Origin of the sequence: Telluribacter sp., assembly GCF_035998675.1 — a bacterium.
Lineage (GTDB): Bacteria > Bacteroidota > Bacteroidia > Cytophagales > Spirosomataceae > Telluribacter.
Window position 1 is genome coordinate 1 of record NZ_DASYHI010000010.1, and the last position, 57,295, is coordinate 57,295.

Sequence of the window (57,295 nt, forward strand, 5' to 3'; positions counted from 1 at the left end):
ATTATTTTTTCGACAAATTGCCAGCAGGAGTCAGTCATTTCAGAGAAATTCTCTTTCATTTAGCTTGTTTGAGGTGAGATTCAACAAGCTAACGACTGACTCCTTTTATTGGTTTTATTCAATCCAAAACATATTCTTAGAGCAGGTAAACCTCCTTAGAAAAATGAGAACAATTGTGTTGTATGACAATCCGGCCACTCCGGAGGAGCTGGCGTTTTTGAATAGTGCGTTTGAGAGTGTTGGCTACGCCGCCGAGGATATTACGCTGGTACCCTACCGGTGGCTGATGAGCTTTAACCAGGCCGAAGTATTCGTGTCGCTGGGAGTACCGCTCGCCCGTTTTATGTATGATCTGGAGAGTGCCCCCTACGCCGGTACCCAGGTGGGAGACAGTACCTTTCTGCTGATTGACCCCCTGGACAAAGTACTTACCGATAATTCCCGAAAAAAACAGCTTTGGCACGCCCTACAGGGGATTTACCTCTCCACTATTCCCGGCTATTCCCAAATCAACCACGACTTCCTTATTGAAACCGGCTTCACCGTTGGCCGTCGGTTTGACAAGCACAGCAACCGCTTTACGCTGTACTACCAGATGCCGGGCTCGGCCTGTACCATTGAAGTACAGGTGGGGTCAAGGCTGTTACCCGCCAGCAGTCCCGAAGAAGCCGTAGAAGAGTACTCGGACCTGGACCTGCTCATTGAGCACGCTCAGGATACGTACATAGTTTGTGGCGATCAAACCCCCATTGCTACCATACGCTACCGGACCGAGCTGCTGCAGCTGCTTTCCTACATGGCTGACACCACCCACCCCCTGCTACAGCAGGCTTACCGAAAAATGGGCATTCCGGTGCAGAAACGTACGCAAAACGAAGCGGGGGTTGCCGTGCCGTAGCAAAGGCCATAATATAACGGGAACAATACACGCTCTGCCCGGTTTGTAGGTGGAGGGCCAGCCATACTCCGGAAGTTAGGATAACTTTCCACTACCTTATCAGGATGCTCTTTTACCTGATAAGGTAGTGCTTTGAATGGGCCGACCCGGGTTGTTCACTCTTTCACCTGTACCTGTTAAAATACCCAATGTCAATTACTTCTTACACCGAGCTGGAGGGGATGAAGCAAATCAGTGAGGCCGTAGCTGCTACACTCGGCCTCATGCGTGATTACGCTCAGCCCGACATGACTACCAAACAACTGGATGAATACGGCGCTAAAATACTTAAACAATACGGTGCCCGGTCGGCCCCAAAACTAACCTATGGTTTCCCCGGCTGGACCTGTATCAGTATCAATAACGAAATTGCCCACGGCATACCTTCCTCCAAAGTCATTCTGCGGGAAGGCGACCTGGTCAATATTGATGTATCCGCCGAAATGGACGGCTACTGGGCCGATAACGGGGGTTCATTTGTACTGGGCCGCGATATCAACCACCACAACGCGCTGGTGGAAACCTCAAAAAAGATTCTTTTTAAAGCTATTCAGAAAATTAAGGGGGGAGTAAAGATTTCCGATGTAGGGCGGTTGATCGAAACGGAGGCCCGGAAATCGGGCTATACCGTTATCCGGAATCTGGTGGGGCATGGGGTGGGCCGGAGCCTGCACGAAGCTCCCCACGAAATCCCGTGCTTCTACGACCAGACCGACAATCGGCGGTTCCGGAAAAATTCGATCGTGGCCATTGAAACCTTTATTTCGACCGGGACCGCCTACGCCCACGACAAGGGCGACGGCTGGACGTTCGTGACCAAAGACGGCAGCTTCGTAGCCCAGCATGAGCATACCATTCTCATCACCGACGCCCAACCCGTGATCCTGACGGAAGCAAACCGAATCTGGGATTAGCACCCACCGTTAAAGTACCTTGTCTGCTACTATTCCATTGGGGTAGGTACGGCCTGACTTTCGGGTACTGCCAGTCCGGTTCTGTTTCCCCAGTAAATAACGGCGATACTGGTCATGAACATCAGCAGGCTGTAAATAGCCGAAGGAATGGACATGGCCGGATTTTGAAGCAAGGTAGTAGCTATGGCTATGCCAAGGGTACCGTTCTGAATACCGGATTCGATGGCAATGGTAATACTCTGACGTTTGTCGTGGCGACTCCAGCGGGCCGTGCCGTAACCCACCGACATACTCAGCAGGTTTAGCGCCAGGGCAGCGGGACCGGCCAACGCAAAAAATTCCGCCAGATTTTCCTTTTCCTTAAGAAGAGCGGCGCCGATAATCAGAAAAAGGAAGACGGCCGACAGGAGTTTAACCGGCTTCTCCACCCGGTTTGCCAGGGCCGGTACTTTCCGGCGGAGAACCATGCCAATTGCGACCGGAATAATAGTGATAACCAGCACAGAAACGATGGTTTTAAAGATGGGCAGCGCCTGTTCCTGTCCGTTGGGAATGTACCTGAGTATGGCAAAATTGACCAGAAAGGGAATAGTAAGTACTGTTATAAGGCTGGATACTACCGTGAGCGAAATAGAAAGAGCGGTATCGCCTTTGGACAGGTGCGTAATCAGGTTTGAAGTTGGCCCACCGGGGCAAGCCGCCAATATGATCAGGCCCACGGCCAGCTCGGTTTCCAGTCCGAACAAGGCCACAATGCCAAAAGCCAGCAACGGCAGGAGAACGATCTGATTCAGGACACCGACTGTGATGGCTTTGGGATACCGAATGATGCGCCGGAAATCATCCACCAGTAGCGAAAGCCCCATGCCTAACATGATCAGCGCCAGCGCCAGGGGGAGGAACAACTCAGTAAGCAGATTTGCCTGCATGGAAAGTAGGATTTGGGTAGACAAGTACCTAATGTACTGAAAAAGCTACGAAAGGTACTATTTTACCTACTGCCTGTTCCTGATTTCCTGTATTCTCCCCGAGGCCGTGGGCGGTGATTGAGCTTGCAACCGCTCATTATCTGTTGTTATCTGTGCCACGGTTTATGTGTTACGACCGTGTCACTGGTCTATGATTTCTACCGCGAGATTGTTATCCGTGCCACGGTTTTAAACTGTGGCACGGGTTGAGCTTACTTAGTAGGAGGAACAAAAGTTCTTACGAAGAAAGAGCCACTGATGGCCGGGCCACTCCGGGTACATTCATCCTCGTATTTAATCAGATTGCCGGAAATAGTACCTTTGGCGTACTTGCCTCTCTCGTATTCCTCAAAAACCACCTGACCGTTCGCAACCATGTCTTCGCCGTTGCACCACTCGTGGCCACTGTCGAATTGCTGGCCGTTACCAAATTCAAAACTAATGCGGCACTTGCCATTGTCTCCTTCGTACCAGAAGGGAAACGCTCCCTTGCGGCCATTTGAAAAATCAATGCTGAATACTTCATTTGGCGTGCCGCCAACAATATTTGAAAAAGCAAGCTCCTCATCATCCAGAAAGCAGGTAGTAAAGACGTACTCTTTCCCCATAAAGTTGAGTTTGATAAAACCCAGACCAATGTAAATTTCCTTCACCAGAATCAGCTTGACCGGGCTATTCTCAAACTGCACCTCTACCGAAACCGTCACCGGATTGGGCTGGGTAGCACTACGGGGAGCTGTATACGTAGCCGAGGCTCCCGAAGGTTTGAGACTACCGCCCCCTACCAGTGACCATTTCAGGCCGCCGTTGGCGCCGCTGGTTTTTTGTACCAGGGGTTCCTCTTTACTGCCGGTGAGGGGGGCCAGCTCCATGATCTGCAGCTGAGCCGACTCGCCATAGTTAAGTACCGTCTTGCCCGACTCAACCGTCAGATGAAACTGCTCAAAAAGACTCCAGTCGCTGAAATGCGGCATGGGTACCGTTACTTCCTTTCTTTGCTTATTGAGGCTTTTGCCGGGAACGTTGTACCAAATCTTATCTGTGCGCTGGTAGGCGATGCCCAACGCTTCGGGAGCGCTGTCGGCCACTTCGGCCTCGGTGTACCTGAACTTCAGACTGGCGGGCTTGCTAAACTGCTGTCCATCGGGCATAAAGCGGTAGGAAGTACCTACACCGTTGGGGGTGTGGTTGCTGATGGGTTGGATGGAAATGGTAGTTTCCTGGGTTAAAGCACCGGCCGGTATGGTCAATTCTACGAGTCCGTCGGCGGAAGCAAGGGTACCTCCCTGGGTACCTATTACTTTACTGACGGGGGTACCCTGTGGGGTGCCAACTTCGGTAGGTTTACCGGCCGGATCAATTGGTTCAGGTCCCGGCCCATCGGTTTCGGGGTTGCAGCCAAACAGGTTTAGTATTAGCCCTACTAGTAAGGCGGAAAAACGAAAAGTTTTCATGGCTAAATTGTAAACTGTGGATAAAGGCTGAAATTTAGAAGGATACAGATTGGCTAGTTGGGCACTATTCAGGCAGATTATACGCTTTGCGTACCTCCTCGTAGTTGCTAAAATCCACCTCCGCATTCAGGCGGGCATTCTGAGCCGGAACTATTACCACCCTGATGTCCTGAACCTGGTACTTCAGGCCTCCCCCTTCCCACACGTGTACCGTAGTAATCATGGTACTATTGTCTAGCCGGTAGGCAAACAATACATCTTTAATTACCCCAAGATTATCATTCTCTGACGCAAGCCTGATTTTATTTGGGATTGGAAACCAGGTATTCCGGGACTTAACGTAGCCTTGTACCAGGCCCTTTTCAACCGCCGACAGATTTTTGTAGGTGATAACAGTGGTATCCACAAATGACCCGCTCTCATTGGAGATAGAAGCTCCCATCGAGAACTGAATAGCCCCGGCCGGGTTGCCGGCTTCGCCTTTATCACCTGCCTCTCCTTTTTCGCCGGCATCTCCTTTATCTCCTTTGGGGCCCTGCTGCCCCTGGGCACCCGACTGGCCAGTCGGCCCCTGCGGACCTATTTGTCCCTCCGGCCCTTCACAGGAGTACAGAGCAGCGGACAGGGAAAGAGCGGTAACAAATAGTACCTGTTTAATTTTTACTCGCAGGCCTGGGCCCGATACACTACATTTTTTCATGGCTGGTAAATAATAATGAATTGTAAATTAAGTACAACAGGCAAGAGCTTTGTGCCTGAATTCTGATACGAAAATGGGAGACCTCAGCAGTGAAACCCAGCACTGAATTACCAATCCGCAATATGGAAGCATCAACCGTACAAAACAGCAGATGAACTGTACTAAACAAAACAAGCCTCCTGTCTTTCCTGACGGGAGGCTTGTTTTGAAATTAGAGGCAAGTACCTTACTTACCCATCCAGAGTTTAAAGTCACTTACTTTCTCGCGGCTCACCAGGGCTTCTTTTTCAATGGCCGGATTCAGTACCAGCGACAGGCGGTTGCCATAGTAGGGTTGAATCTGCTTTACAGCACTGTGCGATACCATAATACCCCGGTTGACCCGGTAAAACAGCTCCGGTTCGAGCGACTTCTCCAGTTCATCCAGTGTGTAGTCAACTAGAAACTTCTGATTGGTCCAGGTTCTGAAAAAGGCGAAGCGGTCTTCGGTATAGAAATAGGCAATATCCTTGACCTCCACCGAAATCATCCGCTGCCCCTGATTCACCAGGAAGCGCTTGCGGTACTCTTTTGAATGCTTGCCCTGCAATTCCTGAAGTAGCTTTTCCAGGTTTATGGTGGGCGGTACTGCCTGGCTGGCAGTTTTCCGCAGGTCTTTGAACTTCTTCAGGCTCCGGGATAAGTCTTCCCGCTGAATCGGCTTGAGCAGGTAATCAATACTATTGACCTTGAAAGCCTGCAGGGCGTACTCGTCGTAGGAAGTAGTAAATATGACGGTGCTGGTTATATGAATCCGGTCAAATATCTCAAAACTCTGTCCGTCGGCCAGTTCTATGTCCATAAATATCAGGTCGGGTGGAGGGTTACCGGCCGCCTGCTGGCTTAGCAGCCAGGCTACGGTTTCTTCAATACCGGCCGTATCGGCCAGAATTTCAATGGTGTCTTCTACTTCAAGGAGCAGCTTTCGGAGCTTCCGAACAGCCAGTTCCTCGTCTTCCACAATGAGTGCCTTCATGGCGATATGCGCTTAGTAATGTTGGTTGAATAAAGGTAATGTTACGGTAAAAAATTCGGGGGTTTCTTCAATGCTGATTGAGGATACGTCCGGCTGTCGCTGCGCCAGCAGCCGGTACTTCGACGAAATGTTACTCAGTCCTACCTGGTTGGACGCCACTCGTACTATCCGCTTCTGCAGGTTGTTCCGTACCATTAGCTTGCCTTCGCTGGTGGTCCTGATTTCAATAAAGAGCGGTTTGCTGGTCAGCGTCATGTTGTGCTTCACGGCGTTTTCGACCAGCAGCTGCAGCGTGAGCGGTGGCAGGTAGTGTTGTTTTAAACTTTCCTCGATTTCAATCTGAACCGACACCCCTTTTCCGTAGCGGGTTATGAGCAGGTGAATGTACGACTGGATAAACTGTAGCTCGGTAGCCAGGGGGGTAAGTTCGGCTTCGTTGGTCTGAAGCAGGTACCGGTATACCTTCGACATTTCATCCACAAAGCGTTCGGCCTTGTCGGGCTCATCGGCTATCAGGGAGGAAAGCGAATTCAGCGAATTAAACAGAAAATGCGGGTTTACCTGACTTTTGAGACCTTCCAGCTGGCTTTGCAGATTACTCTTTTCGAGCTGCTCTTTTTCCAGCATACTCTTTTTCCATTTATCCGTCGAATAAATACTTTCGTAGATTCCAATGGAAATAAGGTTGGCCGCCAGGTTCATAAGCAGCAGCTTGACCAGCGACTCGATAGTATAGGTATAGCCAAACAGATGGAGCGTATCGTACATAAAAACCGTAAAACAAACGGCCATGGGGGTAATGGTACATACCACGCCGAGGGTCATAATGATACGGGTGGAGGTTTGGCTGATTTCGGGAAAGGTACTGGCAATTTCTTCAATCAGGTAGTCGAGGCCGATGAACACGGTACTGACCAGCGTGAAATTCAGGAGGGTAGCTAGCAGAAAAAAAAGTGGCTCAAACCAGTAGGCGTACCCCACCAGAAAGTAGCTGCTAAGTATAACGTACATAGGAACCAGGAGCAGAAACTGCCATTTCGTCCTGGAAAGAAATCGTAACCAGTGCATACGGAGGTACTGCTTGATCTTTGCCATTTTAATTCTGTAAAATTCCCAATTAGAACGTTAACCTGCTACCTAATCATGTTTGAGCTGCCGCAACCTATGCATGAAATGAGGTAAGCGGTCAGTGAAATGTGAATAAGCAAAACAGAAATAAAGCCCAAAAATATCAGAAATTATCCTCAGTTACAGCGCCGCCCAAATACAAGTAAGCCGGACCTCTGCGAGATCCGGCTTGACGTATATCCAAAAACGACTACTATACTCTATTAGGTACAGAATCAGTTATTAGTATATAAGGCCATTGAATGTTCGTGTTTAGTATCTGACTTGCTTTCGCAGTACTTCAAACCCTCATCCACAATAACGGATAAGTCCATTTTGCGGTTGGGCCGCTCCGGATCAAAAACCCAGATTTTATCAATGACTTCCCAGCCTTTATCACGACCGTAAGCTTCGGCGGCTTCGTTGATAGCAAAAATACGGTCCCGGGTTTGCAGGAACAGGTACTTACCCTCCTTGCAACACAGCTGAACGCTGTCTTCGGCCAGGGGCCATAGCCGCCCAAAATCTTTTTTAAACAACCATTTACCCTCAATCTTTAAGGGTTGAGCCCGATGATTTAATAAATCATTTGCACCTACTCCCAAGCACACAACCATAACTATTAAGAAGGGATACGATAACTTTTTCATAAGTGCATTTTTAATACTGTGGAAACCCGTAAATCGTTCAAAGCCATCACACCTCCTAAAAAATGTATGCCACCAATTGGGGAAATAAGGATATTAAAAAATTATTAAATTTCCCTTTGAACAAATTAGTACACATACCAGGTCGCAATAGTACTTTTCTTATATTTTTCCTTTCACCTACTTTTTTGGGTTTGTAGTGGTTAGGGAGAGAAAAATAAAGTGGGAACTTCACCTGATGACTATTTTACCCACTTAATTGGGGTTTAGGTACCCGGCTGTGACCATCTTTTTCCATCAGGCACTTAACTAAATTCATTTTTTTGATTTTCAACCAAGTACAACTACTTCCAAATCCTCTTGTTACTGGTAGTACTTAGATTTTATTTTCTTTTAGGGGCTGCCTGAAATTGTACTTTTAGTAACTAAGTCCACCACCTGTACCAATTGCCATTTCCCCAGCCCGCTAGTCGGGGCAGGCGCAGGTTTTTTAGCAGGTTTTCCAGGCAGGTACACCCGGTTAGAAAAATTCATTCAGCTAAAAAAACAGTCCTATGGAAATGGAAGAAATGGTAAAAAGAGTAATTCATGAGCACGAGCGATCAGGTAAGTATGCTCTGATTGACGGTCTTAAAATCTTTTACCTGGACAAAGGCGAAGGTGAGCCTATTTTCTGTATCCACGGAGTACCTACCTCTTCTTTCCTCTACCGGAACATTGTCAATAATATTGCCGCAAAAGGCCACCGAGGGATTGCCCTCGACCTGCCTGGACTAGGCTTGTCGTCGCGACCCGAAGAGTTTGAGTACCTTTTCAGCAACTTTGCCCGGCTTTGCCAGAAGCTGCTGGACCACCTTGGTATTGTTCAATTTCACCTGGTCATACACGACATTGGTGCGCCCATAGGTCTGGCGCTGGCCGCTGCCAATCAGGAGCGGGTAAAGTCTATTACCGTGCTGAACTCCATGCTGGATATAAAAAACTTTACCAAACCCCTGCCCATGCGGCCGTTTGAAAAGCCGCTGCTGGGCGAAGCCGAACTGGCAACCCTGAACTACACCACCTGGAAACTGATGCTGAAGTACTCGGGGGTAGAAGACACGGACACCCTGCCCGAGGCCGAACTCAGCGCCTACATGGATTTGCTAAAAAGGGAAGATGGCGGAAAAGCCTTTCTGAAAATTATGCGAAACTTTGAACAAACCGAAGGGTTCAGCCGCCTGTGTTACTCGGCCGTTCACAACGCTCCTTACCCCATTCAGCTAATTTGGGGTAAAAATGACCGCTTTCTGGACTATGATACCTACGCACAGGACTTCCTGAAGGCCGCCCCTCAGGCAAAAGCCTACACCGTAGAAAGTAAGCATTTTCTACAGGAAGAGTTTCCGGGATTCATAGCCGAGAAAGTAGTGGAACTGGTAGAGCAGGAGACGGCCCGGTAACGGGTTAACCACCTACCGGGTCAAAGCAAAAAGGCCAGCAACATTACCACTACCAGTAGTAGGGCTACCCACTGGAGCCAGGGTGCCTGCCGGGGAAATTCATAACTGCAGATGGGGCAGGTCTTTTCCTCTTCCTCAATATTCATGGCACAGGATGGACACTCTTTCTTTTTCATTTGGTGACTTACTTTAGGCTATAAGCTTTAACTATTTTAAATGGAACAGGTACTTAACCTTTACTTCCCGAGTAAAAGGCTTCCAGTACCTCCCCTACCCGCCATACTTCCTCAAACGTATTGTACAGCGGAGTCGGGGCCAGCCGGATGCAGTTGGGTTCGCGCCAGTCGCCGATAATACCTTCTGCAACCAGCCTGTCAAAGAGTTCCTTGCCCCGCCGCTCTACCAGCAGGGAAAGCTGGCAACCCCGCTCACTGATATTGGCAGGCGTCATGATAGCAATAGGATTCCCGTACTTTTGGTTAATCCCGCGCAGGATAAATTCCAGGTAGCCCGTCAACTGCTCGCTTTTGGCCCGGAGGGGGGCCATTCCCGCTTCTTCAAACAGGGCCAGTGAAACCCGGTGTACCGCCAGCGCCAGTATGGTAGGCGTACTGAGTTGCCAGCCATCCGCCCCAGCCATGGGTACAAAGCCCTTTGTCATCTCAAACCGACGGTCCTCCTGATACCCCCACCAGCCCGCCAGCCGGGGCAGCTCTTCCTGATGGTGCTGCTCGTGGACAAAGATCCCCGATACCCCACCGGGACCGGAGTTGAGGTACTTATAGGAACACCAAACGGCAAAGTCAACCTGCCAGTCGTGCAGGTGGAGGGGTACGTTACCCACCGCGTGCGCCAGGTCGAAGCCCACTGGTATACCGAACTGGTGGGCGTGGTGGGTTATGGCCTGCATGTCCAGTACCTGACCGGTATAGTAGTGGAGGCCACTCATGACCACCAACGCCAGCTCATTGGCGTGGGTATCAATGGTCCGAAGGATGTCTTCGGTGCGAAGCGTGTACTCACCGGTTCTGGGCTTTACCTCCACAAGTACTTCGTCCGGCTCATACCGCCGGCACCTGATGTGGGTTTCCAGCGCGTATTGATCCGAAGGAAAATCGCCCCCGATGGTCACTATTTTTGAACGCTCGGCGGTAGGCCGGTAAAAGGAAGTCAGCATCAGGTGCAGATTCACCGTCAGGTTGTTCATGGGGCACACCTCGGCGGGCAAAGCCCCCACTATCCTAGCCAGCGGTTCCTTGCAGTAGCGGTGGTAGTACAGCCAGGGCTGCTCCCCTTCAAACCACCCCTCCACGCCGTGGTTCTGCCAGACTTCCAGCTCCCGGTTCAGTGCCTCCCGCACCGCTACCGGTTGTAGTCCCAGCGAATTGCCGCACAGGTAAGTCAGGGGCTGGTCGACCAGGGGCAGGCCGACCAGGGGCTTATCAGTATGTTGGGGAATCAGAAAGCGGCTACGGAAGTGACGGAGTGGATCGGTCTGATCCTGCTGTTGGGCGTACTGGAGGGTATTCTGGTACTGGTGCATGCGTGGGTTTTAGGGCTGATGCGTGATGGCAAATGTATACAAAAAACCAGGAGCTACCCGAGATGTTTTCGGGTAGCTCCATTTTGTAGCAGGTACCTGATGACTACATGCCCATTCGCATCAGGCCGGGCGTAAGCCGCAGGTATACCTGGGCCGACACCGGATTTTTTCCATAAAAAGGCTCCAGCGCATTATCCTGAGTATAAAAAGAAGCTTGACCACCTAACTGTAGCAGCGTATTGGCAAAATTGGCAATCTGTCGGTTTACGCCAATGGTGAAACTCGATACAGGGAATACCGCGTCGTGACCGAAGCCTTCGGGTTCCTCCACAAATAGTTCCTCGGTGGTTTTCTGAATCCATTCGTAGCGGCCATAAATGCCCCACTTATCCAGCTGCAGGTTTGATTCCAGCAGGGCCGAATGCTCGCGGTGGCCGTGGCCCTTGTCGTTGAGCCCCCATACCAGGGTGGAAGACACCCAACGGGTAGGCCCCAGCAAGGGTACTGAGTGCTGCGCCGAAGCTGTGGTGCGGTGTACGTCCTCATCAGGATGCGAAATTTCCGGGCTCCGGATAAATCCCCGCGATACCTGCAGGGCCCAGTTGTCCGACGGGTTATACAGTACCCGGTAGCTGTAGGAGTCGAAGCGGGGACGGTCAAAGTCGAAACGGTTTTCGTCGGGTTCCCGGCCGGTAAACCGGGAAGCTTCTACCTTGAAATCGCCGTATCGGACTCCTCCGGTTATCACCCCAAAGGTTATATGGGTGGCGTCCTGCCAGTGGTGCCCGAGCGAAGCGTTGGGATTATTGAAAGCCGACATCCGGTGCATAAAGGCCGTGGGTCCCAGGGCGGGCTCGCCGGGGTAGCCTACGTAAATGGAGGCATCTATCATGGAACCAAACCGCTGGGTGTATCCAATGGCCAGTTCCGATATCAGGTCGTGGGGGTGTTGACGGTCAATCAGGGGCTGGTCCTGCCAGGTTTCGCCCGACTGGTACAGAAGCGGATAGCCCGCTCCGCCGTCAAATATCCGGTCCAGCGACACCATACTCCGGATGGTCACCAGACCGTTTTCTCCGACCTGCCGCTGGGCCATTCCCATTACCCAGTTCGGTACGCTTATCATACCTTCTGACCCTTTTCTACCTTTATTATTGATGTTCTGGCCGGTGTACTGCAGGAACACACTTCCGTGTACCATGTAGTTCCAGTTGCGCCCGTGGTGCATGTAAGCATACATAGGGGTAGCGTCGGGCTGCCAGCCGGTACCCGAGCCGTTGCGGTTCATGGGCAGACTCAGCGAGAAGGCGTGCGTCATGTGCCTCATACCTCCCATTTGCATACCCGCTTCTCCCCCCATAGTATGCCCTTCGTGCATAGAATGATCCATAGCTGCGGTATCGGCTTTGGGCGTAGCGGGACGATGATGTTCATGCTGGGCGATAGCCGGAAAGGTGGCTATAAGCGAAGCAACAAGGGCTGATAGTAGTATAGTACTGTTTTTCATAGTTGAATAAAGAAGTTTGAATTACTTAACCCTAAACCCTCTTGCTTCCGTTACCTTTAAATAATTATGCCCACGTAGGAACAAAGCATCTCCCTTCCTGCCGAAGAAAGCCATCAGCGGTTAGTCAGAGCAGGAAGAAGGTACGGGTGGAAAAGGTGAGTTGGAAGAAAGGCTTGATCCGAAACAAAAAAATCCGGATGCATCTGACTGCATCCGGATTCTACTACTGATTAGTGCTTCATGTCACTGTGGGGAGCCGCGGTTTTGCGGCAGCACTTAGGCAGTTTGTCGTGCGCTTTCTGGTCGGCTACCATTCCGTCGGCATCGTAGCCGGTGTTAACGATAATGGATTTAATGGAAGCTTCGTCCGTTTTCTTCGGGTTGTACTTCACCGTCATTACCTTGTTATCCAGGTTAAGATCGGCTCCCTTCACGCCCTTGGAAAGGCCCAGATTACGCTCCAGACGCTCTTTGCACATTTCACAGATAGCTGAGGTTTTTACCTTCACTACTTTTTCCTTATCATCAGACTGGGCAAAGCCAAAAGTTGTGGCAAATGCGAAGAGTATTGAAAAAATGGTTGCTTTCATGAGAATAGAATTTAATGGTATTTCTCCGTTAGATTTAATTTTTGATAACTAGTTTAATGCTTAGTGATTGTGGCCTTCGTGCCCGGCTGCGTGCCCGGTACTATCACTGTGCATATCGGCCACGACTACTTCCTTGAGGTCCATTTTGCAAACCGGACATTGGCCCGCCTCGGCGTAGGTTTTATCGCCCTCGCATTTCATGGGGCAGGCGTACTGCCGGGTATCGGCTACTTCCTTGTTTACGGGTTCCTCAACGGCTTGGGTCACTGTGCTTTTGTTTCCACCGTTACAGGCGACCAACGTACTGAAAGATAATAGAAATAAGAGCTTTTTCATTATATACAAAAGGATTTTTATGAGTGAAAAGTTCGTTTATTTACACTTGATCCAGGGTTTTGCGCGCCGGGGTCGCCCCCCTTTTGTACTGGCCGGGCGTTTGTCCGGTTTGCTTCTTGAACTGGTTAGCCAGGTGAGCCGAACTGCTGTAGCCCAGCCTCCAGGCCATTTCGCTCAGGCTTAGCTCGTCGTACTGAAGCCACTCCTTTACCTTTTCAATCCGCTGCGCAATCAGGTACTGCTCAATGGTGGTACCTGTCTCGGTTGAGAACAGGTGACTCAGGTACGAGTAGTCGTAGCCCGTCTTTTCGGCCAGGTACCCGGAAAAATTCATTGATTCCGGTTTGTTCCCTTTCAGATGCTGAACTTCCTCAATCACCAGGGTCTTAATAGACTCCACGAGGGCGGTCCGGCGGTCGTTCAGGAGTTCAAAACCGTTTTTCTCCAGGGTACTCTGGACTTCCAGCAGTTGTTGGGGCGTCAGCTCGGCGGGTACTTCCACCTCCCCCAGCCGTACCTCCTCCACCCGAAGGCCCAGCTGCTCCAGTTCCTGCCGGACAACCCGGATGCAGCGGTCACAGACCATATTTTTTATGAGTAGCTTCATGTTAAGTACTTTATTCTGGGTAAAGCTAAGAGCTGACTATCTGATAATTTTATAACGAATACCCGCGTAAATAGTGTGGCCTACCACCGGCCCCCAGGCCAAACCCGCATCAAAGCGCGGCCCAAACGGGTCATTAGCCCCTACAATCGGGTTCATTTGCCGGAAACCAGTCAGGTTTTCGCCGCCGAGGTAGATGTCCCACTTCGGAAAGGTACGGGTTACCTGGGCATTTACATTATAGAACGCCGGAGCAATATCCGTAGGCATATTCTCATACGAAGTGTGGTCGTAGCCGGGGTCCAGGTTCGGGATACGGCGCTGGCCGTTCCACTGTACCGTCAGGTCAAACTTCCACTTGTCGTAGGGGAGCGCGTAGCCCGCGTTGAAAAGTACCCGGTCACGGCTGATCATCATGCGGGGCAGCAGTACTTGCTCTCCGTAGGGCTCACCCATGGTTTGCTTAACGTCAAACAGGCGATAAGCCAGTTTCAGCTCAAAACGCTTTACCGGCGTCAGGTTCAGTTCGGCCTGAAAACTGTTGGCAAAGGCGCGGTCCTGCAGGTTATAAAAGTAGGTAAAGCCGGGATGTTCAAAGTCCGCCACCAGCTGGTTCTGGAAGTCGGTCCGGTAGTAATCTACGATAAAATTACCGTCCATGCCGCCCAGGTCAAACTCCTGCGTGAGGCTGGCACCGTAGTTCCAGGATACCTCCGGCCGGAGCTGCTCCCGGAAAACCACTGCCCTTGAACTTACCAGGTTACCGTAGTACTCCGCCAGCGGATTAGCTACCCGGAATCCCCGACCGGCCGAAGCCCGCAGCGTGGTGTTGTCGTTGAGGCTGTACTTGAGGTGCAGGCGGGGCGTAAACTGCGTACCATACAGGTTATGGAAGTCCAGGCGGTTACCGGCTACCAACACAAACTTATCAAGGTTATTGTAGGTGTACTCAAAGAAGGCCCCCGGTACCGACTCCGTACGTGCCAGCGTGGTATCGCGGTAGCGTTCGTTATAGTCGTCGAGCAGGTAACTCAGTCCGGTCTTGAACGAATGGTTGGTATTGTTAATAATGGACTGATAAATAAGGTTACCGTACAGCGTTTTCTGCACGCCATCGTAGTTGGTAAACCCAAAGTACGAGCGTGAGTCGTGCAGGGAGGCATTCAGGATTAGCCCCAGCCCCTTGTAAGGCTTATCCGGGAACAGCTTGGCGACCTTCGAAAACACCTCAAAGCGATTCACGTTGGCACCAAAGCCATAGGCCCGGGAAGTACCCCGCATTTCGGGCTGGAAACCTACCTGTCCGCCCAGCCGGTTCTCGTGCAGCGCTTTCACGCCAAACTGTGCCATCACCCGCTCGCCCTGGTACTTCCAGCGGTTCATGGCGTTGAACTGCGTATAGAGCGGCAGGTCCAGGAAGCCATCGCCGTTGTTGTCCACGCGGTTGCGCAGGGTACTGGCGTGCGACAGGAAGCCCGTGCTCCACTTGTCGTTGAGCTGGTGCGCCAGGTTAAGGTTCACCTCGCCGCGACCAAAGTTATTGACGTAGGTATTGAAGAACAGCTTTTCGCGACTGTCAGGCTTATGTAGCTCCACGTTGATCTGACCCGTCATAGACTCGTAGCCATTCACTACCGAGCCCGCTCCCTTTCCAATGTCAATCGACTGCACCCAGGTACCCGGTACATAATTGAGCCCAAAGGTAGTTGCCAGCCCCCGGATGGTCGGGATATTCTCCACGTTGGTCTGGATGTAAGTACCGCTCAATCCCAGCATCTGAATCTGCTTGGAGCCCGTCACCGCATCCGCGTACGATACCGAAATGGAAGCATTGGTCTCGAAGCTTTCGGACAGGTTACAGCAGGCTGCCTTGGTCAGCGCCCGGGTGGTAATAATCTCCGTCTGCATGGGGTTCAACCGGTCAATAGCAGTTGCATTCCCCTGAATAACTACCTCATTGAGCGTTTGCTCACTCCGCAGAATGGCTTCCACTTCACTTTCGGCTCCTATGCTGATTGTATCATTAACATACCCCACAAAGCTGAATACCAGTTTATTGGATTGGGTACTACGGGGAATTGAGAATTGTCCGGTGGTATCGGTGCTGGTGCCCAGGGTAGTACCGGCCCAGTACACACTGGCTCCGATAAGGGGTACTTTGTCGGTACCGGCTGCACTTTGTTCGTACACCGTACCGCTGACGCGCTGCGCCTCCGCCACGCCGGCAAGCAGGACCAGTAGTCCGCCTAAAATGTATCTATACATGATGGTATGTAAGTCTGTTGATAATAAGTTGTACGTGATTTGAAAACCACGGTTATGCAGGTAGTAAGGAGACTTTCCAGTACATCCCGAACCTGAATTTTACTTACTAATCAACGCGCTTAAATCAGAAAGGACTGGACGAACGAAAGCATACTTCGCCCGTGAAATAAGGAAGAAAAGGAATGAACAACCGAGGAACCGGAAGAAGTCGGTAGCAGAAAGTCGGCGATGGAAAAGATGATGGCTTTCACCGCAAAACCTACCGCCTCAGCGCAGGATTTCAGGATTTTGGCCAGGAGCTGAGAAAACGAGGAAACAAAATCTACCTTCTGGTACTTCTGTTCTTCCTTGCAGCAATCAGCCTTTTTCACTACGGTTTTGTGGGTACCGACGTGAGCAACATTCTTTTTTACGCAACTCTTACACGCTCCATTGGTCTCTATCGCCATCAGTTGCAACGACTTGCCGCGCATCATACAATGGTGTTCCACCAGGCCAAATCCCGTGCTGGTCATCAGCACCAGAATGGCCATAAATAGTGTAAATCCTTTGTAAAGTGCGTTTTTCATGATTAGTTGATAGCCGTCAGGTAATAGCTTTTAGTTGTAAGACTGAAATTAGCTTTCCCTATTCGAGACTGCACGAAGGTACTTACTTAATGGTATATTTACAATGATTCTATTGTTATTTTTTGGCTGATGAGGAGCAGCTTAACTGCTCCTCATCAGCCTGTTCCCTGCTCAGACCGGCTCGGCAGTAAATCCGGCTTCTTTCACCAACTCGGCTACTTCGTCGGCTGACTTATCGGTATCAACCGTCAGGATTCGATCCGGACTTTGTAAATCGACCTCCCAGTTTTTAATAGCCTCGTCGGCGTTCAGGTGAGGCATAACGGTTGCAATACAGCCCCCGCATTTGATATTGGTTTTGAATTTTAATGTTTCCATGGTACAAGATCAATCGCCCCGCTGGGGCTTTATGGTTAAAAATTTATTTAACGAAATGGCGCCCGTTGGGCTACAAGATCGGTCGCCTCTACGAGGCTACAAAATTAGTCGCCCCGCTGGGGCTTTTAAGGTACTACAACTTCTGACTACGCAGGCGCAGGCTATTGGTCACCACGGATACGGAACTCAGGGCCATGGCCGCTCCCGCGATCATCGGGTTGAGCAGGAATCCATTGATGGGGTATAGTACTCCGGCGGCAATGGGTATGCCAATCAGGTTATAGATAAAGGCCCAGAACAGGTTTTGACGGATTGTTCGTACGGTCCGGCGGGAAAGTTTCAGCGCTTTGGGCAAGGTCAGCAGGTCGGAGGTGATGAGGGTCATTTTGGCTACGTCCATGGCTATGTCGGAGCCTTTGCCCATAGCTACACTCACATCAGCCTGCGCCAGCGCCTGGGAGTCGTTGATACCGTCCCCCACCATGGCGACGGTTTTGCCACGGCCTTGCAGCTCTTTTACAAACTGCATTTTATCGTCCGGTTTTACCTCGGCCTGGTACTGACTGATACCTACCTGCCTGGCTACGGCGGCGGCGGTTTGGGGATTGTCACCCGTCAGCATATATACCTCAATGCCCTGTTGCTGCAGTTTCCGGACGGCTTCGGCGGAGGTTTCCTTGAGTTGGTCGGCAATGGCAATCAGCGCAATCTGCTGGTTCTGCCAGCCTACCCCGATAACAGTACGGGCCTGCTGGCGGAGCTTTTCGGCCAAAGCGTCCAGGTCGGCGCAGAGCATGACACCTTCAGCTGCCAGAAACGAGAGGGTACCAATCAGGTACTTCTCGCCTCCCACTTCGGCTTGTACGCCCGAGCCCACTATGGCTTCAAAACTCTCAACTTTAACTTCTTCCGCCACGTCCACAAAGTTCACCACCGACTGAGCCAGCGGGTGCTCCGAGCGGGCCTCAATGGCCCGGATAGCGGCGGCGTGGCGTTCAGTAGTACTTAATCCTTCAAGCCAGTGCCAGTCGGTCACCTGCGGGTGGCCCTGCGTAAGGGTACCGGTTTTGTCCAGAATGACGGCATTTACTTCGTGGGCTTTTTCCAGACTTTCCGCGTCCCTGATGAGGATATTGTTCTCGGCCCCCTTCCCTACGCCCACCATAATGGCGGTAGGCGTGGCCAGCCCCAGAGCACACGGACAGGCAATGACCAGTACTGACACCGAGGCCAGCAGCGCATGAGTAAGCGCGTTTTCTCCCCCGAAAATCATCCAGGCGACGAAAGTCAGCAGCGCAATGCCAATCACGACGGGCACAAACACTCCGGCAATTTTATCAACCAGTCGCTGGACGGGTGCTTTACTTCCCTGCGCATCCTGTACGGTCCGTATTATCTGCGACAGTACAGTATCCTTCCCTACTTTCTCCGCAATAAAAGTGAAGCTCCCCTGCTGGTTGATGGTCCCGGCAAATACTTTTTCTCCGGCTTTCTTTTCGGCCGGTACCGGTTCGCCGGTCATGAGGCTTTCGTCCACGTACGACTGCCCGCTGACGACCTTGCCATCCACCGGAATCTTTTCTCCCGACCGGATAACCACTTCATCCCCGAGGAGTACTTCCTTAACGGGCACCTCACTTTCCACACCCTGCCGGCTTACCCGCACGGTTTTGGGTTGCAGGCCCATCAGTTTTTTCAGCGCGTCGGAGGTATTGGTTTTCGCCCGCTCTTCCAGCAGCTTTCCCAGCATAATGAAGAAGATAATCACCGCTGCTGCTTCAAAGTACACGTGCGGGTGCAGACCCCGGGCGTGCCAGAACTCCGGGTAAAAGGTATTGAAGGTACTGAACAGGAAGGCGATACCGGTACTCAGCGCCACCAGGGTATCCATATTGGCCTTGCCGTGACGGGCCTGCTTTCCCGCGTTAATGAAGAAGTCACGCCCCAGTACCACCAGTACCGGCAGCGTGAGCGCCAGCATGATGTAGTTGCCGTAGAGCATATCCATAAAGAACATCCCGATTACTACCACCGGCAGCGTAAGTACCCCCGCCCAGATGGTACGCCTGCGGAGTTGCTGGTAATGCTCATGCTGCACTTCCTCCTGCTTTGCCAGCGCCTCGTCTTCTTCGGCGGTTAATATAAAGCCGTAGCCGACTCCCTGTAGTACCTTGTCCAGTTCGGGGAGCGTCACTTCCGAAGGTTCGTATTCGACCCAGGCCGACTGGTTGGCGAAGTTCACGCCGGCATCGGCTACGCCGGCGGTATGCTTCAGCATGGACTCCACGCTTACGGCACAACCCGCACAGGTCATGCCGGTGACGGGTAGCGTTACTTTCAGGCTGGTAGGTTTTGTTGCGGTTTCCATAGTTGTTTGTGTTTTACCTCACCCCTCCGCCCCTCTCCCTCGAGGAGAGGGGGACTTTAATAACACAAAGGTACTACCTACCTGTTCAGCCAGGATTACAGAATTAAGGACAGGCATTACATGATTTTGGGTATTGGGCGCGGCGCTGCCCCATCAGGCCAGGCGGGTGCCGTTGGGTACCGGCCGGTCGGGCTGCGCCAGAATAACCTCCCCGTCGGGTAATACGAAGCCCGTAGTAAGTACCTCAGACATGAAGGTAGCGATTTGCCGGGGCGGAAAGTTCACCACACAAAGTACCTGCCGGCCGACCAGTTCCTCTTTGGTATAGAGCGTGGTAATCTGGGCCGAGCTGCGTTTGGTCCCTACTTCCGGCCCCAGGTCAATCCAGAGCTGGTAGGCGGGTTTGCGGGCTTTGGGAAAATCTTCTACCCGCAGGATGGTACCCGCCCGGAGGTCTACTTTCTCAAAATCCTGCCAGTTGATGGTGTTCATGGATAAAAAGTTACGTTCGTACCAATTAAATTGGAAATGTAGCAAGATTCTCCCAACTAGTACCTGGTACCTCACACTTATCCTCCTACCAGTATGTGGAAGAAGACTCTTATTTCCTTTTCGTCGGCCATTCAAAATATCCGCGCCCGCTTTTTTCACACGGTACTCTCGGTGCTCGGAATTGTCATCGGGGTAGCCTCGCTGGTGGGGATCCTGTCGCTGATTGACGGCATGGAGCAGTACGCCAACGAGCAAATCAATAAAACGACCTCTCTAAAAGCCGTCTTTATCGTGGCCAAACCCGATAAGGTTGTCAATGACGTACGGGTCCAGAAAGATACCATTCCCCGCCTGACCTATACCCAAATGGGCCAGTTGCACGCTTCCTTCACCCTGCCCAGTGAAAAGTACATGATTACCAATCAGGGTATGGAAGTAAGTATGCCGGGCGACACTCACCGCATTGGTACGGTCGTTAGCGGGTCTCTGCCGGGACTGGAACCCAACCACAAACTACTGCATGGCACCCACTTCACCGACGCTGACCTGACCAGCCTGCGCCGGGTGGCGGTGGTCAATGAAACCTTCGCCCGTAAGGCAGGTACCGGAGCCGCATCAGGGCTGATTGGTAAAAAAGTACGGGTTCGCGACCAGGAGCTGACCATCATCGGCGTACTCGAATCCGATAGTACCCGGCGGGCGCAGGTTTATTTTCCTATTTCCCTGCTGTCAGAAGCCGAGATACGTGCCAATCGGGTTGACTACGGGCTGGAAGCAAAAAACGTGGAGGACGTACCCGCGCTGAAAGAACAAACCGAAGCGTGGCTGCAAAAAAATATGCCGAACGGGAAGGAAGACTTTCAGGTAATGACCAACGATTTCCGGGTGAAGCAAGCCGCCCAGGGATTCCTGCTGTTCCGGGTTATTATGGGACTGATTGTGGGCATATCGGTGGTAGTGGGCGGTATTGGCGTTATGAATGTACTACTCATTTCGGTATCGGAGCGCACCTCCGAAATCGGCGTCCGAAAAGCCGTGGGGGCTAAAAAGCGGGACATCCTGCTGCAGTTCCTGTCGGAGTCCGTGACCATCTCTACCTTTGGAAGTCTGCTGGGCCTCATCATGGGTGTACTGGGTACTATGGCCGTTATTCCTATTGTGAAAGCCCTCACCAAAGTACCCTTTCAGGCCGCTTACACCTGGAATACTTTTTTAGTCATTTCGGTCATTGCTGTAGTAGTTGGAGTTGTTTTTGGTACTTATCCTGCCCTGCGCGCCGCCCGCCTGGACCCGGTCGAAGCAATCCGCCGAGAGTAGATTTAGGATAAGTGTGCCGTTTTAACAGGATAGACAACCGAAATTATTCCAAATATCTATGAAAAAGCTACTCGCGCTGACCTTTGTTCTTTTTTCAAGCCTTGCATTCATTCCAATGAAAAACGATACTGTTCAATTTTATATCGGATCGCTGGTAAAAGAGGGCAACTCGCCCATTACACTTTGTGAGTTGGACCTGAAAACCGGCAAAATTACCACAAAGAGTACCTTTGCCGAGCTGAAAGGTCCGGGCTATATCAGCCTGTCGCCCGACCAGAAAACATTATTTGCGGTTACGCAGGAGAATAAAATCGTCTCGCTGTCTGTAGGTGCTGACGGACAACTAAAACTAATCAACAGCCAGTCGTCGGAAGGTCAGAATCCGGCCCATGTCTCTGTACATCCGTCGGGTAAGATGGCTTTTCTGGCCAACTACACCGGCGGTAGCATTGCTGCTTATCCGGTTAAAAAAGATGGTACCTTAGAACCCGCCTCCGCCACCGATCAGTATACCGGCAGCGGCCCCGACAAATCCCGTCAGGAAAAGCCCCACGCGCACAGCGCCATTCCTTCGCCCAACGGCAGGTACCTCTACGTAGCCGACCTGGGTACCGACCGGGTAATGAACTACGTGGTGGATGCCAACTCGGGCAAGGTTACACCTAACCCGGCCCAGAAGTACTTTGAGTCCAAGCCCGGTGCTGGTCCTCGTCATATTGTAGCGCATCCTTCGGGCAAGTACCTGATTGTCCTGCACGAGATGGAGCCTATTGTTACTTCTTTTTCTATTGATGATAAAGGAGTCCTGAAACCTATTCAAACTGTCAATTCAGTACCCGCCGATTTTAAGAAAGACAACAAGGGCGCCGCAATCCGGCTGCATCCCAACGGCAAGTTCGTGTACGTATCCAACCGGGGTTACAACGGTATTACAGGCTATCGGATCACCGACAACGGTGGTCTGGAAGAAGTGGGACACGCTACCCAATCCATTGATACACCCCGCGACTTTAACATCGACCCCAGCGGCAAGTACATGCTCGTGGCCAACATGAATACCAACGACCTGGCGGTGTATAGTGTGGATGAAAAAACGGGAAAGATGACATTCAGGGAGAAGAGCCTGCAGGTGGCCACACCTACCTGTATTGAGTTTTTGAAGTAAAGCATATTCTGGATGAATTGGACAGAAGTCTGTCCGGGAAACAACTACTTTACAAACAATCCCAAAAGCCTCAGCGTTTAGCGTGTGAGGCTTTTGCAGTTTGAGGGGACGATAGTTTGAAAAATTCGCCAGCTTTTTTTGCTGGTACATGGGCCTAACCAACTTTTCCAGACCACCCTATGAACAACTGGTACCTATCGGATTTTAACGATGTTTTTAAAGAATTAAATAGCCAAAAAGAAGGCCTCACCAACGACGAAGCCCGGGAGCGGCTGGAAAAGTACGGCCAGAATGAGTTACAGGGCACCTCCCAAAAGTCGGTCTGGAAGCTCATTATCAATCAGTTCATGGACGTCATGATCCTGATCCTTATGGCGGCCGCGGTTATATCGGTGCTGGTCGGGGATGTAAGCGACGCCATCGTGATATTGGTTATAGTTGTCCTGAATGCCATCATCGGTTTTGTGCAGGAATATCGGGCCGAAAAAGCCATAGAAGCCCTGCGCAATATGTCGGCTCCGCTGGCGCTGGCGCGGCGGGGAGGTACCGAAACCCGCGTCGAGGCCCAGAACCTGGTACCTGGTGACGTAGTACTGCTGGAAGCCGGTAACCTGGTTCCGGCCGATATGCGGCTTTACGAAGCCTCATCTCTGAAAGTGGAAGAGGCTTCGCTGACGGGTGAATCGGAAGCGGTCGAAAAACAAACCGATGCCCTCGCGGAACAGGACCTGCCGCTGGGCGACCGGGTTAACATGGTCTACAAGGGAACCATTGTCAAGGACGGACGGGCCGAAGGCGTGGTGGTAGCCACGGGTATGCAGACCGAGATGGGCCGCATTGCCCAGCTCCTGCAGGAAAGCGAAAGTCAGACACCCCTTCAGAAGCGGCTGGCCAAGTTTGGCAAACAGCTTTCGGTCATTGTGCTGGTTATCTGCGCCCTGCTCTACGGCATGGGCCTGTTGCGGGGCGAAGACCCGCTCCTGATGCTCCTGACATCTATCTCCCTGGCCGTGGCGGCCATTCCCGAGGCCCTGCCCGCCGTAGTCACCATTGCGCTGGCGATGGGAGCCAAGCGTATGGTGAAACAAAACGCCCTGATCCGGCAGCTACCGGCCGTGGAAACCCTGGGCTCGGTTACCTATATCTGCTCGGACAAGACGGGTACCATTACCATGAACCAGATGACCGTTCAGGAGTCGTGGCAACCCGATCAGATAGAAGTACCTCAGCAGGACAACCTGACCAAAGAAAGTATGCTGCTGCTCTGCATCAGTCTGAATCATGATGTTAAAAAAGACGAAAAGGGGCTTCACCTGGGCGACCCTACGGAAATAGCCCTGGTAGAGTACGTTATAAATCACGAAGGGTACCTGGTAGAGTGGATCAAAAAGTACCCGAGGGTAGATGAAGTACCCTTCAACTCGACCCGCAAACGGATGAGTACCATCCATCAGTTTGGGGACAAGTACCTGGTTGTGACCAAGGGAGCTGCGGAGGCCATGGACGATGTGTCTAAACAGGAGCCGGGGCCGATATTAAAACAGGCCGAGGAGCTGGCGGCGGAGGGAATGCGGGTCATCTCCTACGGTTATAAAGTACTTGATACCAAGCCCGCCGCACCGGATGCGGACACCATCGAAGCCGACCTGGAGTTCGTTGGTCTGGTCGCCATGATTGACCCGCCGCGGGAGGAGGTCAAAGAAGCCATCGCCGAATGTTATGGTGCGGGTATCACCCCCGTTATGATTACGGGTGACCATCCGGCTACGGCCAAAGCCATCGCTTCTCAGGTAGGTATCCTGCGCAGCGACCAGGATTTGGTCGTGACGGGTCGGGAGCTGGGGAAAATACCGCAGTCCGAGTTTGAAGACAAGGTTGAGTCCATCAAGGTATACGCCCGGGTATCGCCCGAGCAGAAACTGCAAATCGTGACGGCCTTACAGAAGAAGGAGCACTTTGTTTCCATGACCGGCGACGGGGTCAACGACGCCCCCGCCCTCAAAAAAGCCAACATAGGCGTAGCCATGGGTATTACCGGTACCGACGTAACCAAGGAGGCCTCCCACATGATCCTGCTGGACGACAACTTCGCTACCATCCTGAAAGCCGTACGCGAAGGACGTCGTATTTTTGATAACATCCGTAAATTCATCAAGTACACCCTAACCAGCAACGCGGGCGAAATCTGGACTATTTTTATGGCGCCCGTGCTGGGGCTGCCCATTCCCCTGCTCCCCATTCACATCCTCTGGATCAACCTGGTCACTGATGGACTACCGGGACTGGCGCTGGCCGCCGAGCCCGTCGAAAAAAATACCATGAAGCGTCCGCCCCAAAGTACCCGCGAAGGTATCTTCAACCGCAGCCTCAGTGTACACATTGGCTGGGTGGGGCTGCTGATGGGCGCCATCTGCCTCGGTACGCAGGTTTGGAGTATGGAGATGGATAATCCCAAGTGGCAGACGATGGTGTTTACGGTACTCTCTTTGAGTCAGATGGGCCACGCCCTCGCTATCCGCAGCGATACGGTTTCCCTTTTTAAACAGGGCCTTTCCAGTAACAAACAACTGGCCGCCGCAGTAGCTTTTACCCTGCTCCTTCAGCTGGCGGTTATTTATGTACCCTTCCTGCAGGATCTGTTTCATACCCAGGCTCTGACCTGGCCGGAGTTAGGTCTCTGCGTAGCCATCTCAAGTATTATTTTCTTCACTGTTGAAGTAGAGAAGTGGGTAAAGCGCCGGAGGCTTAACAGTGAGCAGTGACCAATGATAAGTAGTGACCAGTTACCAATTTGATGTGTAGAATCATGTAGTAGGCACCTCACCAATGTTTTAAGGTAGTTTTACTCCTCCTTCGACTTACTTGCCCTTGGTTCAACCTAACTGGGTAGTGCTATCGCTTGCCCTCGCGGCCGGGAGGCGCTCCTCCGGGCGGGCCCCGCTCTCCCCACGCCTCTGTGCTCTGTGGGCCTGCGCAAGGCTAACGCACAAAAGCCCACAGCGCAAGCGGGGCCGCCCGGCGGTGGCTTAGGGGAGAGCTGATATAGTTGGCAATCTGCATAATGAGGATAAAAGTGCATCTTTGAAAATCAAGTACTATCGCTCCTATCCATGAACTATGAAATCTATAACAGCCCTTCCATAAGCCGCCTATACAGATGGCCCTATGTGCGGCTGGTTTTGCGCAGGGCCATTTGTATCAAGCGGTGTTGGAAGGGCGGGGCCCGCCCGGCCATGAGGGCAAACGACAGCATTACACAGTGAAGCCGGAACCAAGCTTCATAAATATTACACTTCCCGTAATCTTCTCAGTTCAGGATGCGGACACACTTTTCCCTCGCCAATAGCGAAAAAAGCTGCTTAAGTACCTGCCTAGTACTTTAAATTCAGAATAAGCTTCTAGTAAACCGAGAATTTGTGTAAAATTGTACTAATGGCCAATCCATGGTGGCCGCCATCCCATTCACTATCCCCTAATTTACCAAAACATGACCTCCCGTCGATCCTTCTTCCGGCAAATGGGCAGTGCTACTGCCGGTACCCTGGCTCTACCCGCTTTCCTCGAACAAGCCTACGCCGGCGAGCTGGCTTCCCATACCAAACAAATAGCCGGACTAAGCCCCACCGAAGCGGCCCGGGACGAGGATTTCTGGGCCTGGATCAAGAACGAGTATACCGTATCGCCTAACGTCCTGAACTTCAACAACGGCGGGGTGAGTCCCCAGCCACGGGCGGTACAGCAGGCACACATTCGGTTTTATGAATATTCTAACGAAGCCCCCAGCTACTACATGTGGCGTATACTGGACCAGGGTAGAGAGGCGCTACGGGGAAAACTGGCCGAACTGGCGGGTTGCGACGCCGACGAACTGGCTATCAACCGCAACGCCACCGAAGGACTAAACACCATTATCTTTGGACTGAATCTCAAAGCGGGCGACGAAGTAGTACTCAGCAAGCAGGACTACCCCAACATGATCAACGCCTGGAAGCAGCGCGAAAAGCGGGACGGCATCAAGCTGGTATGGGTCAATCTGGAGCTACCGCGCGAAAACGACGAGTACTTTGTGCAGAAGTACGTCAGCGCCTTCACCTCCCGCACCAAAGTAGTACATATCACGCACCTCATCAACTGGATCGGGCAGGTAACGCCCGTGCGGAAGATTGCCGACGAGGCCCGCAAGCGCGGCATCGAAGTGATTGTGGACGGGGCCCATACCTTTGCGCATATTGATTTTAAGATACCCGACCTGGGCTGCGACTACTTCGCGACCAGTCTGCACAAGTGGCTGTGCGCGCCCTTTGGTAGTGGCCTCTTGTACATCAAAAAGGATAAGATCAAGGACGTGTGGGCACTGCTATCCAGCCCGGAGCCCGACAGCGGAGACATCCGCAAGTTTGAGAGTCTGGGTACCCGCTCCTTCGCCTCCGAGATGGCCATCGGTACCGCCGTAGACTTCCACAACGGCATCGGCACCGACCGAAAATTTGCGCGCCTGCACTACCTGCAGCGCTACTGGACCGACAAGGTACGCCAGATGCCGGGGGTACAGGTACACACGCCCAAAGATCCGAAGTACAGCGGCGCTCTGGCCCTATTCTCCGTCGAAGGCATGACGCCCGGCGATGTTGCCAACGCCCTCTTCAACAAGTCCCGCATCCATACCAGTGCCACCGTCTGGGAGAACATCAGCGGCGTCCGCGTTACGCCCCACATCTATACCAGTACCAAAGACCTCGACCTGCTGGTCAATACCATCAGCAGCATCGCCAGCGAAGCTCGGAAGAAGGGTAAGAGTTAGGGGAATACAATCAGGTGGTCAGCTTATGAAAACAGTATGTAAACAAATGACAAAAGATGAAAACGCATTCGACCAATTACTTTGATACATTTATTGAAGTTGCAGAGGACACAAAAGTAAACAGTGGAGTAAAGCCACCCACCAAAGAAAAAGCTTCAGTAGCCGAGATACAATATGAGCTTATTGCTAAAAATCCATATAAATATACTTCTGACGACATATTCTTTCAGATATATGCGGACAGAAACGATTTAACAAACAGAGTTCGCCTAGTACCACTACTAGTTGTACGGATAGGACCAAAAGCTGAGGTGTATACTTCGGCTTTTGTGTTTTCTACCCACTAAGTAGCTATCTTTTTGTCAGTCTGAGCGAAGTCGAAGACGGGTTCGGGATGTCCTCGGCCGCAGCAGCGGCCGCTCCGCTCGGACTGACACCATATATACTGATACTGTATATTTTGCCCCCAGCCACCAACACCAATCCACCCATCAACCCACCAGAAGCTACACTTTTACATTAGAACCTGTATCTTAGGGGCTTTCCTATACACATACTACGTAATCAAAGAACATGAAACGCTCTGGGTTATCACTACTGGTTTGCCTGTTTTTCTCCCTGGTACTCAAGGCTCAGGAAGGCCGGGTACCTACGATCCGGAAAGGAGTACCGCTGGACTCCATTGTACTAAGTGATCCGTTCATCATGGCCGATCAAAAGACAAGCATGTACTACATGACCGGCACCGGCGGTATGTTGTGGAAGAGCAAAGACCTGAAAGCGTGGGATGGCCCCTACCGCGTGACCCAAACCGACCCCAACTCCTGGATGGGCCCCAGGCCGATGATATGGGCGGCCGAGATTCACCCCTACCGGGGCAAGTACTACTACTTCGCGACCTTCACCAACCGGGATGTCAAGATTGATACCGTCCAGGGCAATGTGATCGAGCGCCGGGCCTGCCATGTACTGGTAAGCGACCAGCCCGACGGCCCCTACGTACCCATGGCAGACCCGACCTACCTGCCCGCCAACATGCCTACTCTCGACGGTACCCTATGGGTAGATACCGACGGGAAGCCCTACATGGTGTACTGCTACGAATGGCTGCAGAATGGGAACGGTACCATGGAAAAGATAGAACTGAAACCGGACCTGAGTGGCACCATAGGTACCCCTACCTTACTGTTCCGGGCCAGTGACGCGCCTTGGAGCCGCGAAAAAGACGAAAAGGGCAACGACAAGCCGAATAAGGTAACCGACGGCCCCTATTTATTTAAAACCGGTACTGGGCGGTTGGGCATGATCTGGACCAGCTGGATTTATGACGTGTACACCCAGGGGGTAGCCTACTCCGAAAGCGGTTCACTCAACGGCCCCTGGATACACGAGAAAGAGCCGATCACCCCACTTAACTTTGGCCACGGCATGCTGTTCAATACCCTGGATGGCAAGCTACTGATGTCTATCCATAGCCACAGGAGCATCAACGGCCGCTACCGCCGCATCCCACATTTGTTTGAAGTTGACTTATCGGGTGATAAGTTGGTGGTTGGGAAGCTGTATAGGCCTTGAATTTTTTTGTAACAGTATTAACTTTTTGATGCGCATAGGTTAAGTTCAGGTGCCGGTTGATAAAATAGGAACTGTATCCGTTTTAACTAACCCATACCTGCTTGTTTATAGTACTAGTACCATCCTATATCAACCCTGATAAAGGAAGCTTACTGTTTATGCTGAGATGACGTTTGATTGAATCAGTAAAAAAACTTCAAAAGCACCATAGCATATATATTACAATATAAATACAAAGAGTACTACGAAGCTACCGTATATTCAATAAGTAGCAGATATGTTGAATCACAGCCAGTAACATACTTATAAAAAAAAGAATGTATATATTTGTAAAAAATAATTTTAGATGTCTCAATAGTTTAACTGGAAAAACATGGCGGCATTTAAACGAGGAGCAAAGACTTTTAACCATCATATGTAGGTTCGAGTCCTGCTTGAGACACTAATGCTCCTTGTTATAGACTGACTCTATATGGGTCAGTCTTTTTAATTCTATGACTATGAGTAACCTAGAAAACATACAAAGAAGAGTAAGTGAAGGGGTTTCCGGTTGGCTTCTTTTCGAATTCAACTGCTCAAGAGGCTACCTTTTTAACGAAAAATATTTATCCTATCCTATTGGACAGATTCTAAACAGCATTACTGAATATAAAACTCTGACGGAAATAAATCATCCTTGCAGCAATAGTGGACAAGGGCGACCATTACAAGTTGATTTCGTATTAACTGACAAGTCAACAAAATGGAAGTATGCTTTTGAAGCAAAATGGATTGCTGGATCTTTGATTTCGTTGGGTTCTATTATTTGGGACTTAATCAGGCTCCAAAATCTCGGTACATATCACTCAGAAGTTAGGTGTTACTTCATACTAGCTGGATTTGATAAAAAAATTAACTTACTTCTTAAGGACTTTGACATCTGCCATAATAAAGCCTCAACAAAGAAGAATGAAATAGCAAAAACCAACTCGACATATCTAATATTTGACTTGTTAAAACTCAATAAATCAACAACAGCATATTTGAACAAAAAAATCAACAAGTACCCCAACTTTAAATTATACTCAAAAATACGATGCAGGCCGGCACACAGGTCCCCAAAAAACGACATAATCAACATGACCTTTTCAACATATATATTTGAAGTATTAAAACCAGACGGAACACATATAATAAATAAACTATGATAGATTTACATTCACTGATACCATTTTTGGGGTCAGGTGGGATAATATGCAAATTTAGAACATTATATTACTTTCCAAATTCAGTGCTCGTTGATAAATATGTCTCAAACCTGCCCTGATAAAAAGCTTGGGAATGTTAACAGCTATGGTAAGAAAGACGGTGTTAATCTAGAAAATTATAATGGATATAATTCAACTAATAATTAACTTTTTCAATCATCCGGTTTTTATAATAGTTGGTGGACTGACCGTGGTTTTTGCAGCAATTGGAATAATTTACAGAATTGCTTGTATAACTCTAGGAGTTACGCCCCTAGTATTTAGAATTGGAAAAGCTATTTGGCGAAGAAAAGTAGCCATAATAGCTAGTGCTGAATCATACGCGTCACTAAAAGATTGCATTACAGACACGGATATCTTTAAAAAGGACAATGTAATACATATTTCACTTGATAATATTGATAAGGTTAAAGAATTTACGATACTACTAGTTGACTGGGAAACAAGCAGCCATCACATTGACCATATCTTTATAGCAAGAAAGAATCATGCTACGGCTGTTATAATTTTTGCGAAGGCTGGTTCTATCCCCCATGAGAAAATGGGGGAAATTGCTAATAAGAGTAATACGGTTGTTGTAAACTTTAAAGGGAGACTACTAAACGACATCTTGAACTCTTTAATTACAACTAGTTTTAATGGACAGTAATATGTATCTAGAATCAATCTTAAATAAATACGCCCCAAGAAGTTTAGACAGCCATACTCCAAACATTCTACTTCTGAAAGCAGATTTACAGAAGTGGGCATCCTCTTGTTTTATTTCAACTCTAAATTCTGGTTCGAGAGCGAAAGGGACTGCCATCTCTTTAGCTTCTGACGTTGACTATCTTATTTCATTAACAAGTAGCTGCAATGCTAATAATGGCGGATTAAAAAGTATTTATGATTCATTACATACCTTTTTGAAAGGAAAGTATAATTCAGTCAGGAAGCAAAACGTTTCATTTAGAATAAAATTCGGAGAATTAGAAGTTGATATAACTCCTGCTAGAAAACAATCTAGCAATACAAATGACCACTGGCTTTACGTTTCTAAGCTTGACACTTGGCGACAAACCAACATACAAAAACATATAACTGACATATCAGGTTGTGGAAGATCGAATGAAATTAAACTCCTAAAAATATGGAGAGAATTAAATCAACTGGATTTCCCTTCCATTTACTTAGAATATTTAACAATCAATATTCTTTCAGGTAAATGGAAAGATCCAACTAAACTTGCGGACAACGTTTGGTATGTGCTACAAGAACTAAGCAAAGACACAAGCAATCCATTAAATTGCAGAATTGTTGATCCTGCTAATTCAGCGAATATTTTATCGGACTTACTTAATTTAGCAGAGAAGAAAACAATCATTTCAAAAGCTAAAATAGCAACTGGAAAACAATATTGGAGCGAGATAGTATGGTGACAGAAGACGGATTATTTCTTACCGTTGTCGGCGGGATGGATGTTTTCACCCGACCGCTGTACACCAACGAGATAGTTGACAGTTTGAAGTTCTGTCAGCAGCGAAAAGGTCTGGAGATTTATGCTTATGTCATCATGACTAACCATTTACACCTGATCGTCAGCCGGGCAGACGGTGAACTGTCTCATACAGTTCGCGATTTTAAAAGTTTTACCGCTAAGAGGTTATTGAATCTGCTTCTCGAGAATTCGCAGGAATCACGGAAAGACTGGATGGACATGGTTTTCAAGTACCACGCGGCCACCATCCGGCAGAATGAGAAATGGGCCTTTTGGCAGAAAACCAACCATGCTACCGAACTTCGGACGCCAGCGGTAGTGCGTCAGAAAGTGGACTACATCTATGAAAACCCGGTGCGGGCTGGATTTGTGAATGAGCCCCACGAATGGAAGTTGAGTAGTGCAAATCCGGCGAGTCCAATTGTGGTACTTGGCTATTAGGAATAGTAGCAGGTTTTCTGCACAGAAGACCGCCCGGAGGGCTACGGGATAGTAGTCACTGCGCGGCGGACCGTTTGGCGGAGCCGAGCGACTGCGGAAGGAGCGGCCTCCGTGGCCTTGTTCCTGGCAACCATAGTACCTACCAGGACCGGTGCTTTCTTTACCGACCGGGCGCGGTTTCAAAGGTTGACCAGCCGGGGGAAAGCCGGAGAAATCGAAGAAGCTCTCCTGACCATCATAGCCATCCAAATGAAAGAGGAATCGTGCCGGACTATTCCCCTCTCCCTGATCAGGCTGGTGCAGACGGATACGGACAGCACCATTAAATTTTGGGGCTACTACTATGAGTACTATTATTTTAAGGATAACGAGTTGGCAGAAGAATCCGAAGAAGCTGCTTACGGTAAAGAGTACCATCCCCGTCCAACTATGGAAAGCGCTCAAGATTGAGACGGCACCAGTAGCTTAATTTGGGCCATGAACCACCTGCACATATAAAAATCAACCAGAAACCATGGAACCCAAAGCCCTATCGATCCGGCCCTTTATCGGAGCCAAAGACTTTGCCCTTTCGCGGCGCTTTTACCAGGACCTGGGCTTTGAGGAGCATGTACTGTCGCCCAACATGTCGTTATTCCAAACCGGTCAACTGGGGTTTTATTTGCAGGATGCATACGTGCGCGACTGGGTGGATAATACCATGATCTTTATGGAAGTGGACGATGTGGAGCGGTACTGGAACCAACTGCTGGCTTTGGACCTGACGGCTACCTACCACGAGGCAAGGCTGGTTCCCATCCGACACTATGACTGGGGTAGCGAGTGCTTTTTGCACGACCCATCTGGTATACTTTGGCATTTCGGACAATTCAACAAACGCTGAACCGCCGCCGTTTATCCTGCGCTATTTGCCCTCGAACTGCGCACCAAAAATAACCCGAACAATGTGGTCAACGGATTCACTCTGGTTTGCAGTAGCACTGGTTAGTGGCATCTACCCGCTGGGGAACATCCTCATGGGGCAGTTCGATGAACGCACGCCGAAAGTCCGGCGGGTAGGTAAACCTGCTGACCCTGCTGGTAGTCTGCGGGCTTTCCGCCTTTTTCGGCAGAACGGTATCCATGCTTTTTCTGGCCTCTTTCCTGGTGCCGCTGTTGTACATACACGGCTACTACCTCCCCAAAAAGAAGGGAATAAACGGCTGGACGGGCGAACCGAAGAGCAGGTACTACGAATTTCGGGGCTGGAATAAAGATCTATTCAAATACAGTTATTGATGAATGAACAAAGTTGTAAACTAGTGTCGCCCCACTGGGGCTTGCTCTATCAGGAACAACTATTTTCCTGCTACTGAGTTGCCGCCCCTCCGGGGCTGGACTTTATAGGTCAATTCACTCATCAAAAAGTACCTGCAACCGACTCCGATGCCAACCACTCACCTACCCCTCCAGCCGCCTGCCCCATTTTAGATAGGTACTTTTGGCGTCAGGGCTTATCTTGTTCGGTAAGTACCTACTAATCAGTCCGCTTTTCCACCATCAGCTTTCTACCCCATGAAAACACTCTTCTACGCCCTTCTCATTATCGCCTGCCTTCTATCCGGCAGCCAGTCAACCCAGGCCCAAACGCCCCCATCCACCGCCAAAGTAGATTCGCTCTTTGCGGAGTGGAACAAGCCCGGCAAGCCGGGAGCGGCCGTGGGGGTAGTACATCAGGGGAAGCTCATCTACGCCAAAGGCTTCGGGGAGGCGGACCTGGAAACAGGAGCGCCCATCACACCGGAGACGGTCTTTCACGTGGCGTCGGTGTCGAAGCAGTTTACGGCCTACGCCATTGTGCTGCTGGCGCAGCAGGGCAAGCTGTCGCTGGACGACGATATCCGGAAGTACCTGCCCGAAGTACCTGATTTCGGCAAGACCATTACCCTCCGTCACCTGCTCAACCACACCAGCGGACTGCGCGACCAGTGGAACCTGCTGGCAATGTCGGGTCGGGGGCTGGACGACGTCATTACCAAAGACCATATTTTTAACCTCATCAAACGCCAGAAGGAGCTGAACTTCGAGCCGGGCTCGGCCTTTAACTACTGCAATACCGGCTATACCCTGCTGGCCGAAACCGTCAGCCGCGTTACCAAACAAACTTTTCCGGACTGGATGAAGCAGAACGTGTTCAAGCCGCTGGGTATGAACAGTACCTTGTTCTACGACAACAACGAGCGTCTCGTCAAAGGCCGGGCCTACTCTTTTCACCGAACGCCGGGGGTAGGTACCTACAGCAAGAGTCCGCTGAACTACGCCAACGTAGGCGCCACCAGTCTGTTCACGACGGTCAACGACCTGGCCCGCTGGATCGACAACTTCCGTGCGCCCAAGGTAGGCGCTCCGGCTACTATGACGCAGATGCTCGAAAAAGGACGCGTTACTAAGGGTGATACACTTAGCTACGCCCTGGGTTTGGCCCACGGCCAATACCGGGGGCTTTCCAACTACGGACACAACGGGGCCGACGCGGGCTTCCGGTCAGCGCTGACCTACTTCCCCAGGGAAGATTACGGCTTTATTGTCCTCAGCAACCAGGCCGAGTTCAGTCCTGACCGAAAGGCTTTTGAGATAGCCAGCCTGTACCTGGCCCCGCACCTCAAAGAAGAGAAAAAGGCAGCGGCACCGCCAGCTAACACCAGCTTCAAGTTTGACTCGACGCTTTTCCGTACTTACGCCGGTTCGTATGAACTAGCCGAAGCGCCCGGCTTTATTCTCAGGTTCCGGCGCGAGGGCGACCGGTACTTTACGCAGGCCACCGGTCAGAGCGAGGTGGAGATGTTTCCCTCGTCCGACTCCACTTTTTTCCTGAAAGTGGTGGAGGCCTCTGTCGTTTTCCATCGCCCGAAGGAGGGACCCGTAAACCGCATCACCCTCCGGCAAAACGGCAACCACCCCGGTACCCGGGTGCAGCCTGCCAAGACCCCGGAGATAAAGCGCGAGGAGATGACAGGTAAGTACTACAGCCCGGAGCTGGAGACTATTTATACCATTGCGCAGGAAGGTGAAACGCTCAAACTCATTCATGTGCAGCACGGCGAGGTACCCTTGAAAGTACTTACCAAAGATCGGCTACAGGCTCCGTGGTGGTTTGTGCAGAACATCGAGCTGGTTCGGGATGCCTCGGACAAGGTACTAGGGCTGCGGATGAGCAACGGTCGGGTGCAGAACCTGTGGTTCAAACGCCTGAGTGATGATTTTGCGGCGGGTACCCCGCCCCTGCCGGGTAAGTAGGAAATTAACAAGTACACCACTCAAAAATTTCTCATCGGCTATTTTGTCGCAGAAAACCCTATAAAATGCCGCTCTTACACCTCCTGTGTTTAGGATTTGGCTGGTACTTTTACCTTATCACAAAAACAGGAAACGATCATGAGAAAGTTAAAGCTTCAGGTACAAATAACGGTGGATGGGTACATAGCCGGCCCGAACGGAGAAATGGATTGGATGACTTTTAACTGGGATGATGGACTTAAAAAGTACGTAACCCAACTAACAGTACCCGTTGACTGCCTCGTTCTGGGCCGAAAACTGGCCGAAGGATTTATTCCTTACTGGGCCTCGGTGGCGGCCAACCCGGAGGCTCTGGAACATACCGCGGGCAAAAAGTTTACAGACACACCCAAAGTGGTTTTTACCAAAACTATGGAGAAGTCAGAATGGGACAATACCGTTCTGGCCAAAGGCGACCTTATAGATGAAATCATTGACCTTAAAAACCGGCAGGGAGATGACATCATCGCTTACGGCGGTGCTACCTTTGTATCGTCCCTGATCAGACACGGGCTGATCGACGAATACCATCTGTTTATCAATCCCGTTGCCATCGGTACCGGCATGGCCATTTTTAATCAGCCTGAGGGCAGGCAATCGCTGAATCTGGTAAAGTCAACTTCCTTTGACTGCGGGATTGTGGTACTTCATTACGAGCCAAACCGTAACTAATCTATTGACCTATGACCCGTTGGGAAGAAATGATCCGAAACTACGTAGAAGGTTATAATCAGTTTGATGTGGACCATCGCAGTCGCTCGGCTCTGTCGAGGGACTGCGTCTGGGAACAATAAATTTTATTACGTCGAGGTGGCTTGTAGCGCTTCGGTTATAGTCACAGCAAGAGAGGTTGTTGGTCGACCAATTAATGTGGAAAGCTGATGACTGTCATCATACAAAGCACCTCCAGCGGCGGCGGCATCCCATCCGGCAATCGCATGAGCAAATCCATCCGGCAAACCAAAAGATACCAGGGTTGCGGCATAGTCAGCTTCTGGCATATTCACATAAGGAATATTCTTACCCGTCTGCCGGGAAATTTCAGCCGCCAGGTCACCAAGTGTCCAGGCATCGTCTCCGGCAAGTTCATAGATTTTTCCCTGGTGTCCTTGACTTGTTAAAACAGCAACGGCTGCATCAGCATAATCAGCCCTTGCTGCCGAGGAGATTTTTCCCGCCCCTGCACTGCCAATAAAAGCACCACCAGCAATAGCACCCGGAATAGTGCCAGTATAATTCTCTGTATACCAGCCATTGCGCAGCAAAGTAACTGGAATGCCCGCATTCTTCAAGTCAGCTTCCGTGGTACGATGGTCTTCGGCAAGGCCAAGCGTCGACGTATCGGCATGGAGTACACTTGTATAAACAATCCATTTTACACCAGCCAGCTTCGCAGCTTCTATGACATTACGGTGCTGGGCGACACGTCTGCCAGTTTCGCCTCCGGAGGAAATAAGTAGTAATGTATCTATACCTGCTAAGGCACTAGTAAGGGTTTCAGGCTTGTCGTAGTCTGCTTCCCTGGCTTCTACATCAGGATTAGAAGCCTTATGGATTGAACGAGCAAGTGCAACGATGTTATCGCCAGAGACCTTCTCTTTTAGCTTATTGACAATAAGTTGGCCCAGTTGACCTGTTGCTCCTGTGATTGCTATTCTCATTTGATTTTCAAGTAAAGTTTAATTTAGTGCATAGTACCTCTAACCACACAATTGGGGAATGGTATAAACGGGAAGAAGTTATGATACCTTTGGGAAAAGATTAAATAATAAAAAAGAAGCTGCTCGACGGTCAAACTTGCCTCTGTACTACAATTGGCAAAATTAGAATGGGGCCAAGACTGTTCCGCAACCCCCATACGTCTCACCCATTTTTCCACTTTATACTACACCCTATCGCTTTGGAGGTCGGGGTAGCAACAGGTTTGTTTTCCAGTAGCGCCCTGACGGCAGCTTCAACATATTTTTTTGACGCCTGGCTTCCATCCTCCATATTGTTGTCTATTGCTCCGGTAAATCTGACAATGAAATCATTTCCCTGCCTTTGAATTACATACACAGTAGGTGTATGCCTGGCACCGTAGGTTTTGGCCAACTCCTGATTTGCGTCAACCAGGTAGGGGAACGTGTATTTTTTATCTTTTGCCCTTTCTTTCATGTCTTCATAGCTGTCCCCCCAGGAACGTCCGCTGTCATTGGGATTAATAGCAATTACAGGATAGCCCTTCGAAGCAAATTGTTTATCCAGGTCAAGTACACGCTGCTCATAAGCCTGAGCAACGGGGCAGGTATTACAGGTAAAAACAATAATATAGCCTTTGGCAGATGCGTTGTCCCTTAACGTTACCATTTGCCCATCCTTGTTTCTGAATTTGAAGGCCATGGCTTTGTCACCTGGCTGGTAACCTTCCGCAGGCGGCAAAAAGCCAAACGATGCAAAAAGCAGGGCGCTCATGACACCCAACATGATGGTTCTTTTCATAGTGAATGGTTATATATAGATTACAATTATTTAATAAAAGACCGGAGCTCCGTTTCCAGCTCGGCCAGCGTAAACGGCCTCTCATAGTCTTTCCTTCCCTTTTTTCTATGTATGAACAGGGTAAAGGGCAAAGCGCCTGACCAGTCGGTGGCTACTTTCTCCATCCACAGGCCCGGATCAGTTTCATCCAGAAGCACCACCTGCGAAGTACTGATACCCGTTTTTGAAAGAAAGGGCTTTACCTTCTTCTCCAGCTGGGATTTGAAATCAAGACTGACCAGTAAGACCTTGACTTTATCCCTGGCATGCCGGGCTTGTAACTTCTCGAAGTAAGGTAGCTCCTCAATGCAGGGCTTGCACCAGGTAGCCCAGAAATTCACAATCAGGATAGTATCATTTTTAGTTGATAGCAGCTGGTTGAGCTGGTTATATTTGATTACCCGGACATGCTGCGCAAAACAGCCGGGGGCCGTCATAACCAGCAAGCTGAGCCACAGTTTCTTGTAAAAAATCATAACTAGGATCAATGTAATTAAATAAGTACTCTGCTGTCCTGAAACCCAGGTTGTCTTTATATTGACACCATACTTAACATGTATACACCTTTCCGGATAGATTTGTCTTTCGCACGGCGTCGGCCGACCGCTCCGGCAGGTAGCCTATTCTAAGGCTTAATTCATCACCAGTAGGGTACGGGCGGGCATTTCGTAGAGCCTCTGGGTAGACAGGTGGATGGACTTTGTGATTTGGTCGGTACCATTAGTCACGACTACCGAGAAAGTATCGTCCTGGATTTCAGCAAAGTTCAGCTTTAGCCAATGCCTGGACTTCCGCAATGAAAGTACCTCCCTGTACAGTACCTTTCCTTTTTTATTGAGCAAGGTAACACTCACCTTATCACCCATAGGTTTCTCCACCAGTACATTCATGGTCAGGGAGTGGATGGAGCGGTACATACCTACCTGAAGGCCTGCCTCCCGCGGGGAACTTTGGGTAGCGTCGGTTTGCATAGTGGTTGACAGTACTGCCCCTCCTGCTATATCCGGCAGGGTTACGAACAAGCTGAGCAGGGTAATCATCAATGTAGTAGATAGCTTTTTCATCGTTGCAAATTGGTTTAATTGGGTTAATACATGGCTTTTAAATGACTGAGCTGAGGTCTCTTCGGAGAAAGATAATCTGGTCCTTTTCATATACCTGGGGTTTTTGTTTGGCCAAGATTAGAGAATTAAAAAGAGCTCTCAATGCCGGTATCAACAAACAGCGGGTAAGGGTAAACAAACGGCAGGATTTAACACATGAGTACCTTTCGTTGACCCAAAACGGCATTCTGTTGACGATGGAATTGCCAATAAATGGATATGAGAAAATTATCCCGTATTTAGCGGCATGAATCTTACTTTTGATAAAGAGCGGTTTAAGGTGTACCTGGGGTTTGGCGGGTTATTTCTGCTGCTGTTGCTATCTGACCAGCTGATTAATAGACCGCATACATTTGTAACAAGAGCCTGGAATAACCTATGGCAATGCGCTTACGTGACGGTACTTAACTTTATTTTGTTTGAGTACACGCTACCCTTTTTCAAGCTACAGTGGAAACGAATCCTGATAGGTCTGCTGCTAGTGTGTGTGCACCTCATGCTGTACTCCTATGGCCTGTATGCCTGGCGGCTAATCGGGATAAGCCTCCACATATATACCTCCCTGAGCGACCATTCGTCCGTAGAAAGAGGTGTGTCTACCCAAATGGCGTACAGCGCCGGCTCCATCCTCTTTTTTGGGGTCAGCCAGCATATTTACGGGTACATCCGGCTGAAACAGGCCACTCAGCAGCTGCGCATCGAGAAGCAACAGGCTGAGCTCAACTACCTCAAGTCACAAACCAACCCACACTTTCTGTTCAACACCCTGAACAACATCTACGCGCTTTCGCGCGACAAGTCTGACCGGGCACCGGAGTCCATCCTGCGCCTATCCAAAATCCTGCGCTTTATGCTGTACGAAACCAGCGGTGCTTACATTGCCATTGAGCAGGAGCTTAAAATTATCAACGACTACATCGCCCTGGAACAACTGCGGTACGACGAGTCGCTGCAGGTTACCTTCAACCACCACGTAGAGGACCTGCGGCAGGCCCTACCGCCACTCCTACTGATACCGCTGGTGGAGAATGCCTTTAAACACGGTGTATCCGAAACCCGGGGAGAGCCCTACATTGACATTAATCTGTTGGTGAAGCAACGGCAACTGGACTTTGTGGTCCGAAATTCGTCAGAAAACGATCTGGATAAAGGGGGAGTTAAGGAAAACATCGGGCTCTCAAACCTCCGTCGCCAACTGGAACTCCTCTACACCGACTACCGGTTGTCGGTAGTACAGGGTACCGATGACTTTACCGCTACCTTATACATCAACCTGACCAGCCATGTCTAAACTCCGGTGCATTATTATTGAGGACGAGCCGCTGGCCGTTAAGGTACTGGCGGACTACATTGCCCAGGTACCCTTTCTGGACCTGCGGGGCACTTTCAAGGATGCCATTCTGGCTACCGACTTCCTGCGGCAGCAAACCGTGGACCTGATGTTCCTGGATATCCACCTGCCCCGTCTCAAAGGCATGGCTTTCCTGCAGACCCTTACGCACCCGCCCGCGGTCGTTATCACCACCGCCTACCACCAGTACGCCGTGGAGGGCTTTGACCTGAACGTGACGGACTACCTGCTGAAGCCCTTTGAGTTTGAACGGTTTCTGGTGGCGGTCAATAAAGTCAAAGCTCCCGGGCAGGTTGGCCCGGAGGCTACTCCACCCAGGTTATCCGAAGGCGTAGATACCCGGGACTACCTGTTTCTGAACGTGCAGAAGAAAAAGGTTAAGATCCTGTTTGCGGACATCCTGTACATTGAGAGCCAGCGCGAGTACATCAAGATCCTGACCACGCGCAACAGCTACCTCTCCAAAATAAGTACGCACGAGATCGAGACGCTGCTCCCGCCCCACCTTTTCCGGCGCATCCACCGGTCGTTCATCGTCTCTGTCAGCAAGATTGACTCTTTCACCGCCGAGTACGTAGAGGTACAGGGCGTATCCATACCCATTGGCCGGGGATACCGGGAAGTACTGGACCAGCTGTAGGTGGTAAATAGTCAGGTACTTCCTACAATTGATTCAGGATTTTTATCATGGTCTGAAACAGGAGTTGGGGGTTGCTGGTCTGGTTGATGGTACCAGTAATGAAGATGTTCTTTTGGGGTACATAAAAGGCGGCGGTACCTACCGAGCCGCAGTGCCCCACCATATCCAGAATGGGCTTGAACGGAGAAAAGATCCAGGGCATGCGGAACTGCTGCATACCTACCCCGTACCGGAAAGGAAAGAAGACGGCATTCCACTGTTCCAGCTCGGGCAATTTGTCTTTGGGATAAAAGTACCCTCCAAAGAAAGCCTTAAGGAAGGCCATCAGGTCGTGCGTGGTGGATACAATATCATACCTAGAAGAAGCAAAATAGCGGGGCAAATGAACCGGATTCGATTTTGAATACACCGCTACAAACGCCCGGGTAGTGTTCGGCCGGATCACGAAGGTAGTTGCCAGGTCCAGCTCCTCAAACAGTTGGGTCAGTAATTTATCCAGCGATTTGCCGGTCACTATTTCCAGCACCCGCCCCAGCAGCCGGAAGTTGGTGTTGCCGTAGCTGGCCTTCCCCTTCTGACCGGGCCGGAACTTGGGCTTCATACGCTTTACCTGAGCCACTACCTGATCCGTCGTCCACGCCTGGTCGTGGCCCGCGAGGAGTTCTTCCATTACCTTGGGGCCGTTGGGGCGCTTGTCGATCAGGTAGTAGGGCAGCCCCGAAGTCTGCGTGATGAGGTGCTGTACCGTGATCTCCTCCGAATAGTCCTGCCCCTGGTACACATGCAGTCCCAGCATGAGGTACCCCGGCAGGTACTTCGAAATGGGATCCGACAGGCTCAGCCGATTGTCCCTGACCAGGCGAAGCGTCAGGGCAGCGACAAACAACTTATTGATACTGGCGATGTAAAAGGGGCTGTCGGGGCCAATATTTCCCGCTGCACTGGTCAGGGCCACCGATTGGTCGGGTGTGGCAACCCGGAAGGCGGCCCCGAATATGTTCTTTTTGGCTACGGTGTCGGTGACAATCTTGTCCAGCTTTGACTGACTGAGAGCATTCATTTCCTTTGTAGTTGTAGTTTCATGGCTAATAGGCAGGTGAATAGTCATGGCTGATATTCCGCTGCGAATTCTTATACAATAAAGGTAGCCCTGCACTACCTGACCGGCTAATCCATTTGTACTCAGTTCGCCTATTTACTGTATGAAAGCGCCAAAAGGGGTGATGAAGAACCCAGACGATATCAGTAACAGCCAGTCTAAAAATGGCTCCGGCTGTGAGCAGCAGGATAACTATAGCATCCTACGTTCCTTTTCTTCACTTGATTCTTGATAACATCTCCGCCCTTAAACTATGTGAAAGGCTTGGCTTCCGGACAAGGAAACAGATGCTGGTGAATATACTTGAAATGTACTGATTGGAATTGTGGTTAAGTCTTTGCTTATTATGACTCAGAATGTAGTAAGAGCAATTAGGATTAATAGGCTTGCACATAGTGGCTGCCTTGATGTAAACCTCCTTGCTCCGTTGACGGCCATTTTCAAAACTAATATTTCCTGGTATTACACTACCCTTTTCAGTTGAATGGAACACATTTTAGACAAACCACTCTCCATAAGTTCATTTAAGCCTAGAAAGGCCTTTACAGCCTTTTTGTTCTCATTACTAATTCCCGGACTCGGACAGATTTACAACGGACAGATCAAAAAAGGGATAACCTTTTTGGCACTACCCTACTCTATTCCTTTTCTGTTTGGCTTAACGGGAGGGACAACAACTTTTTATGGTTTTGTTTCTTTAATGCTGATCCTGCTTGCAATCAGGATTTACGTAGTAGTGGATGGAGTAATAATTGCAAACCAGCAAAAACAGTATACTCCTAAAAATTACAATACCTGGTACTACTATTTACTAATTGCCCTGGTAATGTATGCTGTACATACAAATTATAATTTAACAAGTGCATTAGGAACACAAACATTTGATATTCCGATCACGTCGAATTATCCAACCATCCAGCTTAATGATGCAATTGTTGCAGACATGAGAGCGTATAAACACAACGGACCTGATTATGGAGACATTGTTGTATACACTGATACTAATGAACAAATGTATACCTTCAGAATTGTTGGGCGCCCCAATGACAAACTTGAGCTAAATAATAATATTGTAACTATAAATGGCAAGCCAAGCAAAGCTACATTTATTAAAGAAACGATCTCGGAAGGAATAGCTGTAAGTGAATTTGAGGAAGAACTCCCCAATGGACACAAGCATTTGATATATAAGGCCAAGCAGTCGTATGACAGCACAAAGACGAATAGTAAAGGCATTGTTGTTCCTCCTGACAGTTACTACGTACTGGGTGATAACCGTGATAATGCAGCTGATAGCAGATATACGGGATTTGTAAGCAAAGACAGAATAATAGGAAGGATTCTATACAGCTATTGGGGAGAGACCACTGATAGAATAAACGTTGATTTTAGAGATAAATAACAAGCCACTTGTAGATATCCTACTAAGGATTCCACACAGCCAGGCGCTAATCACAGGGGTCTGACAATCCCTTCTCACAGTGCCCCCTACTTCACCGGCTGTCCGGGCCGCCAGAAGGGCTCCCTGATCGCAATATACTCGACAGGTACTTCTTTGATGAAGCCCCGCAGCCAGTCGGCGGCGTACTTCATACCGGCCTGCTCGGACACCACGTGCCCCATAATGATCAGCCCCTTCTTCTGACCCGACGCGATGGCATCCTGTACGTATTCTACCAGTTCCCACTCGTTGGTCTCGCCTATGATCAATGCATCGGCCTGAGCCAGAAACGGCACCCCCGGGAAAAGACTCACGTTGCCCCAACTCGCCATGAGTCGCTTTACCGGCAGGTTCGGGTCGCCCAGTACCCGCATGGTCCGGATACCCAGCTTCTTCTCCACGCTCTGCGCCAGTTGGGCCAGGGTCATGTTCTCAAAATGAAATAACCTGAGCTGCTCCGGGTCGGAGTACTTCTCCCAGCCCAGCTCCCGGATCATCCCCGTAGCGATGCCGTCGGGCTTGCGGCCGTGCCAGTGGTCGTGAAAGTGAAAAACGGCCATCCCGTTCTTTTCCAGAAAATCGCGCTTTTGTTGGAACAGGGAGTCCTGCTGTACGGGCTCAATCTTGTCCTGGTGCGAGTAGTAGGTAGGCTCGTGCGTAACGATGAGGTTTAGCCCCTTCGCTGCGGCCTGCTGCAGTACTTCCAGGGTCGCCATCATCACGGTAGCGATGCCCTTTACCTCCTGGTCCCGGGTACCTACTATAAGATTGTCTACCGTCTGCTCCCGCCAGGGGATCCCCACGTTGGCCTTGATGCGGTCAATGACCTGACCGGCGGTAAGTACTTCATTGGTATCGGGCCAGGCTATGGTAGCAGCGGCCAGGCCGAGGGAGGATTTGATAAAGGTGCGGCGGTTTTGGGGAAAAAGGGGCATGAGGCTAGTAGTTTTGAGCAAAAGTAAAAGTGGGCTCATGGCTCAGACTACTTGTTGCTGCCCCCCGCTTAGCTGAACGCTTTATTAAATGCGGGGCACCTTTCACAGCTTTGTTCCTTTGATAAGCCAGACCGCTTTGATGGATTGCTCTTTCAAATAGACCCATTTTTTCCTTTCCTCATCCTTAAAAAAATCATCCAAATCCTGCTCACTCTTAAATTCTACCAAATGAATTTCGTAGGGAGTTTCTATATTTTGCTCTATGATATTAGCCGCCTCCGGCCTGTATCTCAACAGAAGTCGCCCGTTATATTTTGAAATTAATGGCATCGCTACCTTTTCAAATTCATTAAAAGTCGCCTCCTGTCCATCCAGGATGTATATGAGTTGGGTTATATAGATCATTTTTGTAGGGCTTTGAGATTGTACACGTAAGGCAAATAGGAGCACAAAAGCAAATACCAGAAAGGCTCCCTTAGTTCTTATCTGTTTTTCATTTAGTGAATGTATCAACTTTATTGTCTACCCAGACTACCCGCATACCCTCTACTTTTTACTCTCTGGTATCTAACAAATATAAACCAAAACGCCAAAAAGCGGTCTTTTAGATTAGAAAAATCCTCCCTGCTACTTTGGTACTAGTACTTCGTAAATCCATCTTTCACTTTTACAAACTACTATACTCTGTGAATACCAAACCGTACATTTTTATTGCCTCCCTGGCACTTCTGGCAGCCTGCTCTTCCGAAAAAAGAGGCGAGTCTGAAAGCGACGTGGATTCTTCAACTGTAGCCATGGCTTCGCTGGAACAAATCTGGGCTACTGATTCTATCGTTCAGACCCCGGAGTCGGTGCTGTTTGACGGGACTAATAATGTGCTGTATGTAGCCCAGATCAACGGCAAATCCGACGAAAAAGATGGAAAAGGCGGCATCGGAAAGATAGGTACCGACGGCCAGATCATCGACCTGAACTGGAATACGGGTCTGAATGCCCCCAAAGGCATGGGAATGTACAATGGCAAGCTCTACGTAGCCGACCTGACCGAAGTGGTTGAGATCGATATGTCGAATGGCAAGGTACTGCGCAAAATTCCCGTAGAAGGCTCCGAGTTTTTGAACGACATTACCATATCGGGCGATGGAACTGTCTATGTTTCGGATTCTAATACGAAGCAAATCACGATGATCAAGGATGGCCAGGCGAATAAATATTTCGAAAGCCCCACACGCCCCAATGGACTGCTGGCCCAGTCGGATGGGCTGCTGATTCTGGATAGCGGGAATTTGTACAAGTTAGATGCCAGTAAGAATTTGACCAAACTGGCCGAGGGCATGTACAAAACCACCGACGGGATTGAAGAGGTTGCACCCGGCGAATACGTGGTGTCGTGCTGGGATGGTGAGATTTATTTTGTAAAAGAAGATGGTACGGTGCAAAAAATGCTGGATACCAAAGATCAGAAAATTAATTCTGCCGACATCGGCTACGATGCTGCTAAAAAGATCGTATATGTGCCGACGTTCTTTAAAAATAGTGTGGTGGCTTATCAGTTGAAGTAAGCTAGCTATGCGGCTATAAGCTGTAGGCAATTTATAAAAAAATTTAAAGCCTACAGCTTATAGCAGCGCAGCTACCTATTTTTCCTCTTCATCTCCTTCTCAACAAAGTCGGCCGCGCGGGCCGTCAGGGTTATATTGGTGAATGACGGTTTACTTTTGAGATCAAAAAAGTACGTCTGGATACCAAGGTACTTTGTCAGTATTGACTATCCATATTTCTTCTAAATCTGTCCCAAGCTATTTGCTCTTCAATTATGGCATAGTATTCCTCGAGCTGCTTCCTTGGCTTGGAGGAAAAGAGTCGGTTCAATAGCCACATAATCGATTACTTCCCACTATCCAGAATCTTCTTTAACTCCGCTTCCGATACCGTCAGCATGCCGTTGGGGACGAGGCGGCGGGTCAGTAAGGCCCAGTTGGGTTCTTTCCGAAATACTTCCCGGAATATGGACAGGGCTTCATTCAGTCGACCGGCGTTAGCCAGCGACACGGCTGTCCAATACTTCATTTCTACGTTGTTAGGGTACTTAGCCATGGCGGCTCCGTAATGTTTCAGGGCACCGGGTACGTCGTTGTGCTCCATGGCCAGGTCGCCCAGGTTCATGTCTTCGTAGGCGTAATGTACATTCAGGACGCGTTCCATTTCGGCTACGGCGTTGGGGTGGTCCTCCACGCGCAGGTCTACTACTTTATCCTCCCAGGGCCTGTCCGACTGCTGCCCCTTCACCACCAGAATCGTCGCCGACTGCTGCCCCCGGATATCGCCCCCTACGCCCTGAGCCGCTTTCAGGGCCGCCATCAGGCGCTGTGGCAGTGGCCCCCTGGCCGACCGGTAGGCCCGCTCCATGGCCGCGGGTACCTTGTCGTTAAGCATCATGTTGGCCTGGACCGAAAACTGCCGTCCCTGCCGGTGTCCCGCTTCCGCGATGCACTTGGCTCCGGTATAGGTCGCTACGTTCCCTTTTATATCTACAATACCCACCTGCCGGAAGTCGCGGCCATCGTCGCTGCTGATGAGTTGGTCCAGTGTTTCCTGCGCCGACAAACCCGACTTCAGGAGTTCCAGTCCGCGGGGACCGAAGCTTACGTTGACCATGGATTGCGTAGCAATGGCTCCTACGCCGGCCTCGGCCCAGGCCACCACCGACCCCACCGAAAACCAGTGCGACTGTACCGCTACGCCCACGTCACCGGTGACGCTGTCGCGGGCCACAATGGAGAACGTATGGGCGAAAGAATCGCCGTGGAAGGGACGCTGCGCCACCAGACTATGGACTGACACCAGCCAGCCTATCAGAATTAAACTACTCAATCTTTTCATACAAAGTACGTAGGGTACAACTATCCGCTCCCGATTCCGAACGTGTACGCTTTTTAAGTTTTATTAAATGGTTATTTAACTATGAATGGCTCTAAATAGGAGCTAAATTTAATCAAATCCGTATATTAGCAAAACCATTTACCAACCGCATTTCTTGCGAAACTGATGAAATTAAGGAAAGAGGCCTGGGGGTTCATTTGTTTGGGAGTAGTGGCTATCTTTTGTGCGGTGGCCTTACTGAACAGTTTTCTTTCTCCATTTTCCTCCACTAACCTACCCGTTGCCGAAATACTGGTCTGGTGTTTACTGCTTGCGTCAATTCTGGGGATGGTACTGCTGGGTTTGCACGTGCTTAAAGCCAAAGACTCATCGCGGGACCAGATGGATTTTGTGTATCAGATGACCCACGAACTCCAGACTCCGGTGGCCAGTATCCGACTGGCGGCAGATATGCTGGTAGCCCCGGTGGTGATCGAAACACCCGAAAAGCTGCATAAGTACGTCAGGATTATCAAGGAAGAAAGTCAGCGTATGCAGTGGCACATCGAGAATGTACTTAACATAGCGCAGGCCGAAAGCCACTCCCTGCGCCTGAACCTGGAAACTACTCCCCTCAACGACCTGGTATATAGCGTAGTTGAGAGATACGACGGTACCATCAAAGCCGACTGCCGGGCGCAGCAGTCGCTGGTAAAGGTTGACCGGCTGCACCTGATTAACGTACTCCACAACCTGCTGGAAAATGCCCTGAAGTACTCGCCGGAGCAGCCCGTTATCTATGTTACGACCTACGACCAGGACGGTAGCTACGTAATAGCCGTACGGGACAACGGGGTGGGCATAGCCCCCGAAGAAAAAAACAAGATTTTTCAGAAGTTCTACCGCATACCGGGTACCAGCGGCAGCGTGAAAGGTTTTGGCCTGGGCCTGAGCTACGTGCAGCAAATCGTTAACGCGCACCACTGGCAACTTGAATTGGATAGTACTCCGGGCAAAGGCAGTGAATTCCGGGTATCTATTCCCCGCAACCTGCCTGCGGTATAGTACCTGCTCCCGGCCGGTTACGCCATCAGCTCCGCGAACATATCGTCCAGTCGGGCTACGGGTACTACCTCAATTTTATAGTCAGCAAATGACAGGCCTTTGGTGTTGTACTTGGAGATATAAATTTTCCGGAAGCCCAGTTTCTCCGCCTCCGAAATCCGGCTCTCGATCCGGTTCACAGCCCGCACTTCCCCCCCCAGCCCTACCTCGGCCGCAAAGCAGACCGACGGCGGAATGGCGATGTCTTCGTAGGAGGAAACAATGGATGTAACTACCGCCAGGTCAATGGCGGGGTCCTCGACCCGCAGCCCACCCGCTACGTTCAGAAAAACATCCTGAATGCCCAGTCGGAAGCCCCCCCGTTTTTCCAGCACGGCCAGCAGCATCTGCAGGCGCTTGGCGTCAAAACCGGTACTGCTCCGCTGGGGGGTACCGTAGTTGGCCACACTCACCAGCGACTGGATCTCGATCTTGAGCGGACGATTCCCTTCAATCATGGAACCAATGGTAATGCCACTCAGGGGTTCATCGCGCTGGGAAATCAGGATTTCCGACGGGTTGGTTACCTGCCGCAGGCCGGTGCCCAGCATCTCGTAAATGCCCAGCTCGGAGGTACTTCCAAAGCGGTTTTTGATGGTACGCAGAATCCGGTAGGTGGTATGGCGGTCGCCTTCGAACTGGAGTACCGTGTCTACCATGTGTTCAAGTACCTTGGGACCTGCCAGGGAGCCTTCCTTGGTAATATGCCCGATCAGGAAGACGGGGGTGCCGGTTTCCTTGGCGTACTTCATAATCTCTGAGGTACATTCCCGTACCTGCGACACACTTCCCGCGCTGGACTCGATCAGCGGCGACTGCATGGTCTGGATGGAATCAATAATGAGGACGTCAGGATTAAATTCCTCGATCTGCCGGAACAGGTTCAGCGTGGAGGTTTCGGTCAGGATAAAGCAATTGGGGCTTTTAGTGTCCAGGCGCTCGGCCCGCATTTTTATCTGCTGCTCCGACTCTTCGCCCGATACGTACAGAACGCGTTTATTGGAAAGGGTAAGGGCTATCTGGAGCATCAGCGTTGACTTTCCGATGCCCGGCTCGCCGCCAATCAGCACCAGCGCTCCCTGCACAATGCCCCCGCCCAGTACCCGGTTAAGTTCCTGGTCAGTGGTCAGGATGCGCGGCTCTTCCTCGTAGCGTATTTCTTCAATAGATTTGGGGCGGCTTGCCAGGTTCACCGACTTCCACACTACCTGATTTTTAGTATCTTCTTTTTCGACAATTTCTTCAACAAAGGTATTCCATTCGCCGCAGGAGGGACATTTGCCTAGCCACTTGGGCGAATTATAACCACAATTTTGACAGAAGTAGGCAGTTTTGGCTTTGGCCATAGGGGTATTTACTTTTTCGATTGTCTTTGCAGTACCGGTACGATACTTGATACTAACTAACCCGGACGGAACCGGCCCTGAAAGTACAAACTTTATTAACAAATTGTATCTAAAAAAGGTGCTTCCGGTATGTAGGCAGTAAGCATCAGTTCGTTACTAATCAAACTCATCTATTAGAACTAAAAAACCATGAAAAACATCAAATCCGGACTGCTGGCCCTCCTGCTGTGCGTGGCTGCCCCTCAGCTATCTTTTGGTCAGGCCAAAGGTTTTGCCTTAGGTATTAAAGGCGGCGTTAATCTGTCAAAACTTTCTATGGGCGAGGTACTTACCACGCGCTACGACGGCAACGGGAATCCCTACCTGGGCTACAACGGGCAGGTAGTGCGTGACAACCTGCGGGAAAGCTACGACACCCGTACGGGCTTTGTGGGTGGAGTCTACGCCCGCTTCGGCAAGCATCTGTTTATTCAGCCGGAGGTACTTGTGTCGACCAAGGGCGGCTCCTTCGAGATTATTGACAACAGCGGCGCCACGCCCATTCCCCGTCAGGTGGATGTCCGTTTCAGCAATATTGATGTACCTATTCTGATTGGATTAAAGGGCGGACCGTTTCGGATCAATGCCGGTCCGATGGCCTCCTTCCGGATTGGCGATAACCAGCGCCTCCGCGACGCGTTTGACCAATATACCTCCGGTAGCTTCAACGACGCCATGTCACAGGCCGTTTACGGGTACCAGTTTGGGGCCGGTCTGGACATTTTAGGATTTAGCCTGGATGTACGCCGGGAAGGTTCTTTCAATGACCTGGCTGTTTTCAAGGTCAATCAGAACCAGGCGGGAAGCGGTTCTACCACGGTGGGGCAACGCCTTAACTCCTGGCAGGTAACCCTGGGCATGAAGCTATTCTGACCGGGTTAATAGTCTGGAATATTGGGTTGGCTAAAAAAAACGAGCAGCCACCGTTCTATGCGGTGGCTGCTGTCCACGATTTAACCCACTAAAAATGAAGCCTTTATGCTACACAATATTATCTTTCAGGCACTGATTCGTCCCTGATACAGATTGAGCAATTCCGCAATTTCTTTGATTTTACGTCGTGCAACTACCACTTCTTTTCCACACACCAGTCGGATAACCCGGTCGTCGTCGATCCGGTCTACAATATAGCCGGTATTGACAATGTAGGATTTGTGCACGCGTAAAAAAGTATCGTTAAGATGTTCCGTTAAGCTTTTAAGGGTGCGGGATACCAGAAACCGCTTTCCCCTGCATGTATACACATACGTATAGTTCCCCTCACCTTCCAAACAAGTAATTTCATCAGGTGAAAGCCATTGGATCTGTCCCATTATATAAATGGCAATGTCAGTGCCCTGCAAAGTAGGAGAGTAGCTTGCAGCCGTAGCTCTCGTAGCTTGTTTTACCGAATAACTGGAATAGCTTTCCATATCTTTATGTAGGTATTAGTGATATATATTCTTGTTACCAAAATTACCACTTTCTGCTATCCAGCAAAATACGTATTCCTACGCTATCATTTTTAATCAGCTGACTTTCAACTTTTTATAAAATTCAAGAATTGCAAATGACGTAGCGCCACTTACTAAATCAGGTGTTCTTACGTATTGCTTTTTGATTTTATGCCGAAAGAATACCAGGTAAAATGTCGCTCTTTGGGGCGTCCGGCTCTTTATCTGCTACCGGGGGTTCTGGTACACCCTCCAAACTTTATATATCTTTGCGGCTGATTTTTATACTTATGTTAATACCATTATGATTTCCGAACGGGTACAAGAACTACTCACCGAAATAGAAAACAGTACCGTGAGTACTAAGGAGCAACTGGAAGCCTTCCGCATGCGCTATATTAGTCGTAAAGGAGTAGTGACAGAACTGTTTGACCAGCTCAAGACTATTCCGCAGGAAGACCGCCGCGCGGTAGGGCAAGAATTGAATACCCTTAAAAACGCGGCCCAGGATCGTTTTCAGCTATTCAGTACCCAACTGGAAGAACAGTCAGACAACGGAGCCGCCAGCCAGGTAGACCTCACGCTCCCGGCAGTTCCCAACCAGTACGGCAGCATACATCCGCTTACTATTGTGCGTCGCCGGATCATTGAGATCTTTGAACGCATGGGTTTCAACGTATCCGACGGTCCCGAAATAGAAACGGACTGGTACAATTTCAGCGCCCTTAACTTTCCCGATAACCATCCCGCCCGCGAAATGCAGGACACGTTTTTTGTGGAGAAAAGCGCCGGGGAAGTAAAAGACGACGTGCTGCTGCGGACCCATACTTCCAACGTACAGATTCGCCTCATGGAGCACAAAAAGCCCCCGCTACGTTCTATTATGCCCGGTCGGGTATTCCGGAACGAGGCTATTTCGGCCCGGGCCCACTGTGTGTTTCACCAGGTAGAGGGACTGTACGTGGACAAAAACGTAAGCTTCAAAGACCTGAAAGATACCCTGTATCATTTTGCGAAGGAGATGTTCGGTCAGGATTCCAAAATCCGGCTGCGCCCCTCCTACTTCCCTTTTACCGAGCCCAGCGCCGAAATCGACGTCACCTGCTTTATCTGCAAAGGCAAGGGGTGCAACGTTTGTAAGTACTCAGGCTGGGTAGAAATTGCGGGTTCCGGCATGGTTGATCCCCAGGTACTGGCCAACTGCGGCATTGACCCCGAAGAATACACGGGCTTTGCTTTCGGTATGGGTATCGAGCGTATAACCATGCTGCGCTACGGCATCAAGGACCTGCGCTTGTTCACCGAAAACGACGTCCGGTTCCTGCGGCAGTTTGAAGGAGCGTAGTTCAGTTCAAAGAGCGAAAGAGTGAATGAGTGAATGAGTGGCCGCCGCTGCGGTGAAAGAGCGGCAGTAGAATGAATGCCGTTGGGGTACAAAGCCAAAGTACCGAAGGGGTGTTCCCGGCGCATTTGTTAGATTGGTATTTACCTGACAATCTGAATCAACAATCTGAAATCGAAAATAAATTAAAACTTTGTCTCCAGATAAAGGTTCATCATCCGGTGCCACACCCACCACTCGTGCGGATACTCCTCCCCCCATATATCCAGTTCGTGGGGTACTCCTTTGGAGGTAAGAATGGTAGAGATGTAGCGCGAGGAGTTGGGGTCTTCATAAGCACCTGAGCCCGTTATCAGGTGAATATGCCGGCTTTGACGGTACTTGCCAAGGTGCCATTCGGCGTTGAGGTTGGTCAGGTAGTGGCCGGGAGAATTGAAGTACACATCCTGGTCATAGAAGCCGTTGGTGTAGTGGCTAAGATCATAGCACCCGCTCATGGCAATAATACCATGGACCAGATCGGGATGCTTAAAGAACAGATTAGCCGAATGCACGGCCCCGACAGAAGCCCCCGCCGCTATCAGGGGCGTTTCATCGCTGGTCTTTTCTTTGATAAAAGGTACTACTTCCCGAAAAATGTAGTCATAGTACAACTGATACAGCTGTACCCGCTCTTCATTTGATATAGCAGGGCGGTGGCTGGTGGCGCTCCCAATGCAGAACACCTTTACTTTACCCGCCTCAATATGCGAACGGATGCTTTCAATCAGCCCCTGTTGCTCGTATTCCAGGAAACCGGTGTCGGCCGTGGGCAGCAGTAACAAGGCAAAGCCATAATGCCCATAAACAGCCACGTCCATTTGCCTGTCCAGAGCGGGGCTAAACCAGCCTGATACTTCGCGTTGCATATGATAGTAGTTGTTCCTGATCCAAATTTTGTGTTAGCCTAACAGTCTGCTGATATAAAGTCGCTTTTCTTCCCGGTAGCTGTACATACTACCCTTATCCAAATTTTTAAATCTACATTTTTAGTTGCCCTGATTCTGCGAAGATTTTCTTTACTATCTACCTGATTTTACCCAAAATTGTTTTGTATAAACGATTCAGGGCGGATTAGGTTAATATAAGCAGGGCTGATTAAAAGGTATTTACGCCCTGGCGAGAACGTAAATTTCGTGGTAACCCCTGGTAAGTATCATAAAATAATTCCGGTTTTTAATAAGGTCACTTTTTAAGAAAGTACTTCCACAACCCCTACGATGAACAGCAGGGTCAGCAATGACTTTCTGGCATTATTAAGCCAATAATCTCCGGAAAATGCGCCATTTTTTCCGCTTTTTAAGGCAGGTACGTACTTTGATAGACTATACACTATACGTAATTGAAAAAAATAATAGATCAGATAACCAAAAGCCATGGATTTTAATCAGTATACCATTAAGGCACAGGAGGTGATCCAGCAGGCCGCCCAGATTGCGCAGGGCAACCAGCAGCAGGCCGTTGAAACGGGTCATGTACTGAAAGCCATTTTACAGGAAGATGTAAATACGTCGGGCTTTCTGTTGAAAAAGCTTAACGTAAACCAGCAACGCGTTATGCAGGCGGTTGACGCCGTTATTAAGAGTTATCCGCGCGTAACCAGCACCCAAACCTTCCTGGGCAACGACTTGTCGGCCGCCCTGAACAAAGCGCAGACCTACCTGAAAGAATTCGGAGATGAATTCGTCAGCATTGAGCTGCTGCTGTTAGGTATTGTGGGCGGAAAAGACGCCGTGGCTCAGCTGCTGAAAGACGCCGGATTCAAAGAAAAAGAACTAAAAGAAGCTATTAAAGAACTTAGAGGAAAGAGTAATCCCGTGAAAGATCAAAACGCCGAAGCTAAGTACCGTTCTCTTGAGCGCTACAGCAAAAACCTGAACGACCTGGCCCGGGCCGGCAAGATTGACCCCGTTATTGGTCGCGACGAAGAAATCCGCCGGGTACTTCAGATCCTGAGCCGCCGGACCAAAAACAACCCGATCCTGCTGGGTGAACCAGGGGTTGGTAAAACGGCCATTGTGGAGGGGCTGGCCCAGCGCATTGTGCAGGGTGACGTACCCGAAAACCTGAAATCCAAGATTATTGTGTCGCTGGACATGGGTCTGCTCATAGCCGGTGCCAAGTACAAAGGTGAATTTGAAGAGCGCCTGAAGGCCGTCATTAAAGAAGTAACTGACTCCGAAGGGGAAATTATCCTGTTCATTGACGAGATACATACCCTCATTGGAGCTGGGGCCGGAGGCGAAGGTGCCATGGATGCCGCTAACCTGTTGAAGCCCGCCCTGGCGCGGGGTGAGTTGCACGCCATTGGTGCTACTACGCTAAAAGAGTACCAGAAGTACATGGAGAAGGACAAAGCACTCGAGCGCCGGTTTCAGGCGGTAATGGTCGACGAACCCGACGTAAACGACGCCATCAGTATCCTGCGCGGAATCAAGGAAAAATACGAACTTCACCACGGGGTACGTATCCAGGACGACGCCGTCATTGCGGCCGTAGAGTTGTCAAACCGCTATATTACCGACCGCTTCCTGCCCGACAAGGCTATTGACCTGATGGACGAAGCGGCTTCCAAGCTGCGCCTGGAAATGGACAGCGTGCCCGAGGAACTCGACGAGCTGAACCGCCGGATCATGCAGCTGGAAATTGAACGCGAAGCGATCCGCCGGGAAAACAACCACGAAAAGGAAATGGTCCTGAATAAGGAAATCGCGGACCTCAGCGAGCAGCGCAACGCCCTGCGGGCTCAGTGGGAAAACGAGAAGGGAATTGTCAATGAAATACGTACGCTGAAAGAACAGGCCGACCAGCTGCGCTTTGAAGCCGAACAAGCCGAACGGGCCGGTGACTTCGGTAAGGTAGCTGAGATCAGGTACGGCCGGATTCCGGAAGCGCAGAAAAAACTGGAAGAACTGCAGAAGTCAGAAGGCGAACGTAAACTGATGCAGGAGGAAATTACTTCGGAAGAAATTGCCGAAATAGTAGCCAAGTGGACGGGCATCCCGGTCCATAAAATGCTGCAGAGTGAACGCGAAAAGCTGCTGCACCTGGAAGACGAACTACACCGCCGGGTGGCCGGGCAAAACGAGGCCATTCAGGTAGTAGCCGACGCCGTACGCCGCAGCCGGGCCGGCCTGCAGGACCCTAAACGACCCATCGGTAGCTTCCTGTTCCTGGGCCCCACCGGTGTAGGTAAGACCGAGCTGGCAAAGACCCTGGCGCAGTACCTGTTCAACGACGAAAACGCCGTGGTGCGCATTGACATGAGTGAGTACCAGGAGCGCCACGCCGTCAGCCGACTGGTGGGAGCGCCTCCGGGCTACGTAGGCTACGACGAAGGCGGACAACTGACCGAGGCCGTTCGGCGGAAGCCTTACAGCGTGGTACTGCTGGATGAAATCGAAAAAGGCCATCCGGACGTTTGGAACATCCTGCTGCAGGTACTGGACGAAGGCCGGTTAACCGACAATAAAGGTCGGGTGGCTAACTTTAAGAACACGATTATTATCATGACCTCCAACATTGGTAGCCATATTATCCAGGAGAAGTACGCGGAGGACGAAGGTTGGAACCATACTATCATCATGGAAGAGGCCAAGCAGGCGGTACTGGATCTGCTGAAAGCTTCGGTTCGCCCCGAGTTTCTGAACCGTATTGATGAAATAGTGCTCTTCGAGCCGCTGACCCAGAACAACATCCGCAAGATTGTGGATATTCAGTTCCGGCATATTCAGCGTATGCTGCTCGACCAGGGTATTACGCTGGACGCTACCGACGAAGCCCTCACCAAGCTGGGTGAAGAAGGTTTTGACCCGGCCTTTGGAGCACGTCCGCTCAAGCGGGTACTGCAGCGCCGTATCCTGAATGAGCTGTCCAAGGGCATCCTGAGCGGTCACATTGCCAAGGATGCCGTTATCATGATGGAAGTCAACAACGACGGAGAAATCGCCTTTGAGAATGTAGGCGGTGGGGTTGAGATTTAATTAACCCACCAAACAAAAAAAGAGGTGCAGCCCTAAGGCCGCACCTCTTTTTTTGACTACTCAATACTTTCTTTTATACTCATGTCCCGCGGTGGAGTATCCCGATTGCTTAGGGAGCCACGCTTAATTGTCCACGTATCTCCCCTCCTTTAAAGGTAGCCGAATGTATGTTAACATAATACATACCCGCTTTCAGGTCAGCTTCCTGCTCCAGGGTAAGTACCTTTGAAAACATAAAAGGCGAACTGAAGGTAGTTCCGAAGTCAAACAAAACGCCTCCGTTGGTACCGGCTGCTGCTTTGTGAATGTGCCAGCCGGTGGGCGTAACTCCCTGGTAGGTTACGGTAAGTTTCAGTTCCTTGGTATCATTATTAAAGGTTCCTTCGGCCTTTCCGGTGGCGGTAGAGTTATTAGAAGGTACCTCCGAAGTACCCGTCAGATTAGTCGCTACGCGCACTTCGGGCGAAACCTCGTCTTCATCATCTTTACAGCCGCCAAAGACCAGGCCTAAAAGGCAAATTCCTACTAATAAAAAATTTTTCATGTGATGCTTTGTTTTAAGGTGAGTCCAAACCTTAGTGGTTTATCCCGGTATACGACGAAAACGGCCGCAGGGTTGCTAAGTACTCAAAATAAATATTGGGATGGTAAGTACCCATACAGCAAAAGCTGCCCGGGCACACAATTTGTAATTGTTTAGATAAAAAATTAGTTAAAATTAAATACGGCCCCTACGGTCGGCAGTAGCTACTTAAACCGATGATTTATGGCTTATTCATTTGACATTCCATTCAACGAGGAAGCACATTCCCTTATCAGTCGTGCCAAAAGTACCATAGAAGGAGCACAGGGTTCCTTTTCCGGCGATACCCAAAACGGCGTAT

General features: G+C 50.2%; 56 protein-coding genes and 1 tRNA gene (1 of these 57 cut by a window edge). 28 read left to right on the forward strand and 29 right to left on the reverse strand.

What is annotated here, in order from left to right:
* The first annotated feature begins 163 nt into the window (after window positions 1-163).
* Both VGN67_RS04180 and map read left to right on the forward strand, forming a co-directional pair.
* A complete protein-coding gene (locus VGN67_RS04180) occupies window positions 164-898 on the forward strand; it encodes a hypothetical protein (protein WP_327485516.1) in 735 nt (244 codons plus the stop codon).
* A 188-nt stretch (window positions 899-1,086) separates the two neighbouring features.
* Window positions 1,087-1,851, forward strand: coding sequence for a type I methionyl aminopeptidase (gene map / locus VGN67_RS04185; protein WP_327485517.1), 765 nt, complete (start codon window positions 1,087-1,089; stop codon window positions 1,849-1,851).
* 29 nt (window positions 1,852-1,880) lie between these two features.
* Here the strand turns inward: map and VGN67_RS04190 are convergent, their stop codons facing one another.
* The 6 genes from VGN67_RS04190 to VGN67_RS04215 all read right to left on the reverse strand — a co-directional run bounded on the left by VGN67_RS04190 (window position 1,881) and on the right by VGN67_RS04215 (window position 7,745).
* A complete protein-coding gene (locus tag VGN67_RS04190) occupies window positions 1,881-2,780 on the reverse strand; it encodes a bile acid:sodium symporter family protein (protein ID WP_327485518.1) in 900 nt (299 codons plus the stop codon).
* Between the two features lie 251 nt (window positions 2,781-3,031).
* Window positions 3,032-4,273: a hypothetical protein gene (locus VGN67_RS04195; protein ID WP_327485519.1), complete on the reverse strand. Its 1,242-nt coding sequence runs from the start codon at window positions 4,271-4,273 to the stop codon at window positions 3,032-3,034.
* Window positions 4,274-4,337: 64 nt separating this feature from the next.
* Entirely contained in the window at window positions 4,338-4,973 is a 636-nt protein-coding gene (locus VGN67_RS04200; RefSeq protein ID WP_327485520.1) for a hypothetical protein, read from the reverse strand.
* 226 nt (window positions 4,974-5,199) lie between these two features.
* On the reverse strand, window positions 5,200-5,988 hold the full coding sequence (locus tag VGN67_RS04205; protein ID WP_327485521.1) for a LytTR family DNA-binding domain-containing protein: 789 nt from the start codon (window positions 5,986-5,988) through the stop codon (window positions 5,200-5,202).
* Window positions 5,989-6,000: 12 nt separating this feature from the next.
* A complete protein-coding gene (locus tag VGN67_RS04210) occupies window positions 6,001-7,083 on the reverse strand; it encodes a sensor histidine kinase (protein WP_327485522.1) in 1,083 nt (360 codons plus the stop codon).
* Between the two features lie 248 nt (window positions 7,084-7,331).
* Window positions 7,332-7,745, reverse strand: a complete 414-nt coding sequence (locus VGN67_RS04215) for a DUF2511 domain-containing protein (protein WP_327485523.1) — start codon at window positions 7,743-7,745, stop codon at window positions 7,332-7,334.
* A 551-nt stretch (window positions 7,746-8,296) separates the two neighbouring features.
* Here VGN67_RS04215 and VGN67_RS04220 point away from each other — a divergent pair.
* Window positions 8,297-9,184 (forward strand): alpha/beta hydrolase, encoded by an 888-nt coding sequence (locus tag VGN67_RS04220; protein ID WP_327485524.1) that lies wholly within the window; start codon window positions 8,297-8,299, stop codon window positions 9,182-9,184.
* Window positions 9,185-9,204: 20 nt separating this feature from the next.
* Here the strand turns inward: VGN67_RS04220 and VGN67_RS04225 are convergent, their stop codons facing one another.
* The 11 genes from VGN67_RS04225 to VGN67_RS04275 form a co-directional block, all read right to left on the reverse strand.
* Complete coding sequence (locus VGN67_RS04225; protein WP_327485525.1) at window positions 9,205-9,360, reverse strand: hypothetical protein; 156 nt, start codon at window positions 9,358-9,360, stop codon at window positions 9,205-9,207.
* A 53-nt stretch (window positions 9,361-9,413) separates the two neighbouring features.
* On the reverse strand, window positions 9,414-10,727 hold the full coding sequence (gene kynU / locus VGN67_RS04230) for a kynureninase (RefSeq protein ID WP_327485526.1): 1,314 nt from the start codon (window positions 10,725-10,727) through the stop codon (window positions 9,414-9,416).
* Window positions 10,728-10,830: 103 nt separating this feature from the next.
* A complete protein-coding gene (locus VGN67_RS04235) occupies window positions 10,831-12,234 on the reverse strand; it encodes a hypothetical protein (protein WP_327485527.1) in 1,404 nt (467 codons plus the stop codon).
* A 230-nt stretch (window positions 12,235-12,464) separates the two neighbouring features.
* Window positions 12,465-12,824, reverse strand: a complete 360-nt coding sequence (locus tag VGN67_RS04240; RefSeq protein ID WP_327485528.1) for a heavy metal-associated domain-containing protein — start codon at window positions 12,822-12,824, stop codon at window positions 12,465-12,467.
* A 60-nt stretch (window positions 12,825-12,884) separates the two neighbouring features.
* A complete protein-coding gene (locus VGN67_RS04245; protein WP_327485529.1) occupies window positions 12,885-13,160 on the reverse strand; it encodes a heavy metal-binding domain-containing protein in 276 nt (91 codons plus the stop codon).
* A gap of 40 nt (window positions 13,161-13,200) precedes the next feature.
* A complete protein-coding gene (locus VGN67_RS04250) occupies window positions 13,201-13,767 on the reverse strand; it encodes a helix-turn-helix transcriptional regulator (RefSeq protein ID WP_327485530.1) in 567 nt (188 codons plus the stop codon).
* A gap of 36 nt (window positions 13,768-13,803) precedes the next feature.
* Entirely contained in the window at window positions 13,804-16,029 is a 2,226-nt protein-coding gene (locus VGN67_RS04255; protein WP_327485531.1) for a TonB-dependent receptor, read from the reverse strand.
* Between the two features lie 119 nt (window positions 16,030-16,148).
* The gene (locus tag VGN67_RS04260; protein ID WP_327485532.1) at window positions 16,149-16,598 is read right to left on the reverse strand and encodes an HYC_CC_PP family protein; all 450 of its coding nucleotides are present in this window, start codon (window positions 16,596-16,598) and stop codon (window positions 16,149-16,151) included.
* Window positions 16,599-16,769: 171 nt separating this feature from the next.
* Window positions 16,770-16,976 (reverse strand): hypothetical protein, encoded by a 207-nt coding sequence (locus tag VGN67_RS04265; RefSeq protein ID WP_327485533.1) that lies wholly within the window; start codon window positions 16,974-16,976, stop codon window positions 16,770-16,772.
* 133 nt (window positions 16,977-17,109) lie between these two features.
* Window positions 17,110-19,344: a heavy metal translocating P-type ATPase gene (locus VGN67_RS04270; protein ID WP_327485534.1), complete on the reverse strand. Its 2,235-nt coding sequence runs from the start codon at window positions 19,342-19,344 to the stop codon at window positions 17,110-17,112.
* A gap of 153 nt (window positions 19,345-19,497) precedes the next feature.
* Entirely contained in the window at window positions 19,498-19,836 is a 339-nt protein-coding gene (locus tag VGN67_RS04275) for a tRNA-binding protein (RefSeq protein WP_327485535.1), read from the reverse strand.
* Between the two features lie 93 nt (window positions 19,837-19,929).
* On the opposite strand from VGN67_RS04275, the gene VGN67_RS04280 reads away from it, so the two are divergent.
* The 16 genes from VGN67_RS04280 (at window position 19,930) to VGN67_RS04355 (ending at window position 35,846) form a co-directional block, all read left to right on the forward strand.
* A complete protein-coding gene (locus VGN67_RS04280; RefSeq protein WP_327485536.1) occupies window positions 19,930-21,153 on the forward strand; it encodes an ABC transporter permease in 1,224 nt (407 codons plus the stop codon).
* Between the two features lie 58 nt (window positions 21,154-21,211).
* Entirely contained in the window at window positions 21,212-22,318 is a 1,107-nt protein-coding gene (locus VGN67_RS04285; RefSeq protein WP_327485537.1) for a lactonase family protein, read from the forward strand.
* A 179-nt stretch (window positions 22,319-22,497) separates the two neighbouring features.
* A complete protein-coding gene (locus tag VGN67_RS04290; protein ID WP_327485538.1) occupies window positions 22,498-25,080 on the forward strand; it encodes a cation-translocating P-type ATPase in 2,583 nt (860 codons plus the stop codon).
* A 725-nt stretch (window positions 25,081-25,805) separates the two neighbouring features.
* A complete protein-coding gene (locus VGN67_RS04295) occupies window positions 25,806-27,119 on the forward strand; it encodes an aminotransferase class V-fold PLP-dependent enzyme (protein WP_327485539.1) in 1,314 nt (437 codons plus the stop codon).
* A gap of 56 nt (window positions 27,120-27,175) precedes the next feature.
* On the forward strand, window positions 27,176-27,466 hold the full coding sequence (locus tag VGN67_RS04300) for a DUF6157 family protein (protein ID WP_327485540.1): 291 nt from the start codon (window positions 27,176-27,178) through the stop codon (window positions 27,464-27,466).
* 226 nt (window positions 27,467-27,692) lie between these two features.
* Window positions 27,693-28,694, forward strand: coding sequence for a glycoside hydrolase family 43 protein (locus VGN67_RS04305; RefSeq protein ID WP_327485541.1), 1,002 nt, complete (start codon window positions 27,693-27,695; stop codon window positions 28,692-28,694).
* 348 nt (window positions 28,695-29,042) lie between these two features.
* Window positions 29,043-29,136 (forward strand) — tRNA-OTHER (locus tag VGN67_RS04310).
* Between the two features lie 58 nt (window positions 29,137-29,194).
* Window positions 29,195-29,881, forward strand: a complete 687-nt coding sequence (locus tag VGN67_RS04315) for a hypothetical protein (RefSeq protein WP_327485542.1) — start codon at window positions 29,195-29,197, stop codon at window positions 29,879-29,881.
* Between the two features lie 181 nt (window positions 29,882-30,062).
* On the forward strand, window positions 30,063-30,590 hold the full coding sequence (locus VGN67_RS04320) for a hypothetical protein (RefSeq protein ID WP_327485543.1): 528 nt from the start codon (window positions 30,063-30,065) through the stop codon (window positions 30,588-30,590).
* Window positions 30,580-31,359: an SMODS domain-containing nucleotidyltransferase gene (locus VGN67_RS04325; protein WP_327485544.1), complete on the forward strand. Its 780-nt coding sequence runs from the start codon at window positions 30,580-30,582 to the stop codon at window positions 31,357-31,359. The genes VGN67_RS04320 and VGN67_RS04325 overlap by 11 nt, the downstream gene beginning before the upstream one ends.
* The gene (locus tag VGN67_RS04330) at window positions 31,353-31,859 is read left to right on the forward strand and encodes an REP-associated tyrosine transposase (RefSeq protein ID WP_327485545.1); all 507 of its coding nucleotides are present in this window, start codon (window positions 31,353-31,355) and stop codon (window positions 31,857-31,859) included. The genes VGN67_RS04325 and VGN67_RS04330 overlap by 7 nt, the downstream gene beginning before the upstream one ends.
* 111 nt (window positions 31,860-31,970) lie before the next feature.
* Entirely contained in the window at window positions 31,971-32,309 is a 339-nt protein-coding gene (locus tag VGN67_RS04335) for a hypothetical protein (protein WP_327485546.1), read from the forward strand.
* 64 nt (window positions 32,310-32,373) lie between these two features.
* Window positions 32,374-32,742, forward strand: a complete 369-nt coding sequence (locus VGN67_RS04340; RefSeq protein WP_327485547.1) for a glyoxalase — start codon at window positions 32,374-32,376, stop codon at window positions 32,740-32,742.
* A 61-nt stretch (window positions 32,743-32,803) separates the two neighbouring features.
* Window positions 32,804-33,112 (forward strand): hypothetical protein, encoded by a 309-nt coding sequence (locus VGN67_RS04345; protein ID WP_327485548.1) that lies wholly within the window; start codon window positions 32,804-32,806, stop codon window positions 33,110-33,112.
* A 301-nt stretch (window positions 33,113-33,413) separates the two neighbouring features.
* Window positions 33,414-35,135 carry a serine hydrolase domain-containing protein gene (locus VGN67_RS04350; protein WP_327485549.1) on the forward strand — a complete coding sequence of 574 codons (1,722 nt, stop codon included), beginning with the start codon at window positions 33,414-33,416 and terminating at the stop codon, window positions 35,133-35,135.
* A gap of 138 nt (window positions 35,136-35,273) precedes the next feature.
* Window positions 35,274-35,846 carry a dihydrofolate reductase family protein gene (locus tag VGN67_RS04355; RefSeq protein ID WP_327485550.1) on the forward strand — a complete coding sequence of 191 codons (573 nt, stop codon included), beginning with the start codon at window positions 35,274-35,276 and terminating at the stop codon, window positions 35,844-35,846.
* A 128-nt stretch (window positions 35,847-35,974) separates the two neighbouring features.
* Here the strand turns inward: VGN67_RS04355 and VGN67_RS04360 are convergent, their stop codons facing one another.
* The 4 genes from VGN67_RS04360 to VGN67_RS04375 form a co-directional block, all read right to left on the reverse strand.
* Entirely contained in the window at window positions 35,975-36,835 is an 861-nt protein-coding gene (locus VGN67_RS04360) for an SDR family oxidoreductase (protein WP_327485551.1), read from the reverse strand.
* 202 nt (window positions 36,836-37,037) lie between these two features.
* Window positions 37,038-37,655 carry a thioredoxin family protein gene (locus tag VGN67_RS04365; RefSeq protein WP_327485552.1) on the reverse strand — a complete coding sequence of 206 codons (618 nt, stop codon included), beginning with the start codon at window positions 37,653-37,655 and terminating at the stop codon, window positions 37,038-37,040.
* Window positions 37,656-37,681: 26 nt separating this feature from the next.
* A complete protein-coding gene (locus VGN67_RS04370) occupies window positions 37,682-38,170 on the reverse strand; it encodes a TlpA disulfide reductase family protein (protein WP_327485553.1) in 489 nt (162 codons plus the stop codon).
* 156 nt (window positions 38,171-38,326) lie between these two features.
* Window positions 38,327-38,758, reverse strand: coding sequence for a hypothetical protein (locus VGN67_RS04375; protein ID WP_327485554.1), 432 nt, complete (start codon window positions 38,756-38,758; stop codon window positions 38,327-38,329).
* A gap of 286 nt (window positions 38,759-39,044) precedes the next feature.
* On the opposite strand from VGN67_RS04375, the gene VGN67_RS04380 reads away from it, so the two are divergent.
* Window positions 39,045-40,088 (forward strand): sensor histidine kinase, encoded by a 1,044-nt coding sequence (locus VGN67_RS04380; protein ID WP_327485555.1) that lies wholly within the window; start codon window positions 39,045-39,047, stop codon window positions 40,086-40,088.
* Window positions 40,081-40,788: a response regulator transcription factor gene (locus VGN67_RS04385; RefSeq protein ID WP_327485556.1), complete on the forward strand. Its 708-nt coding sequence runs from the start codon at window positions 40,081-40,083 to the stop codon at window positions 40,786-40,788. The genes VGN67_RS04380 and VGN67_RS04385 overlap by 8 nt, the downstream gene beginning before the upstream one ends.
* Before the next feature lie 22 nt (window positions 40,789-40,810).
* On the opposite strand, the gene VGN67_RS04390 is transcribed toward VGN67_RS04385, so the two are convergent.
* A complete protein-coding gene (locus tag VGN67_RS04390; RefSeq protein ID WP_327485557.1) occupies window positions 40,811-41,848 on the reverse strand; it encodes a serine hydrolase domain-containing protein in 1,038 nt (345 codons plus the stop codon).
* Between the two features lie 523 nt (window positions 41,849-42,371).
* On the opposite strand from VGN67_RS04390, the gene lepB reads away from it, so the two are divergent.
* Complete coding sequence (lepB, locus tag VGN67_RS04395) at window positions 42,372-43,289, forward strand: signal peptidase I (RefSeq protein ID WP_327485558.1); 918 nt, start codon at window positions 42,372-42,374, stop codon at window positions 43,287-43,289.
* Between the two features lie 86 nt (window positions 43,290-43,375).
* Here the strand turns inward: lepB and VGN67_RS04400 are convergent, their stop codons facing one another.
* Together VGN67_RS04400 and VGN67_RS04405 are read right to left on the reverse strand one after the other, a co-directional pair.
* Entirely contained in the window at window positions 43,376-44,263 is an 888-nt protein-coding gene (locus VGN67_RS04400) for a Nif3-like dinuclear metal center hexameric protein (protein WP_327485559.1), read from the reverse strand.
* A 102-nt stretch (window positions 44,264-44,365) separates the two neighbouring features.
* Window positions 44,366-44,668 (reverse strand): DUF1330 domain-containing protein, encoded by a 303-nt coding sequence (locus tag VGN67_RS04405; protein ID WP_327485560.1) that lies wholly within the window; start codon window positions 44,666-44,668, stop codon window positions 44,366-44,368.
* A 281-nt stretch (window positions 44,669-44,949) separates the two neighbouring features.
* Between VGN67_RS04405 and VGN67_RS04410 the strand changes: the two genes are divergently transcribed.
* On the forward strand, window positions 44,950-45,825 hold the full coding sequence (locus VGN67_RS04410; RefSeq protein WP_327485561.1) for an ATP/GTP-binding protein: 876 nt from the start codon (window positions 44,950-44,952) through the stop codon (window positions 45,823-45,825).
* Window positions 45,826-46,150: 325 nt separating this feature from the next.
* Here VGN67_RS04410 and VGN67_RS04415 read toward each other — a convergent pair whose 3' ends face one another.
* Window positions 46,151-47,146 (reverse strand): DUF1028 domain-containing protein, encoded by a 996-nt coding sequence (locus tag VGN67_RS04415; RefSeq protein WP_327485562.1) that lies wholly within the window; start codon window positions 47,144-47,146, stop codon window positions 46,151-46,153.
* Window positions 47,147-47,311: 165 nt separating this feature from the next.
* Here VGN67_RS04415 and VGN67_RS04420 point away from each other — a divergent pair, with 165 nt between their 5' ends.
* Window positions 47,312-48,190 (forward strand): HAMP domain-containing sensor histidine kinase, encoded by an 879-nt coding sequence (locus VGN67_RS04420; protein ID WP_327485563.1) that lies wholly within the window; start codon window positions 47,312-47,314, stop codon window positions 48,188-48,190.
* 17 nt (window positions 48,191-48,207) lie between these two features.
* Here VGN67_RS04420 and radA read toward each other — a convergent pair whose 3' ends face one another.
* Complete coding sequence (gene radA / locus VGN67_RS04425) at window positions 48,208-49,575, reverse strand: DNA repair protein RadA (RefSeq protein WP_327485564.1); 1,368 nt, start codon at window positions 49,573-49,575, stop codon at window positions 48,208-48,210.
* Window positions 49,576-49,764: 189 nt separating this feature from the next.
* On the opposite strand from radA, the gene VGN67_RS04430 reads away from it, so the two are divergent.
* A complete protein-coding gene (locus tag VGN67_RS04430; RefSeq protein WP_327485565.1) occupies window positions 49,765-50,487 on the forward strand; it encodes a porin family protein in 723 nt (240 codons plus the stop codon).
* Between the two features lie 125 nt (window positions 50,488-50,612).
* Here the strand turns inward: VGN67_RS04430 and VGN67_RS04435 are convergent, their stop codons facing one another.
* The gene (locus VGN67_RS04435; RefSeq protein ID WP_327485566.1) at window positions 50,613-51,026 is read right to left on the reverse strand and encodes a LytTR family DNA-binding domain-containing protein; all 414 of its coding nucleotides are present in this window, start codon (window positions 51,024-51,026) and stop codon (window positions 50,613-50,615) included.
* A gap of 325 nt (window positions 51,027-51,351) precedes the next feature.
* On the opposite strand from VGN67_RS04435, the gene pheS reads away from it, so the two are divergent.
* On the forward strand, window positions 51,352-52,392 hold the full coding sequence (pheS, locus tag VGN67_RS04440) for a phenylalanine--tRNA ligase subunit alpha (RefSeq protein WP_327485567.1): 1,041 nt from the start codon (window positions 51,352-51,354) through the stop codon (window positions 52,390-52,392).
* A gap of 182 nt (window positions 52,393-52,574) precedes the next feature.
* Here the strand turns inward: pheS and VGN67_RS04445 are convergent, their stop codons facing one another.
* A complete protein-coding gene (locus VGN67_RS04445; protein WP_327485568.1) occupies window positions 52,575-53,297 on the reverse strand; it encodes an esterase family protein in 723 nt (240 codons plus the stop codon).
* Window positions 53,298-53,804: 507 nt separating this feature from the next.
* Between VGN67_RS04445 and clpB the strand changes: the two genes are divergently transcribed.
* Window positions 53,805-56,411 (forward strand): ATP-dependent chaperone ClpB, encoded by a 2,607-nt coding sequence (clpB, locus tag VGN67_RS04450; RefSeq protein WP_327485569.1) that lies wholly within the window; start codon window positions 53,805-53,807, stop codon window positions 56,409-56,411.
* 109 nt (window positions 56,412-56,520) lie between these two features.
* Here the strand turns inward: clpB and VGN67_RS04455 are convergent, their stop codons facing one another.
* Window positions 56,521-56,955, reverse strand: a complete 435-nt coding sequence (locus tag VGN67_RS04455; protein ID WP_327485570.1) for a CHRD domain-containing protein — start codon at window positions 56,953-56,955, stop codon at window positions 56,521-56,523.
* A 222-nt stretch (window positions 56,956-57,177) separates the two neighbouring features.
* Here VGN67_RS04455 and VGN67_RS04460 point away from each other — a divergent pair, with 222 nt between their 5' ends.
* Window positions 57,178-57,295 carry the 5' end (the start) of a hypothetical protein gene (locus VGN67_RS04460; RefSeq protein ID WP_327485571.1) on the forward strand. It continues 140 nt past the right edge of the window, so only the first 118 of its 258 coding nucleotides appear in the window; its start codon is at window positions 57,178-57,180; its stop codon lies off the right edge, out of view.

Excerpts from the sequence above, each read along its gene's own strand:
- VGN67_RS04180 (WP_327485516.1), top strand. The coding sequence starts at position 164 with ATGAGAACAATTGTGTTGTATGACAATCCGGCCACTCCGGAGGAGCTG.
- map (WP_327485517.1), top strand. The coding sequence starts at position 1,087 with ATGTCAATTACTTCTTACACCGAGCTGGAGGGGATGAAGCAAATCAGT.
- VGN67_RS04190 (WP_327485518.1), bottom strand. The coding sequence starts at position 2,780 with ATGCAGGCAAATCTGCTTACTGAGTTGTTCCTCCCCCTGGCGCTGGCG.
- VGN67_RS04195 (WP_327485519.1), bottom strand. The coding sequence starts at position 4,273 with ATGAAAACTTTTCGTTTTTCCGCCTTACTAGTAGGGCTAATACTAAAC.
- VGN67_RS04200 (WP_327485520.1), bottom strand. The coding sequence starts at position 4,973 with ATGAAAAAATGTAGTGTATCGGGCCCAGGCCTGCGAGTAAAAATTAAA.
- VGN67_RS04205 (WP_327485521.1), bottom strand. The coding sequence starts at position 5,988 with ATGAAGGCACTCATTGTGGAAGACGAGGAACTGGCTGTTCGGAAGCTC.
- VGN67_RS04210 (WP_327485522.1), bottom strand. The coding sequence starts at position 7,083 with ATGGCAAAGATCAAGCAGTACCTCCGTATGCACTGGTTACGATTTCTT.
- VGN67_RS04215 (WP_327485523.1), bottom strand. The coding sequence starts at position 7,745 with ATGAAAAAGTTATCGTATCCCTTCTTAATAGTTATGGTTGTGTGCTTG.
- VGN67_RS04220 (WP_327485524.1), top strand. The coding sequence starts at position 8,297 with ATGGAAATGGAAGAAATGGTAAAAAGAGTAATTCATGAGCACGAGCGA.
- VGN67_RS04225 (WP_327485525.1), bottom strand. The coding sequence starts at position 9,360 with ATGAAAAAGAAAGAGTGTCCATCCTGTGCCATGAATATTGAGGAAGAG.
- kynU (WP_327485526.1), bottom strand. The coding sequence starts at position 10,727 with ATGCACCAGTACCAGAATACCCTCCAGTACGCCCAACAGCAGGATCAG.
- VGN67_RS04235 (WP_327485527.1), bottom strand. The coding sequence starts at position 12,234 with ATGAAAAACAGTACTATACTACTATCAGCCCTTGTTGCTTCGCTTATA.
- VGN67_RS04240 (WP_327485528.1), bottom strand. The coding sequence starts at position 12,824 with ATGAAAGCAACCATTTTTTCAATACTCTTCGCATTTGCCACAACTTTT.
- VGN67_RS04245 (WP_327485529.1), bottom strand. The coding sequence starts at position 13,160 with ATGAAAAAGCTCTTATTTCTATTATCTTTCAGTACGTTGGTCGCCTGT.
- VGN67_RS04250 (WP_327485530.1), bottom strand. The coding sequence starts at position 13,767 with ATGAAGCTACTCATAAAAAATATGGTCTGTGACCGCTGCATCCGGGTT.
- VGN67_RS04255 (WP_327485531.1), bottom strand. The coding sequence starts at position 16,029 with ATGTATAGATACATTTTAGGCGGACTACTGGTCCTGCTTGCCGGCGTG.
- VGN67_RS04260 (WP_327485532.1), bottom strand. The coding sequence starts at position 16,598 with ATGAAAAACGCACTTTACAAAGGATTTACACTATTTATGGCCATTCTG.
- VGN67_RS04265 (WP_327485533.1), bottom strand. The coding sequence starts at position 16,976 with ATGGAAACATTAAAATTCAAAACCAATATCAAATGCGGGGGCTGTATT.
- VGN67_RS04270 (WP_327485534.1), bottom strand. The coding sequence starts at position 19,344 with ATGGAAACCGCAACAAAACCTACCAGCCTGAAAGTAACGCTACCCGTC.
- VGN67_RS04275 (WP_327485535.1), bottom strand. The coding sequence starts at position 19,836 with ATGAACACCATCAACTGGCAGGATTTTGAGAAAGTAGACCTCCGGGCG.
- VGN67_RS04280 (WP_327485536.1), top strand. The coding sequence starts at position 19,930 with ATGTGGAAGAAGACTCTTATTTCCTTTTCGTCGGCCATTCAAAATATC.
- VGN67_RS04285 (WP_327485537.1), top strand. The coding sequence starts at position 21,212 with ATGAAAAAGCTACTCGCGCTGACCTTTGTTCTTTTTTCAAGCCTTGCA.
- VGN67_RS04290 (WP_327485538.1), top strand. The coding sequence starts at position 22,498 with ATGAACAACTGGTACCTATCGGATTTTAACGATGTTTTTAAAGAATTA.
- VGN67_RS04295 (WP_327485539.1), top strand. The coding sequence starts at position 25,806 with ATGACCTCCCGTCGATCCTTCTTCCGGCAAATGGGCAGTGCTACTGCC.
- VGN67_RS04300 (WP_327485540.1), top strand. The coding sequence starts at position 27,176 with ATGAAAACGCATTCGACCAATTACTTTGATACATTTATTGAAGTTGCA.
- VGN67_RS04305 (WP_327485541.1), top strand. The coding sequence starts at position 27,693 with ATGAAACGCTCTGGGTTATCACTACTGGTTTGCCTGTTTTTCTCCCTG.
- VGN67_RS04315 (WP_327485542.1), top strand. The coding sequence starts at position 29,195 with ATGAGTAACCTAGAAAACATACAAAGAAGAGTAAGTGAAGGGGTTTCC.
- VGN67_RS04320 (WP_327485543.1), top strand. The coding sequence starts at position 30,063 with ATGGATATAATTCAACTAATAATTAACTTTTTCAATCATCCGGTTTTT.
- VGN67_RS04325 (WP_327485544.1), top strand. The coding sequence starts at position 30,580 with ATGGACAGTAATATGTATCTAGAATCAATCTTAAATAAATACGCCCCA.
- VGN67_RS04330 (WP_327485545.1), top strand. The coding sequence starts at position 31,353 with ATGGTGACAGAAGACGGATTATTTCTTACCGTTGTCGGCGGGATGGAT.
- VGN67_RS04340 (WP_327485547.1), top strand. The coding sequence starts at position 32,374 with ATGGAACCCAAAGCCCTATCGATCCGGCCCTTTATCGGAGCCAAAGAC.
- VGN67_RS04345 (WP_327485548.1), top strand. The coding sequence starts at position 32,804 with ATGTGGTCAACGGATTCACTCTGGTTTGCAGTAGCACTGGTTAGTGGC.
- VGN67_RS04350 (WP_327485549.1), top strand. The coding sequence starts at position 33,414 with ATGAAAACACTCTTCTACGCCCTTCTCATTATCGCCTGCCTTCTATCC.
- VGN67_RS04355 (WP_327485550.1), top strand. The coding sequence starts at position 35,274 with ATGAGAAAGTTAAAGCTTCAGGTACAAATAACGGTGGATGGGTACATA.
- VGN67_RS04360 (WP_327485551.1), bottom strand. The coding sequence starts at position 36,835 with ATGAGAATAGCAATCACAGGAGCAACAGGTCAACTGGGCCAACTTATT.
- VGN67_RS04365 (WP_327485552.1), bottom strand. The coding sequence starts at position 37,655 with ATGAAAAGAACCATCATGTTGGGTGTCATGAGCGCCCTGCTTTTTGCA.
- VGN67_RS04370 (WP_327485553.1), bottom strand. The coding sequence starts at position 38,170 with ATGATTTTTTACAAGAAACTGTGGCTCAGCTTGCTGGTTATGACGGCC.
- VGN67_RS04375 (WP_327485554.1), bottom strand. The coding sequence starts at position 38,758 with ATGAAAAAGCTATCTACTACATTGATGATTACCCTGCTCAGCTTGTTC.
- VGN67_RS04380 (WP_327485555.1), top strand. The coding sequence starts at position 39,045 with ATGAATCTTACTTTTGATAAAGAGCGGTTTAAGGTGTACCTGGGGTTT.
- VGN67_RS04385 (WP_327485556.1), top strand. The coding sequence starts at position 40,081 with ATGTCTAAACTCCGGTGCATTATTATTGAGGACGAGCCGCTGGCCGTT.
- VGN67_RS04390 (WP_327485557.1), bottom strand. The coding sequence starts at position 41,848 with ATGAATGCTCTCAGTCAGTCAAAGCTGGACAAGATTGTCACCGACACC.
- lepB (WP_327485558.1), top strand. The coding sequence starts at position 42,372 with ATGGAACACATTTTAGACAAACCACTCTCCATAAGTTCATTTAAGCCT.
- VGN67_RS04400 (WP_327485559.1), bottom strand. The coding sequence starts at position 44,263 with ATGCCCCTTTTTCCCCAAAACCGCCGCACCTTTATCAAATCCTCCCTC.
- VGN67_RS04405 (WP_327485560.1), bottom strand. The coding sequence starts at position 44,668 with ATGATCTATATAACCCAACTCATATACATCCTGGATGGACAGGAGGCG.
- VGN67_RS04415 (WP_327485562.1), bottom strand. The coding sequence starts at position 47,146 with ATGAAAAGATTGAGTAGTTTAATTCTGATAGGCTGGCTGGTGTCAGTC.
- VGN67_RS04420 (WP_327485563.1), top strand. The coding sequence starts at position 47,312 with ATGAAATTAAGGAAAGAGGCCTGGGGGTTCATTTGTTTGGGAGTAGTG.
- radA (WP_327485564.1), bottom strand. The coding sequence starts at position 49,575 with ATGGCCAAAGCCAAAACTGCCTACTTCTGTCAAAATTGTGGTTATAAT.
- VGN67_RS04430 (WP_327485565.1), top strand. The coding sequence starts at position 49,765 with ATGAAAAACATCAAATCCGGACTGCTGGCCCTCCTGCTGTGCGTGGCT.
- VGN67_RS04435 (WP_327485566.1), bottom strand. The coding sequence starts at position 51,026 with ATGGAAAGCTATTCCAGTTATTCGGTAAAACAAGCTACGAGAGCTACG.
- pheS (WP_327485567.1), top strand. The coding sequence starts at position 51,352 with ATGATTTCCGAACGGGTACAAGAACTACTCACCGAAATAGAAAACAGT.
- VGN67_RS04445 (WP_327485568.1), bottom strand. The coding sequence starts at position 53,297 with ATGCAACGCGAAGTATCAGGCTGGTTTAGCCCCGCTCTGGACAGGCAA.
- clpB (WP_327485569.1), top strand. The coding sequence starts at position 53,805 with ATGGATTTTAATCAGTATACCATTAAGGCACAGGAGGTGATCCAGCAG.
- VGN67_RS04455 (WP_327485570.1), bottom strand. The coding sequence starts at position 56,955 with ATGAAAAATTTTTTATTAGTAGGAATTTGCCTTTTAGGCCTGGTCTTT.